The 55213-nt window shown below is 63.0% G+C and carries 54 protein-coding genes and 1 pseudogene (1 of these 55 cut by a window edge); 29 read left to right on the top strand and 26 right to left on the bottom strand.

The window, feature by feature from the left end; all coding sequences use genetic code 11:
- From QQL24_RS24715 to QQL24_RS24685, 6 genes are all read left to right on the top strand, one after another.
- Positions 1-1037: the 3' portion of a sarcosine oxidase subunit beta family protein gene (locus tag QQL24_RS24715; protein ID WP_284314952.1), read on the top strand. Its footprint begins 217 nt before the window's first position; 1037 of the gene's 1254 nt are visible here — the last part of the coding sequence; its start codon lies off the left edge, out of view; the stop codon is at positions 1035-1037.
- A 294-nt stretch (positions 1038-1331) separates the two neighbouring features.
- Positions 1332-1613 (top strand): sarcosine oxidase subunit delta, encoded by a 282-nt coding sequence (locus QQL24_RS24710; RefSeq protein WP_284314951.1) that lies wholly within the window; start codon positions 1332-1334, stop codon positions 1611-1613.
- Entirely contained in the window at positions 1610-5056 is a 3447-nt protein-coding gene (locus tag QQL24_RS24705) for a 2Fe-2S iron-sulfur cluster-binding protein (protein ID WP_348536499.1), read from the top strand. The genes QQL24_RS24710 and QQL24_RS24705 overlap by 4 nt, the downstream gene beginning before the upstream one ends.
- A 277-nt stretch (positions 5057-5333) precedes the next feature.
- Positions 5334-6158, top strand: a complete 825-nt coding sequence (locus QQL24_RS24695) for a tachylectin-related carbohydrate-binding protein (protein ID WP_348536498.1) — start codon at positions 5334-5336, stop codon at positions 6156-6158.
- A gap of 267 nt (positions 6159-6425) precedes the next feature.
- The gene (locus QQL24_RS24690) at positions 6426-6983 is read left to right on the top strand and encodes a cytochrome b (protein WP_284314950.1); all 558 of its coding nucleotides are present in this window, start codon (positions 6426-6428) and stop codon (positions 6981-6983) included.
- Between the two features lie 425 nt (positions 6984-7408).
- The gene (locus tag QQL24_RS24685; RefSeq protein WP_284314949.1) at positions 7409-7690 is read left to right on the top strand and encodes a hypothetical protein; all 282 of its coding nucleotides are present in this window, start codon (positions 7409-7411) and stop codon (positions 7688-7690) included.
- Between the two features lie 230 nt (positions 7691-7920).
- Here the strand turns inward: QQL24_RS24685 and QQL24_RS24680 are convergent, their stop codons facing one another.
- Complete coding sequence (locus QQL24_RS24680) at positions 7921-8820, bottom strand: SMP-30/gluconolactonase/LRE family protein (RefSeq protein WP_284314948.1); 900 nt, start codon at positions 8818-8820, stop codon at positions 7921-7923.
- Between the two features lie 432 nt (positions 8821-9252).
- Between QQL24_RS24680 and QQL24_RS24675 the strand changes: the two genes are divergently transcribed.
- Together QQL24_RS24675 and QQL24_RS24670 are read left to right on the top strand one after the other, a co-directional pair.
- Positions 9253-9507: a hypothetical protein gene (locus tag QQL24_RS24675; RefSeq protein ID WP_284314947.1), complete on the top strand. Its 255-nt coding sequence runs from the start codon at positions 9253-9255 to the stop codon at positions 9505-9507.
- 128 nt (positions 9508-9635) lie between these two features.
- Positions 9636-10166: a DUF3455 domain-containing protein gene (locus QQL24_RS24670; protein WP_284314946.1), complete on the top strand. Its 531-nt coding sequence runs from the start codon at positions 9636-9638 to the stop codon at positions 10164-10166.
- Between the two features lie 303 nt (positions 10167-10469).
- Here QQL24_RS24670 and QQL24_RS24665 read toward each other — a convergent pair whose 3' ends face one another.
- Positions 10470-10949, bottom strand: coding sequence for a GbsR/MarR family transcriptional regulator (locus QQL24_RS24665; RefSeq protein WP_431310751.1), 480 nt, complete (start codon positions 10947-10949; stop codon positions 10470-10472).
- A 43-nt stretch (positions 10950-10992) separates the two neighbouring features.
- Between QQL24_RS24665 and QQL24_RS24660 the strand changes: the two genes are divergently transcribed.
- The 3 genes from QQL24_RS24660 to QQL24_RS24650 all read left to right on the top strand — a co-directional run bounded on the left by QQL24_RS24660 (position 10993) and on the right by QQL24_RS24650 (position 12616).
- Positions 10993-11568, top strand: coding sequence for a hypothetical protein (locus QQL24_RS24660; RefSeq protein ID WP_284314944.1), 576 nt, complete (start codon positions 10993-10995; stop codon positions 11566-11568).
- 294 nt (positions 11569-11862) lie between these two features.
- Complete coding sequence (locus QQL24_RS24655) at positions 11863-12087, top strand: hypothetical protein (protein ID WP_284314943.1); 225 nt, start codon at positions 11863-11865, stop codon at positions 12085-12087.
- Between the two features lie 268 nt (positions 12088-12355).
- Positions 12356-12616 (top strand): hypothetical protein, encoded by a 261-nt coding sequence (locus tag QQL24_RS24650; RefSeq protein WP_284314942.1) that lies wholly within the window; start codon positions 12356-12358, stop codon positions 12614-12616.
- A gap of 85 nt (positions 12617-12701) precedes the next feature.
- On the opposite strand, the gene QQL24_RS24645 is transcribed toward QQL24_RS24650, so the two are convergent.
- Positions 12702-12941 carry a hypothetical protein gene (locus tag QQL24_RS24645; RefSeq protein ID WP_284314941.1) on the bottom strand — a complete coding sequence of 80 codons (240 nt, stop codon included), beginning with the start codon at positions 12939-12941 and terminating at the stop codon, positions 12702-12704.
- 422 nt (positions 12942-13363) lie between these two features.
- Between QQL24_RS24645 and QQL24_RS24640 the strand changes: the two genes are divergently transcribed.
- The 4 genes from QQL24_RS24640 (at position 13364) to QQL24_RS24625 (ending at position 14990) form a co-directional block, all read left to right on the top strand.
- Positions 13364-13642: a hypothetical protein gene (locus QQL24_RS24640; protein ID WP_284314940.1), complete on the top strand. Its 279-nt coding sequence runs from the start codon at positions 13364-13366 to the stop codon at positions 13640-13642.
- Positions 13643-13705: 63 nt separating this feature from the next.
- Positions 13706-13936 (top strand): helix-turn-helix domain-containing protein, encoded by a 231-nt coding sequence (locus QQL24_RS24635; protein ID WP_284314939.1) that lies wholly within the window; start codon positions 13706-13708, stop codon positions 13934-13936.
- A 62-nt stretch (positions 13937-13998) separates the two neighbouring features.
- Positions 13999-14298, top strand: coding sequence for a putative quinol monooxygenase (locus tag QQL24_RS24630; RefSeq protein WP_284314938.1), 300 nt, complete (start codon positions 13999-14001; stop codon positions 14296-14298).
- A 119-nt stretch (positions 14299-14417) separates the two neighbouring features.
- Positions 14418-14990 (top strand): dihydrofolate reductase family protein, encoded by a 573-nt coding sequence (locus tag QQL24_RS24625; protein ID WP_284314937.1) that lies wholly within the window; start codon positions 14418-14420, stop codon positions 14988-14990.
- A gap of 28 nt (positions 14991-15018) precedes the next feature.
- On the opposite strand, the gene QQL24_RS24620 is transcribed toward QQL24_RS24625, so the two are convergent.
- Both QQL24_RS24620 and QQL24_RS24615 read right to left on the bottom strand, forming a co-directional pair.
- Positions 15019-15246, bottom strand: coding sequence for a hypothetical protein (locus tag QQL24_RS24620; protein WP_284314936.1), 228 nt, complete (start codon positions 15244-15246; stop codon positions 15019-15021).
- 111 nt (positions 15247-15357) lie between these two features.
- Complete coding sequence (locus tag QQL24_RS24615; protein ID WP_284314935.1) at positions 15358-16263, bottom strand: LysR family transcriptional regulator; 906 nt, start codon at positions 16261-16263, stop codon at positions 15358-15360.
- A 140-nt stretch (positions 16264-16403) separates the two neighbouring features.
- Here QQL24_RS24615 and QQL24_RS24610 point away from each other — a divergent pair, with 140 nt between their 5' ends.
- Complete coding sequence (locus QQL24_RS24610; RefSeq protein ID WP_284314934.1) at positions 16404-17330, top strand: alpha/beta hydrolase fold domain-containing protein; 927 nt, start codon at positions 16404-16406, stop codon at positions 17328-17330.
- Here QQL24_RS24610 and QQL24_RS24605 read toward each other — a convergent pair.
- Positions 17308-17514: a hypothetical protein gene (locus QQL24_RS24605; protein ID WP_284314933.1), complete on the bottom strand. Its 207-nt coding sequence runs from the start codon at positions 17512-17514 to the stop codon at positions 17308-17310. The genes QQL24_RS24610 and QQL24_RS24605 overlap by 23 nt on opposite strands.
- 168 nt (positions 17515-17682) lie before the next feature.
- Here QQL24_RS24605 and QQL24_RS24600 point away from each other — a divergent pair, with 168 nt between their 5' ends.
- The 5 genes from QQL24_RS24600 to QQL24_RS24580 all read left to right on the top strand — a co-directional run bounded on the left by QQL24_RS24600 (position 17683) and on the right by QQL24_RS24580 (position 23826).
- The gene (locus tag QQL24_RS24600) at positions 17683-17808 is read left to right on the top strand and encodes a hypothetical protein (protein ID WP_284314932.1); all 126 of its coding nucleotides are present in this window, start codon (positions 17683-17685) and stop codon (positions 17806-17808) included.
- A 675-nt stretch (positions 17809-18483) separates the two neighbouring features.
- On the top strand, positions 18484-20895 hold the full coding sequence (locus QQL24_RS24595) for a GcvT family protein (protein ID WP_284314931.1): 2412 nt from the start codon (positions 18484-18486) through the stop codon (positions 20893-20895).
- The gene (locus QQL24_RS24590; RefSeq protein WP_284314930.1) at positions 20892-22436 is read left to right on the top strand and encodes a trimethylamine methyltransferase family protein; all 1545 of its coding nucleotides are present in this window, start codon (positions 20892-20894) and stop codon (positions 22434-22436) included. The genes QQL24_RS24595 and QQL24_RS24590 overlap by 4 nt, the downstream gene beginning before the upstream one ends.
- A gap of 236 nt (positions 22437-22672) precedes the next feature.
- Positions 22673-23269 (top strand): YceI family protein, encoded by a 597-nt coding sequence (locus tag QQL24_RS24585; protein WP_284314929.1) that lies wholly within the window; start codon positions 22673-22675, stop codon positions 23267-23269.
- Positions 23266-23826: a cytochrome b gene (locus QQL24_RS24580; protein ID WP_284314928.1), complete on the top strand. Its 561-nt coding sequence runs from the start codon at positions 23266-23268 to the stop codon at positions 23824-23826. The genes QQL24_RS24585 and QQL24_RS24580 overlap by 4 nt, the downstream gene beginning before the upstream one ends.
- 151 nt (positions 23827-23977) lie before the next feature.
- Here the strand turns inward: QQL24_RS24580 and QQL24_RS24575 are convergent, their stop codons facing one another.
- Together QQL24_RS24575 and QQL24_RS24570 are read right to left on the bottom strand one after the other, a co-directional pair.
- Positions 23978-24157 (bottom strand): hypothetical protein, encoded by a 180-nt coding sequence (locus tag QQL24_RS24575; RefSeq protein WP_284314927.1) that lies wholly within the window; start codon positions 24155-24157, stop codon positions 23978-23980.
- Between the two features lie 153 nt (positions 24158-24310).
- Entirely contained in the window at positions 24311-24619 is a 309-nt protein-coding gene (locus QQL24_RS24570; protein WP_284314926.1) for a ribbon-helix-helix protein, CopG family, read from the bottom strand.
- Positions 24620-24749: 130 nt separating this feature from the next.
- Between QQL24_RS24570 and nthB the strand changes: the two genes are divergently transcribed.
- Complete coding sequence (gene nthB / locus QQL24_RS24565; protein ID WP_284314925.1) at positions 24750-25409, top strand: nitrile hydratase subunit beta; 660 nt, start codon at positions 24750-24752, stop codon at positions 25407-25409.
- Positions 25378-25638 (top strand): annotated as a pseudogene (locus QQL24_RS24560) (nitrile hydratase accessory protein); the annotation flags it as partial. The gene nthB and the pseudogene QQL24_RS24560, both read left to right, overlap by 32 nt.
- A gap of 145 nt (positions 25639-25783) precedes the next feature.
- Here the strand turns inward: QQL24_RS24560 and QQL24_RS24555 are convergent.
- The 5 genes from QQL24_RS24555 to QQL24_RS24535 form a co-directional block, all read right to left on the bottom strand.
- The gene (locus tag QQL24_RS24555) at positions 25784-27220 is read right to left on the bottom strand and encodes a homospermidine synthase (RefSeq protein WP_284314924.1); all 1437 of its coding nucleotides are present in this window, start codon (positions 27218-27220) and stop codon (positions 25784-25786) included.
- A gap of 302 nt (positions 27221-27522) precedes the next feature.
- On the bottom strand, positions 27523-28089 hold the full coding sequence (locus QQL24_RS24550; protein WP_284314923.1) for a GNAT family N-acetyltransferase: 567 nt from the start codon (positions 28087-28089) through the stop codon (positions 27523-27525).
- Positions 28090-28279: 190 nt separating this feature from the next.
- Complete coding sequence (locus QQL24_RS24545) at positions 28280-29410, bottom strand: type III PLP-dependent enzyme (RefSeq protein WP_284314922.1); 1131 nt, start codon at positions 29408-29410, stop codon at positions 28280-28282.
- A 723-nt stretch (positions 29411-30133) separates the two neighbouring features.
- A complete protein-coding gene (locus tag QQL24_RS24540) occupies positions 30134-30682 on the bottom strand; it encodes a DUF2239 family protein (RefSeq protein ID WP_284314921.1) in 549 nt (182 codons plus the stop codon).
- 101 nt (positions 30683-30783) lie between these two features.
- The gene (locus tag QQL24_RS24535; protein ID WP_284314920.1) at positions 30784-31455 is read right to left on the bottom strand and encodes a DUF1523 family protein; all 672 of its coding nucleotides are present in this window, start codon (positions 31453-31455) and stop codon (positions 30784-30786) included.
- A 588-nt stretch (positions 31456-32043) separates the two neighbouring features.
- Here QQL24_RS24535 and QQL24_RS24530 point away from each other — a divergent pair.
- Positions 32044-34485 (top strand): caspase family protein, encoded by a 2442-nt coding sequence (locus QQL24_RS24530; RefSeq protein WP_284314919.1) that lies wholly within the window; start codon positions 32044-32046, stop codon positions 34483-34485.
- Positions 34486-34654: 169 nt separating this feature from the next.
- On the opposite strand, the gene QQL24_RS24525 is transcribed toward QQL24_RS24530, so the two are convergent.
- The 3 genes from QQL24_RS24525 to QQL24_RS24515 all read right to left on the bottom strand — a co-directional run bounded on the left by QQL24_RS24525 (position 34655) and on the right by QQL24_RS24515 (position 38081).
- Entirely contained in the window at positions 34655-35941 is a 1287-nt protein-coding gene (locus QQL24_RS24525) for an HlyC/CorC family transporter (protein WP_284314918.1), read from the bottom strand.
- Positions 35942-36303: 362 nt separating this feature from the next.
- Positions 36304-37437, bottom strand: coding sequence for a 3-dehydroquinate synthase (aroB, locus tag QQL24_RS24520; RefSeq protein WP_284314917.1), 1134 nt, complete (start codon positions 37435-37437; stop codon positions 36304-36306).
- Entirely contained in the window at positions 37434-38081 is a 648-nt protein-coding gene (locus tag QQL24_RS24515; protein WP_284314916.1) for a shikimate kinase, read from the bottom strand. The genes aroB and QQL24_RS24515 overlap by 4 nt, the downstream gene beginning before the upstream one ends.
- A gap of 580 nt (positions 38082-38661) precedes the next feature.
- Between QQL24_RS24515 and QQL24_RS24510 the strand changes: the two genes are divergently transcribed.
- Together QQL24_RS24510 and QQL24_RS24505 are read left to right on the top strand one after the other, a co-directional pair.
- Positions 38662-40677, top strand: coding sequence for an FUSC family protein (locus tag QQL24_RS24510; RefSeq protein ID WP_284314915.1), 2016 nt, complete (start codon positions 38662-38664; stop codon positions 40675-40677).
- A 155-nt stretch (positions 40678-40832) separates the two neighbouring features.
- Entirely contained in the window at positions 40833-41141 is a 309-nt protein-coding gene (locus QQL24_RS24505; RefSeq protein ID WP_284314914.1) for an EthD family reductase, read from the top strand.
- Positions 41142-41163: 22 nt separating this feature from the next.
- Here QQL24_RS24505 and QQL24_RS24500 read toward each other — a convergent pair whose 3' ends face one another.
- Positions 41164-42183, bottom strand: coding sequence for an alcohol dehydrogenase (locus QQL24_RS24500; RefSeq protein WP_284314913.1), 1020 nt, complete (start codon positions 42181-42183; stop codon positions 41164-41166).
- Between the two features lie 261 nt (positions 42184-42444).
- Between QQL24_RS24500 and QQL24_RS24495 the strand changes: the two genes are divergently transcribed.
- The 3 genes from QQL24_RS24495 (at position 42445) to QQL24_RS24485 (ending at position 44769) form a co-directional block, all read left to right on the top strand.
- The gene (locus QQL24_RS24495) at positions 42445-43143 is read left to right on the top strand and encodes an acid phosphatase (protein ID WP_284314912.1); all 699 of its coding nucleotides are present in this window, start codon (positions 42445-42447) and stop codon (positions 43141-43143) included.
- Positions 43144-43183: 40 nt separating this feature from the next.
- Positions 43184-44122: a site-specific tyrosine recombinase XerD gene (locus QQL24_RS24490; protein WP_284314911.1), complete on the top strand. Its 939-nt coding sequence runs from the start codon at positions 43184-43186 to the stop codon at positions 44120-44122.
- Between the two features lie 224 nt (positions 44123-44346).
- Positions 44347-44769, top strand: coding sequence for a hypothetical protein (locus tag QQL24_RS24485; RefSeq protein ID WP_284314910.1), 423 nt, complete (start codon positions 44347-44349; stop codon positions 44767-44769).
- 100 nt (positions 44770-44869) lie between these two features.
- Here the strand turns inward: QQL24_RS24485 and QQL24_RS24480 are convergent, their stop codons facing one another.
- From QQL24_RS24480 to QQL24_RS24440, 9 genes are all read right to left on the bottom strand, one after another.
- Positions 44870-46234, bottom strand: a complete 1365-nt coding sequence (locus QQL24_RS24480; protein WP_284314909.1) for an SGNH/GDSL hydrolase family protein — start codon at positions 46232-46234, stop codon at positions 44870-44872.
- Positions 46234-46596, bottom strand: a complete 363-nt coding sequence (locus QQL24_RS24475) for a hypothetical protein (protein ID WP_284314908.1) — start codon at positions 46594-46596, stop codon at positions 46234-46236. Before QQL24_RS24475 ends, QQL24_RS24480 begins: the two co-directional genes overlap by 1 nt.
- 455 nt (positions 46597-47051) lie before the next feature.
- The gene (locus QQL24_RS24470; RefSeq protein ID WP_284314907.1) at positions 47052-49436 is read right to left on the bottom strand and encodes a glucose/quinate/shikimate family membrane-bound PQQ-dependent dehydrogenase; all 2385 of its coding nucleotides are present in this window, start codon (positions 49434-49436) and stop codon (positions 47052-47054) included.
- Positions 49437-49771: 335 nt separating this feature from the next.
- Entirely contained in the window at positions 49772-50077 is a 306-nt protein-coding gene (locus tag QQL24_RS24465; RefSeq protein WP_284314906.1) for a lipoyl domain-containing protein, read from the bottom strand.
- Between the two features lie 60 nt (positions 50078-50137).
- Complete coding sequence (locus QQL24_RS24460; protein ID WP_284314905.1) at positions 50138-51148, bottom strand: alpha-ketoacid dehydrogenase subunit beta; 1011 nt, start codon at positions 51146-51148, stop codon at positions 50138-50140.
- On the bottom strand, positions 51138-52055 hold the full coding sequence (locus QQL24_RS24455) for a thiamine pyrophosphate-dependent dehydrogenase E1 component subunit alpha (protein ID WP_284314904.1): 918 nt from the start codon (positions 52053-52055) through the stop codon (positions 51138-51140). The genes QQL24_RS24460 and QQL24_RS24455 overlap by 11 nt, the downstream gene beginning before the upstream one ends.
- Positions 52052-52921, bottom strand: coding sequence for a hypothetical protein (locus QQL24_RS24450; protein ID WP_284314903.1), 870 nt, complete (start codon positions 52919-52921; stop codon positions 52052-52054). The genes QQL24_RS24455 and QQL24_RS24450 overlap by 4 nt, the downstream gene beginning before the upstream one ends.
- Positions 52918-53928, bottom strand: coding sequence for a glycosyltransferase family 2 protein (locus QQL24_RS24445; protein WP_284314902.1), 1011 nt, complete (start codon positions 53926-53928; stop codon positions 52918-52920). Before QQL24_RS24445 ends, QQL24_RS24450 begins: the two co-directional genes overlap by 4 nt.
- A gap of 8 nt (positions 53929-53936) precedes the next feature.
- Complete coding sequence (locus QQL24_RS24440; protein WP_284314901.1) at positions 53937-54746, bottom strand: SGNH/GDSL hydrolase family protein; 810 nt, start codon at positions 54744-54746, stop codon at positions 53937-53939.
- Positions 54747-55213 lie beyond the last annotated feature (467 nt).

Here is a 55213-nt window from a genome sequence, read left to right as displayed (position 1 = left end):
TCGGGCGCAATACCACCATCATCCGCTCGAACTATTTTTCGCGAGAAAACATCCGCTTCTACGACTTCTCGCTCAAACTCTGGGAAGGCCTGGAGCAGGATCTCAACTACAACGCCATGGTTTCCCAGCGCGGCGCGCTCAATCTCGTGCATGCCGACGGCCAGCGCGACCAGCTTGCCCGCCGGGCCAACCAGATGCTGCTGGAAGGCGTCGATGCCGAGTTGCTCGACAAGCAGGGCGTGAAGAAGCTGGTGCCGCTGATCGATACCGACAATGGCCGCTTCCCGGTGATCGGCGGCTTCCTGCAGAAGCGCGGCGGCACGGTGCGGCATGATGCGGTGGCCTGGGGCTATGCCAGGGCGGCGGACGCGCGCGGCGTCGACATCGTCGAGACCTGCGAGGTCACGGGCCTGAGGCGCGAGGGCGAGGCGATCACGGGTGTGGAGACCAGCCGCGGCTTCATCGGGGCGAAGAAGGTGCTGTTCGCCGTCGCCGGCCACTCCTCGCGGCTTGCCGAGATGGCGGGCTTCCGCCTGCCGATCGAGACCCATGTGCTGCAGGCCTTCGTCTCCGAGGGCGTCAAGCCGCTGATCGACTGCGTCGTCACCTATGGCGCCGGGCATTTCTACGTCAGCCAGTCCGACAAGGGCGGCCTCGTCTTCGGCGGCGCGCTCGACGGCTACAACACCTATGCGCGGCGCGGCAACCTGCCGATGGTGGAGGATGTGCTGGCGGCCGGCCTCACCCTGATGCCCGCGCTGGGGCGCCTGCGCGTGCTCAGGCAATGGGGCGGGACGATGGACATGTCACTCGACGGCAATCCGATCATTTCGACCACGCCGGTGGCCAATCTCTTCCTCAATGGCGGCTGGTGCTATGGCGGCTTCAAGGCCATCCCGGCCGGCGGCTTCACCACGGCGCATCTGGTCGCGACGGGGCAGCCGCATCCGCTGATCGCGCATTTCGGGCTGGAGCGCTTCCGCGAGGGCCGCATGATCGACGAGCGCGGGGTCGGGCCCTATGCCTGGATGCATTGAGATGGGGATCCGGCTGGGCGAGATGAGACGCATGAGGATAGGGCGAGCCGTCAAAGTCCCCTCTCCCCGTTCTTACGGGGAGAGGATGGAGGTGAGGGGCAGCGTGACACTGGGAGATTGGTATTCTACCTGGCGCGCCTTGCTCTCTCCCGCATTCCTTACTCCGGAAGCCTGTGCTGCCCCTCACCTCTATCCTCTCCCCGTAAACGGGGCGAGGGGACTTCGAAGGCGTGCTCCATTCTCAACTCCCTCATCTCGCCTAACCGAGAGCTTGCACGTCCGGACCCACCGCCCATGCTGAGAATTCCCTGTCCCCATTGCGGCGTGCGTGACGAGTTCGAGTTCCGCTATCGCGGCGATGCCAGCGTGAGGCGCCCCGCCGCCGATGCGGGTATCGACGCCTTCCACGCCTATGTCTATGAGCGCACGAACCCGGCCGGCTGGCATCTCGAATGGTGGCAGCATGTCTCCGGCTGCCGGCGGCTCCTCAAGGTGGCCCGCCACACCCTGAGCCACGAGATCCACGCCGTGGGCCTGCCCGATGACGAGATCGTCCTGCCGGAGGCCTCGGCATGAGCGGGCCCTACCGCCTCGAGACGGGCGGCCTCATCGATCGCGACAAGCCGCTCTCCTTTCGCTTCGACGGCAAGGCCTATCAGGGCTTTGCCGGCGATACGCTGGCCTCGGCCCTGCTTGCCAATGGCGTGCGCATCTTCGGCCGTTCCTTCAAATATCACCGCCCTCGCGGCGTCTTCACCGCCGGGCCGGAGGAGCCCAACGCGCTGGTTGAGCTGCGCAGCGGGGCCAGGCGCGAGCCCAACATTCCTGCCACCACCATCGAGCTCTATGAGGGGCTGGAGGCCAGGAGTCAGAACCGCTGGCCCTCGCTCGGCTTCGACATCGGGGCGGTGAACAACCTGTTGTCGCCCTTCCTGCCGGCCGGCTTCTACTACAAGACCTTCATGTGGCCGCCCAAATGGTGGGAGGAGCTCTATGAGCCGGTCATCCGCCGGGCCGCCGGCCTCGGCCGCGCCGCCGTGGAGCCCGATCCCGACCATTACGACATCATGCACGCCCATTGCGATGTGCTGGTTGTCGGCTCGGGGCCGCATGGTGTCGTCAGCGCGGTGCGCGCCGCGCGGGCCGGGCAGCGTGTGATCCTGATCGAGCAGGATTTCGAATTCGGCGGTTCCTCGCTGCTCGATCCGATCGCGGCGGGAGAGTTCGGCCCTGATTTCCGCGAGCTCTCGCATTTTCCCGATGTCACCCTGCTCAGGCGCACTACCGCCTTCGGCCTCTATGACGGCCTGGTCGTCGGGGCCGTCGAGCGCGTGGCCGACCATCTGCCCGCGCCCGGCGCCAACCAGGTGCGTCAGCGCCAGTGGATCATCCGTCCCGGGCGCATCGTGCTCGCCACCGGGGCGCTGGAGCGGCCGATCGCCTTCCCGGGCAATGACCGGCCGGGCGTGATGCTGGCCTCGGCCGCCGCGGCCTACGTCACGCGCTTCGGCGTGGCGCCGGGCAAGAAGGCCGTGTTCTTCCTCAACAATGACGCCGCCTATCACGACGCGGATGTTCTCGCAGCAGCGGGTGTCGAGATTGCCGGCATCGTCGATGTCAGGCCGGACTCGCTCAAGGGCCGCGAGGCCGAGCGCAAGGGCTTTCCTGTCTGGTTCGGCTCGCAGATCGTGGCGACCGAGGGCGCGCCGCTCCACATCGTCACCCTCGCACCGATCCTCGGCGGCGGGCGCTCGCAGATGCTGCTGGCGGACCTGCTCTGCGTCTCCGGCGGCTACAATCCGCAGCTCCAGCTTGCCAGCCAGGCGGGGCTGAAGCTCGCCTGGGACGAAGCGGCCGCGACCTTCGTGGCGAAGGGGAGTGATCGCATCAAGATCGCAGGCGGCGCGGCCGGGCTTGCCACCGGCGAGACGCCGCTGCTGCCCTTCTGGGAGGTGAAGACCGAAGGCCGCGCCAAGGCTTTCGTCGACCTCCAGCACGATGTCACCGCCGACGACCTGCGGCTCGCTCACCGCGAGGGCTATTCCCATGTCGAGCATGCCAAGCGCTACACCACGCAGGGCATGGCGACCGACCAGGGCAAGACCGGCGGCCTCGTCGGCAGCGCCATCCTCGCCGAAGCCAGGGGTGTGAGTATCGCCGAGACGGGCCTGCCGACCTCCAGGCCCTATGTCTCGCCCGTCTCCTTCGGCGCGCTGGCGGGCGGGGAGACCGGCAAGCACTTCAAGCCGCAGCGGCGCCTTGCCTTGCATGACTGGCACGCTCGCCATGGGGCCGTCTTCGTCAAGCTCGGCCTCTGGCTGCGCCCGCTGGTCTATTCGCCGGCCAAGGACATGAGCTGGGTGCCCGTGCTGGCGGAAGCCACGAACGCGCGCGAACGCGTCGGCGTGACCGATGCCTCCTCGCTCGGCAAGATCGACATCCAGGGCCGCGACGCCGGCGCCTTCCTCGACCGCATCTACGCCAACACCTTCTCGACGCTGCCCGTCGGCCGCGCCCGCTACGGGCTGATGCTGCGCGAGGACGGCATCCTGATGGACGACGGCACCACTTCGCGCCTGGCGCCGGATCATTTTTTCGTCACCACCACCACCGCCAATGCCGGGCCGGTGCTGGAGCATCTCGAATTCCACCACGAGGCGGTCTGGCCGGAGCTCGACGTGCAGATCACCAATGTCGCCGACCAATGGTCGACCTTCGCGGTGGCCGGGCCGAAGTCGCGCGCCGTGCTCGCTCGCATCGTCGATCTCGACCTGGAGGATGCTGCCTTCCCCTTCATGGCGGTGGCGGAGACCACCATCGCAGGCGTGGCGGGCCGGCTCTTCCGCATCTCCTTTTCCGGTGAGATGGCCTATGAGGTCAGCGTGCCCTCCGGCCATGCCGAGCCGGTGTGGGAGGCGATCATCGCTGCCGGCAAGCCCTTCGGCATCAAGCCCTATGCCCTCGACGCGCTCAATATGATGCGGGTGGAGAAGGGCCATGTCGCCGGCAGCGAGCTAAACGGCCAGACCACCGCCGCGGATCTCGGCCTCGGCCGCATGCTGAAGAAGAACGGCGATTTCATCGGCAAGGCGCTCGTCACGCGTTCTGGACTGAACGATCCGCAACGTCTGTCGCTGGTGGGCGTCAAGGTCACCGATGCCGAGAAGAAGCTGCGGGCCGGTGCGCATCTCCTCATGAATGCCGAGTCGAAGGAGAGCCTGGGCTTCGTCACCGCCGCCTGCCCGACCACGGAAGGGCCTGGCTTCATCGGCCTGGCGCTGCTCGCCGGCGGCGCGGCGCATCAGGGCAAGGTGCTGCACGCCGCCGATCCCGTGCGGGGCGAGGCCTGCGAGGTCACCGTCACCTCTCCGCATGTCGTCGATCCCCAGAACCTGCGGGTGAAGGACGCGACGCCCGTCGGCGAGGTCGAGAAGCTCATGCTGCGCCCCACGCCCCCCGGCGGCCACACCCTCATCCCCGACCGCGCCTCGGATCGCAACGGCCAGGTGCGCCTCACCGAGCGCAGCCCCGACATCGCCGGGTTGAAGGTCCGCACGGGCAGCGAGGAGGCGCTGCGGCGCGCGCTGCAGGCCCAGTTCGCCCTCGACCTGCCCGCAACCGGCAGCATCGCCAGCGCCGGCCCGCTGACGGCGCTTGGCCTCAGCCCGGGGGACTGGCTTGTTCTCGACGAGCATGGCCGGGCGGGCGGTCTCGCCGTCAGCCTGAAGCATGCGGCAGGCGAGGCGGCCTCGGTGACCGACCAGTCCTTCGCTTATGGCGCGCTCACCATCTCAGGCCCCAAGGCGCGCCTGGCACTCGCCAAGGGCTGCCGCCTCGACCTGCACCCGAAGGTGTTCGGCCTTCGGCGCGTGGCGCGCACGGTGATGGCGCAGGTCAACGTGATCCTCTGCCAGGGCAGCGAGGACGGCGTCTACGACCTGCTGGCACCCTCCACGCTGGCCCAGTCCTTTGCGGAGTTCCTGGTCGAGAGCGCTGCGGAATATGGGCTAAGCCTCTGAAGCGGCGATCGCTATTGGCCCCATCAAATCGGGGTGAGTTTCGCGGTGGCACGTAAGGCGCTTTAGGGCGGTGGCAGGCATGCCTATCCATAGATACGAGCACCTTTGTTTCCGCAGCTATTCGACAGCGAAGCTGATGATGCAGGACGGCCCGGCGGCAGCCCCCGAGCTATAATCCCAGATTGGCTTTTCCTGCGAAATTTCACCTATATTTCAGGGTTATGTCAGGAATAGTGTCTTTCACGGGTGATATACAAGGAGGTATTATATTATCGTTATGGACAGGAGGGAAGGTAAAATGATGCGAGTGTTGTCATGGTTCAAGATTTCCATTGCTGTTCTCTTCGCTATCCTCTTCTTCTCAGCGAGATCAGCGCAAGCCGATCCAGTCTTCGCCATCTCGCAGGATGGCAATATGCTATTCTACCGTTATGATGGCGGTGCGGACGGTTCGGCGAACTGGCCCATCCAGGCCAAGAAGATCGGCAATGGCTGGAACTTCAAGCAGGTGTTCGCGGGAAGCAACGGCGCGATCTACGCCATCACTGAAACAGGCGACATGCTGTTCTACCGCTATGCCGGCGGTGCGGACGGTTCGGCGAACTGGCCCATCCAGGCCAAGAAGATCGGCAATGGCTGGAACTTCAAGCAGGTGTTCGCGGGAAGCAACGGCGCGATCTACGCCATCACTGAAACAGGCGACATGCTGTTCTACCGCTATGCCGGCGGTGTGGATGGCTCCGCGAACTGGCCCATCCAGGCCAAGAAGATCGGCAATGGCTGGAACTTCAAGCAGGTGTTCGCGGGAAGCAACGGCGCGATCTACGCCATCACTGAAACAGGCGACATGCTGTTCTACCGCTATGCCGGCGGTGCGGACGGTTCGCCGAACTGGCCCATCCAGGCCAAGAAGATCGGCAATGGCTGGAACTTCAAGCAGGTGTTCGCGGGAAGCAACGGCGCGATCTACGCCATCACTGAAACAGGCGACATGCTGTTCTATCGCTATGCCGGCGGTGCGGACGGTTCGCCGAACTGGCCCATCCAAGCCAGGAAGATCGGCAATGGCTGGAATTTCGCCGAGGTCTTTGCCGGCGAATAACCCAGGAGACAAGCGCACGGATAGGGCGGGGCTATTGTGGGCCGGTCCACACACCTCGCCTGCCTCAAATTCGTCCGGTCGCTCACGGAACTGTCTATCGGAAGCGTGGGCTGAACATAGGCTAAGTCCTGAGTAAATTTAGGCTGCTAGACGGGGCTCAATGTGACCCTTCCCCAGAAACGCCATCTTGAGCGCCCATCACCCCTCCCGACCGAATAGCCGCGCGCCCTGGCGTGTTCACCCGGCACCTGCCACAGGAATCCCCCCTTGACCACCGATATCTTGACCTCCAGCCCCGCCCGTTCCCGCCATGACGGGCTGACCATCGCCCTGCATTGGCTCACCGCCCTCCTCGTCATCGCACTGTTCGCCAGCGCCGAGACGTGGGGCTTCCTGCCCAAGGGCAGCTTTCTGCGCAATGGCCTGCAATCGCTGCATATTTCCATGGGTATCACTTTGGCCGCGGTGATGGTGGCGCGCATCCTCTGGCGCCTCGCCCGCCGCTACGAATTGCCCTCCGACCTGCCGCGCTGGCAGGAGATGGCCTCCTCGCTGGTGCATCTGGCGCTCTATCTCCTGCTCGCCGCGCAACTCACCCTCGGCTTCCTGTTCCGCTGGGCGCAGGGCGAACCCTTCTCGTTCTTCGGTCTGTTCGAGATCCCCCACGTCGCCATCGACCCCGATCTCGCCCGCACCTTCGGCGAACTGCACAACATCGTCGCCTGGACCATCATCTGCCTCGCCGGCCTGCACGCCGTGGCCGCGCTGGGCCATCATTATGTGCTGAAGGACAAGGTGCTGCTGCGCATGATGCCGGGGAAATAGCTGGAGCGCGGATGCCGCATTGCGGTCCCGATGCAAATGATCCAGCCGCCATGGTGCATCCGTGGTGCGGCATGGCTCTTGGTCTGTACTGCCGCCGCAAGATAGCTGCCGCGAAAGCGGTCAGCGAATGAGCCTGTCAGCCAGACTTCCGTCCTCCTCGATGCCGGGCGAATTGTAGTGTCGGCGATTCCGGCTCACCAAGGCCTCGGCCACATGCACGCCGTCCGGTGAGCTTGCGAGTCCTCAGCCCGTAAATGCAGGCGCGGGCCCAGTTGCAATGCGGCGGCCGGCGAGCGTGACGTGGAGGTCCCGCGACCGTGCATCGGATGCGCTCTAACGTAACGCGATGTGGCAAAACGCACCTCGCGCACCGGCTTCTGATGAGATACCTCGTGTGCCCTGTCCTTAGCCCAAAAGTGGTAGATATGACTGAAGCCAACCATGTCGAGCGTGTCGTTGCCATGAAGGCGGCCTATGCGGTGCTGGAAGGGGCGATGACCCAGCTGGTGTCCGTGTTCGGGCAGGTCGACTCGGCGATGGCCGACCGCGCCATCGATAAGGCGATAGCAGCCTCCCGCAACCATCTGAGCGTGCTGCTGGGGGAGTCGCGCCTGCCGATGGCCGATGTCGCCATGATCAGCGGTGTCGTGGAGCTGTCGATGAACAAGGCGAGGATCCAGCTCGCGGACGCCGCCGGCAGGCAGTGAGCGGACGCGAGCGGCTTTTTCCACGCCGCGCCGGATTCTCGATGGTGCGCCCTATTGGTGTTTCCCAAGTAACACTCGGGTAACGCCACCCTCTTCATAGTGCCCATGACGGCCTCGCCAGACCGTCTATCTGGGGAAATGAATTTTTACCCACCCCGGCTCCCGTCGAGCCGGGTTTTTTGTTGGGTGTCGCCGTTTGGATACGCGCCGATTGCCGCCCCCCATGCAGCTCATTGGTTGGGGACCTCGTAGACCTTGCCATGCCAGGGCGCCTTGTCGATCTGGTCGAGCGCCATCACGTAGATGACTTTCTCGTCAGGCCCGAAGGCGAGATTGGGCATGGAGACCGATGGCACGGCGATCGTGCGCAGAAGCTTGGCGTCGCCATCCACCACGATGATCTTGCCGGGAGCGTCGAGGGAGCGCGGGCTCTGCCCGATATAGAGTTCGCCCTTGGCGTCGATCTTCACGCCATCCGGCCAGATATGCGGCGCGTTGGGGAAGAGATCGTCGAGGCGCAGGAAGACGCGGCGATTGGCCAGCGAACCATCGTCCTGGATGTCGAATTCGATCAGGCGGTTGTCTTCGGTCTCGATCAGATAAAGGATCTTGCCGTCGTTGGAGACCGCCAGGCCGTTGGCATTGTGAAGATTGCCGGCAACCTTGACGGCCTTGCCATCCCTGGTGAGGTAATAGGCCGAGGCGTCGATCGCCGGGCCCTCATGGCCGGAACCGGTGAAATACACGCCGCCCTTCCTGTCGGGGGCGAAATCGTTGGGGCCGATGAAGGGATTGCCGTCGGTGTCCTTGTCGTAAGGCGGCAACGTCTTGCCGTCGGCGGAAACGTGGCCGATCGTGTTCGAGTCGTAGCAGGTCACCAGGAATTCGCCTGTCGAGGTCGGCACGACTGCCGAGGGGCCGCAGCCGTCCTGGCGCCAGAACACCTCATTCTTGCTACCGTCCCAGGTCATGACGGTGTTGCGGCCATACTCGACATAGAACAGCTTGCCGTTGTGCCAGATTGGCCCCTCGGGAAAATAGGCATCGGCGTTGATGACCTTGGCGTCAGCCGCCAAAGCGGACGTGCCGAGCAGGAGTCCCACGACAAGTCCCAGAAAGCGAGGTTTCATGATGTTCCCTTTGCTGTAGCGCCGAACGCGACACGCGCAGCCAAAGCTTGCCGCCCGCCCAGAGCCTGGATGGTTCGATGGATGATGACGCGCCTGCTGTTTTCAGGCCTGCTGCTTGAGATTTGGCCGAATAATCAAGGAGAAGGGACCAGTCGGCGCACTCAGTGAAGCCCGTTTTGGCGCAAACGAAAACGACGGCAGGCGACATGCGAGCGCAGTAATGCGACAAAGTCGCATGGTTGTGCGAGCGAGCCGGTTCAAATCAGGCTTGACGATGCACTTCTCTGGCGGGTCTTCCTCATGCCGTGGCAACCAGGACTGATCCGCAACGCCGGATGTGCTATGCCAGGGTGAGTTGCCCGCAAGCGGTTCAGGCGCCCAAGACCGGCCTCCTTGAGAATCGTCGGGAGATCTACCGCAGGATTCAGCCCCATGCCCCAGGTTACCTATTATGTCGTGCAGCCCTTCATCCGTGGCGAGGATGGCGATCTGATCCCGGCCAAGGCGACGGAAGCCCCTGCGTCAAACGCCGCCAAATATCGGGCACAGGCGGCCGCGACGGCCGGCGATCATGTCGGCGCGATCGCCTTTTCCCGCACGGGCGATCCCCAGCTTGGCGATTTCGACAGCGCCATCGTCCTCGGCCGCTACGGCGAAACGCCGGACGACATCGCGTTTCTGGAGTGATGCCACTGACGATTGGTGGCAACCATCCACTCCCTGCTGTTCCCTGCGATGCTGCCGCGTTTCCGGCGCTCATGCCACGGTATCGTGGCCGCGACATAGATCGGCCCGTGATGGGCCTGGAGATATCGATGACCATACACAAGACCCGCACCCTTGTCGCAGCAGCGCTCCTGCTTGTCGGAGGATCGCAGACCCTGAGAGCGGCGGAGGCGGTGCCGGCCGCCTTGCAGCCGCCGGCCGGCTACACGCTGGCCTTCACCGCCGAGGCCAAGGGCGTACAGATCTATACGAGCACGGCGGAGGCCGGCGCGGCGCCCAAATGGGTTCTCGAAGCCCCCCTTGCGGAACTGGCGGCGCCCAAGACCTCCATCCATCATTATGCCGGCCCTTCCTGGGAGGCAGCGGATGGCAGCAAGGTCGCGCGTGACAAGGATACGCCCGTGGCTGCGGTGCCGGCAAAGCAGGCCAACGCCGACATTCCCTGGCTTCTCGTCAAGGTGACGGCCGATCCTGCCGCGGGTGTGCTGAGCAGGGTCAGCTATGTGCAGCGCATCGCGACGCATGGCGGCGTCGCCCCCGCCACGCCGCCCGTCCGGACCGATACGAAGGTGGGCGTGCCCTACACCGCGACCTATGTGTTCTACGCGAAGGCAAACTGAAGCAGTGTGAGAGCGCGGGCGTTCCGCGCCTTGGTTCTGCTGGCCCCGATTGCGTGCTCGCGCAATCGGGGAGAGAACGAGCCCGTGGGTTACGGCGCAGGCTGTGCCAAAACCCGTCTGCTTACTCCCGCAAAGCATGGCCTCGACGCGCGAGCGCGCCGGCGGAATCAGGCCGCCTTGATCAGTTTGTCCATTTCAAAGGCGTTTGCGGCGTGGGATCGAAAGGACGCCGCGCGAAGCCACCTTAGGGCGTCGAGAGTCGAGTATCGGGGCGACCTTGCGTTCGCCTGCCGAGGCGCTGTCTCAGGCATTTGGGGGGCGCTTCATCTGCTTCCAGCGGCTCAGAGCGTCGTCCATCGCGCTACACATCACTCGATAGAATTCCGCCATCTGCTTCAGCCGCACGCCGGCCTCATTCGATCCGACGACGTCAAAGCCTGCGTCCATCTGGTCGGCCAACGCGTCGAGTAGACGGTTCTGCTGCCTGATCATGGCCTCGTAGTTGTCCGCCACCGCGTAGAGCGCCCGTTTGGTTCCCCTCTCGCGATGCCGGCGGGCGAGCGTGTAGCGTTCCAACAGCCGGGCGGCCACGCTCGCCGTGCTCTTGCTGACGCCGAGGCCCGCGGTGATCTCGTCGAGGCTCGCCGGCTGGTCGCTTAGCAGCAGATAGCCGTAGAGGCGTGCGGCGACAGGTGGCACGCCCCAAGGCAGCAGCAGACCCGCCACGCCCTCGATGAAGTGCAGCTCCGGACCGTCGAGGTGTTTGTTTGACAAATTCGGCATTTACCGAATATACAGTTTATCACGACAAAGGCCAAGCCTGGAGGTGACCCATGCTTCCCTGCCTCGTGTCTGCAATCTTCATCGGTTTGTATCGCCCTGCATCGCCGACAACGGCGAAATCCAAGCCGGAGGATCAGGCGTGACTCAAAAATTTGCCGAGGTGTTGCTGCTGTGCCCCGCCGCGCTGGCCGCCGGATTTATTTTGTTCGTTGCGGACGTCGTTCAAAATACCATAGACGACATGGAGGCTGCTGAGTTCAAGCGGTTCCTCGCGAGCTTGACGGCTCATGCGATAAGGTCACCGGTCGCGATCTTGGCGAGTACGATCACCTTCGTGGGCATGTTTCCGTACTGGTATTTCTACGGATTCAATAATTGGTGGTTCTCAGTCGGGCTGATCCTCTGGGCTATCACCTTATCCATTTCAAAGCAGATGACCCTTCCGATTTATTCGCGCGTTACTGGCAGAAAGTTTCCCGCGTACAAAGCGAGACCCGAAATTGACGCAACGGATGCGGTAGCGCTTGAAAAGGAGCGCCGTAAGCTCCGTCGGGCCAATCTCATTCGAGCAGGGCTCTCTCTTGCGTCGGTCGCGGCAATGGTAATTGGCTTGGCATAGCGCCGGGGCAGGTCCGCTGCGGGTCGGACGCGACGGCAGGCATCTGACCTCGGAGCGGACGTTGAGCTTAATTGATCGTGCCACGCTCAACTGAACGTTTTTGCACAGCCTGGGTGGCAGTACGCTGAGTGTTCCGACAGTGCGAAAGCGCGTTAGGAAGTCTCGAGTCAATTGCCTGTCAGGGTAATCTCGTGCGGTAATTCGCGGCGGCTCCATAAGGGCCAGGACGTATAGCTGCCGAGTGTGCCACACTCGTACCGCTCAATTAAAGCTTAGCCAACAGGGGAGGCACCGATGACCACGACGGTGGGCTGGAAGATCTTCGCCATCAGCGCGGACATGTCGGACGCCCAGCTTTGGGTGGTTGCCAGGCCCGACCTCGAGCAAGCCATTCTTGGGGTCGCGGGCGCGGTAAACAGCGCCAAGCCGGATAGCTACCACTACATTCACAAGCCGACGACGCAGGCGACCCTTGACGATTTGAGTCTGCAGCCTGGTGACATGGTCCAGTGGGCGTGAGGCGTTCAAGCCCTCACAAGGCCGATCCATGCCTGCCGGGTTGCGCGGCCATCCAGCCGGATACACCCTAAGGTCCGCAACCGGCTATGAAAGATACCGATGTTGGAGCAATCATTCATTAAAAGGGTAAGGCAACTCCACCAGCGGAGACCTTGCGTTTTCGCCGCTCTATCTCATCTCGCTATTTGTGGTATCCGTAAAGGGCACTGGTGAGCCGGCAGTGCGCCCCCTAACATTGCTCATCGAAACGCAATGGACGGGGATTGTCGTGTCTGCTGGTACCTTTTACGCCATAGTCCCTTTTGTTCGGGATACTCTCGATGAATTGATTGCCCTGGAGCCGTCTCCCGCGAATACACGCTATTCGGCTCTTCGAGAGGCTTCCTATTCCGTCGGACGAATAGTGGGAGATGCGCCCATCGTCGGTGCTGTCGTCTTCGCGAGGGAAATGGACGATAGCGGCACGTTCGACGACATCGTTGTTGTTGCCCGCTACGGCGAAACATTTGAGAGCCGCAGCTTACGCTAGACATTTAGAGTAAGATGCGTTCAGGTCGAGACGTTATTCTGAATCAATTCGCTGGAAACAGAAGCATTTTGCGATTCTTGGTGGTTCAATCCGACGGAATACCGCTTTCAGCGGGAACCGCGCAAATCATCACGCTTTCTTCCGAGACACCCTCGCTGAGCTTTGCCAGGATGTCATCCGCCGTCAGGTCGGAAATAATAACCCACACCCCGTCCGGCTGAGACTCGGCATCCGGGAACTCGCCGGAGATCGTTGCCGCCAGATGGCTCTCTTCGCCAAACGCAGAGTCGTCGGTGACGGCGTGGCTGACAATATATCTCGACATTGCGCCTACTCCTGAGAGAGATACCATACCCGTGCCGGGAACCTGCAGACAGTCGCCAGGGAATGAAGCTGAGCATTCCAGCTTTACCGTAACACATCGCAGCGGGAAGAGTTTCCTGCCATCCAATATGAATGGAGCGCGATCAGCGGCCGGCATTGGCCTCCGTCATGAGGGAACGACAATCTCGGGCCATCATGCTGGAGCGTGTGTCTGCAAAAAGAAGACCCGCTTTCTGCCAAGGCATGCTAGTTTGCAAGCCGTGGAACCACCATATCCCGGCCGCGTTGAGTGTTGCTATTCTCTAGAGCAAAATGTGTTCAGGTAGGAGCGGATTTTCAGGTTAACGCATTGGCGTCAAAAGCATTTTGCGATTCTTGCTGATTTGATCTGAAGGTAAACCGCTCTAACCGCCAGGGTGTCAAATGGATTTTCGCCGCGAACTCTATCGAAGCTCCAACGGCGACCTCTGGTCTCTTGCCAGAGACCCGGCGGACGGTGCCGCGATGATTGTGCATCAGGCGAACGGTCCATCCGGCGCGGCTGTCTCGTTTATCACCCTGCGCGATTTTCTCGCGTCAGGTGCAAATGGACCCGAACATCAGGCGCTCTTGCGCTTGATCGGATCGTTGGTCACAACTCATACGCCAACCAGTCGCAATGATAATGGGAATTCCCCTGAAATTTCGCCATCAGGCCGCTGAACCGATTCAACTATAAATTGCCATCGAAGTGCAAACAGACGTCTCAACATATAGGGATAACCTATGACCTATTCGCAGTCAGATTACGAAAACGCCCATCTGTCAGAGTTGCCCGCGAACGTTCGGGGAGAGATCTTCAGGCAGATCAGAACGGAGAAGGGATATAGCCTGGAAGATCTGGCTGAAACCTGTGGCCTCACGGCAAGCGAGATTTTGGGCGTGGAAGCAGGTGACATTGCCAATCCCAGCTATGTGACGCGCATAGCGCACGCGCTCGGCCTGGTCGCTCCTTGAGCGCGGGCGCCGGGGCCGAAGCCTTCCGTGCTTCTGGCCGCTGTCATAGGCGATGAGCACTCATGCTTCTGATTGTCGGAACCATCCGCCTGTCGCCCGAGAACCTCGAGGCGGCCCGTCCGGTGATGAAGCGCATGGTGGAAGCCAGCCGCAACGAGGAGGGCTGCATTGAGTATTCCTATGCGCAGGACGTCCTCGATTCCGGGCTCATCCATGTGAAGGAGATCTGGCGCGACCAGGCCATGCTCGATCGCCACTTCGCCTCGGCGCATATCGGCGAGTGGCGCGCCGCCTGGCCGCGGCTCGGCATCAGGGATCGCAGGCTGCGCAGCCATGAGGTGGGGGAGGGGCGCGAGGTCTGAAGCAAGACACGTGGTGCTTTGCGTCAGGGAGCGGATGGCGTCTTATTTCGAGGGGCATGTCGGATCCCCATGCGCCGGCGCGTCCTCGGGGCAAGCCTATGACATGGAGGAACCGGCCGATGCCCCGCAAGATCGTCGTAACCGAATATATCTCGCTCGACGGTGTCATCGAAGATCCCGTCGGCATGGAGAATTCCGGGCTGGGGGACTGGACCGGCCCGTTCGAGCGCGGGCCGGAAGGCGACAAGTTCAAGCATGAGGAGATGCTTGCCGCCGAAGCCGTCCTGCTCGGCCGCGTCACCTATGATGCCTTCGCCGCGGTGTGGCCCAGCGTGAAGGATGAAGCCGGTTTTGCCGATCGCCTCAACAGCATGCCCAAATTCGTGGCGTCCAACACGCTTCGGCGGGCTGAATGGCACAATACGACGATCCTCTCGGGCGACGTTGTCGACGATATTCGCACTCTGAAGGCGCAGCCCGGGGGCGATATTCTCGTCTATGGCAGCACCGCGCTCGTGCATGCCCTCATGCCGCATGGCCTGATCGATGCGTACAACCTGATGGTCTATCCCACCGTGCTGGGGAGGGGTAAGCGCCTCTTCCCGGACGGCTATGCCTCGCAGTTGGCTCTGGCGGAAAGCAAGCCGCTGGGTTCGGGTATCGTCCTGTTGCGCTACGGGGTGGGGCCGTGAGCGGGGAGAGAGAGAGGCGGAGGGCCGCTCAGTCCCGCGCCTCTCGCGGTTCGCGGAACAGCAGCCAGAGAGCCAGGTAAACGCTGGCGATCACCAGCCCGAGGACCCAGTGGTCCGTTCCCATCGCGCCCGCCGCGGCTCCGCCGGCGCCGGCGTGCCGCCATTGGCGTCTGGCTGCAGCCTTGTTGGCGTGGTCGTGGTCCGGGCCGTTGCCGGTCCATTGGCTGGCGGCGATGCCCTGCTCCGGTTCTGCCATGGGGTGATTCTTTGCAGTTGCGGCCCCTTCGCGAGCTCGATGTCCTGCGGCAGATATGGGGAGGTTTAAGCTGTCTACCAGTCTCCTTGTGGTGGACTGGCGCAAGGCCTGTCATTGGAAGGCGAGGTTTTTCTCCCGCCTCAGGGCGTTGGCCAGGAAGTCGACGAACACCCGTGCCCTGGTCGGAAGCCTGCGACCCGCCGTGTGGACGGCGCTGATGGCGAAGCTCCCCGGTTCGAGGTCGCGCAGCACCACGCGCACTGCGCCGGACGCGATTTCGGGGGCAAACAGCCAGGCCGGCACTTGGGCAAGGCCGAGGCCGGCGAGTACGGCGGCGCGCACCTGCTCGGCATCGCCGGTGCGGAAATTCCCTTGGGGATGATGGATGAGTGGCCCGGCCGCTGTCTTGAACTCCCAGGCGCGCGGCTCGCCGCGAAGCGCGAAGATCACGCAGGAATGCCGCTCCAGATCCGTGGGCGAAGCGGGAACGCCGCGCGCTTCGAGATAGGCCGGGGCCGCCACCGTGATGATCGGGGTGGAGGCGAGCCGCAGGGCAATCAGCGAGGAGTCGGCAAAATTGCCGATGCGGATGCCGACATCGATGCCTTCCTCCACCAGGTTGATCATGCGTTCGGAAGCTGAGAGTTCAACGGCGACATCGGGATAGCGTGCGAAAAACTCCGGCAGCCGGGGCGTGATGTAGAGCCGCCCGAACACAGGCGAGGTGCTCACGCGGACCAGGCCCGACGGCGAGAACTGGCCGCGGCCGATGAGGGAAGCTGCGGCATCGTAATCGGCGACGAGGCGCAGCGCTGCCTCGTAGAAGGTCTGTCCGGCTTCGCTCAGGGTCATGCTGCGCGAGGTGCGCCGCAGCAGTTGCGCGCAGAGATGCGCTTCCAGCGCGGCGATCTGTTTGCTGACCGCTGGCTGGCCGATTCCAGCCTCGCGGGCGGCAGCCGCGAAATTGCCGCGCTCGACCACACGCAGGAACAGACGGATCGCATCCAGACGGTCCATGGTTGCTCACCCTCTTCAAAGCTTCCCATCTGGAATGGATCCTATTCCCAACGCCTGTCTTCCGGAAGCATCTGGAATGGATAAATTCGGGCCAGAACTGAGGCGTTGGGCGGTTCCAGCGCCATGCGGAGGCTCAATCGATGCAAAATTCCATCATCTCCCGGCTCGTGGAGACCCGGCACGTCCTGCCGGCGGACGAGCACCAGATCGAACAGGATGTCCTGGCGGCGACGGGGCGGCACATGGCCGGCTTCGCGGGCTCCCTGCGCGAGATCTATGACGCGCTGATTGCGCAGACGCCGATTGCCGAGGGTGTAAGCCTCACCCCCGTAGACCAGGACGGCACCAAGGGCTGGTGGATCCGTCCTTCCGGGGTCCCGGCCGGGCGAGCCATCCTCTTCCTGCATGGCGGGGCCTATATGCTCGGCTCGGCTGCGGCCTATCGCGGCTTCGCCAGCCAGATCGCGGTGCGCGCTGATGTGGCGACCTTCGTCCCCGACTATCCCCTGGCGCCCGAGCAGCCCTTCCCGGCGGCTTTCGACGCCGCCATCGCGGCACGGCGCTGGCTGGGAGGGCAGGGCTTCGCACAGATCGCCATGACAGGCGACTCCGCCGGTGGCGCTCTTGCGCTCGCGGCCCTGCAGGAGACAAGCGAGACCTCACCCCCTGTCGCATCTGTCGTGGTGTTCTCGCCATGGCTGGACCTCGCCTTTACCGGGCCGTCCTTCAACAGCCCGGCGACCCATGATCCGATCTTCCAGCCTCAGGTGCTGACCGGGGCCGCAGCCGCCTATCTCAACGGCGCCGATCCCAGGGATGGCCGCGCCTCGCCGCTTTACGCCATCCCCGCCCGCCTGCCGCCGCTCGCCATCCAGGTGGGCACGGACGAATTGCTGCTCGACGACGCGCTGCGCTATGCCAAGGCGGCGGCCGAGAGGGGCGGCGAGGTGCGCCTCGACATCCATGAGGGGCTCCACCACGTCTTCCAGCGCTCCACCAGCGAACGGCCGAGCGCCCGCCGTGCCCTCGATGCCGCAGCCGGCTTCATCGCGCGCCATTGGGCGTGAGACGGTCGGCCGACAGAGCGGCATCGCGCAGCGCCTCGAACGCGGCGAGACGCTGCGACAGGCCCCGGGCGATGGAAGCATGGGCCGTGCTGCCGAGGGCGAGGAGGTCACACCCTGCCCGGCCTCCTCCACCGACGACGCAAGAATATAAAGAGAACGTATATTGACTTACGTCCGTTCCCATGTTCTCATCTCTCCCGGAACGAAGCGTCAGCAGCCGGCGTATGATCAACTCGGCTCCGAACGCTTCCATCCACCCGATGCCTATCCAGGTGATAGGTGCGCGGCGGTCCTGCTTCCTTCGAAGCCGGCCTCCAGGGGTGACGAGCGGGACAGACGGGATCGGCACCCCATGGAAGTGCCACGCGATCCCTGGACGGAGCGTGACGGGCTTGAGCCCGGCAACGCCTTCGTCCCATCTCCCGCCGATGCGGTGAAGACGGCCTATGCCACTGTCCGGCCAGGACTGCAGCGCTGAGCCCCTTCGCCGAGCCGGCTGGTCAGGTTCGGATGGTCCGTGCCATCCGCTCCCGGCTCGCCTCCGCCTTCATAAGGCGGAAAAAAACAGGTGGCCTTGCGCGCCTTGTCAGCGGGCCGGGCAGCCGGAACGGGGCGATGGCGGCCTGCACCGACAGTGCGGCCTGCATCTTCCATGATCTTGCCTTCACGGCTGCCTCGCAGCCGCCATCGCCCGGTCTCCTCATCAACCCAGCCGGAAAGGGCGTGGGAACGAGAGCGTTTGCGCATTGTGGTGAGAGGGCGGCGGAGGCGAGAGAGTCGGGCGCTTGGGGATCGTCAAGAAATCAGTGACTCGGCAAGCCGGTGTTCAGAGAGCAGGAGCGGCGCGCAAGCGTCACGCTTGAAGCACTTATTTTTTAACGATCCTGGCTGTGAAAGCGTGGCCTCGCGGTGAGGCTCCGCGCTGAGATGAGCACAGCACCCGGGGGCAGGGCAGCTTTGGCAAACATGGCCGTTTGGAATCATTCGTTTACCTTTCCCCATTCTGTTTTCCAAAATCCCCTTTTGTGCCCAAATTCCTTCTCGTTGATCCCTCTCCCCGTTTGTTTGGTCAACAAACCGTTGCGCGCATCATCGTCGCGAAGCGGTGAATCATCGTGTATCAGGGCTGATTGCTTGAGAAGGGTTCCTGATAATGAAGACCGAGGTTCGTGCCGTCGTGATTGGCGGGGGTGTCGTGGGATGCTCCATTCTCTACCATCTTGCCAAGATCGGCTGGAGCGACGTGGTGCTTCTCGACAAGAACCAGCTCACCTCCGGCTCCACCTGGCATGCGGCCGGGGGCATGCATACCTTCAACGGCGACGCCAACGTCTCCAAGCTGCAGAAATATACCATCGACCTCTATCGCGAGCTGGAGGAGCTCACCGGCCAGTCCTGCGGCATCCACCACAATGGCGGGCTTATGCTGGCGGCAAACGAGGGCGAGATGGATTATCTGCGCCTCGTCGCCAGCCGCGCGCGCTATCTGAGCATGGAGACCGAGATCATCCCGGTGGCCGAGGCCAAGCGCCGCAATGTGCTGATCGAGGAGAAATATTTCACCGGCGCGCTCTGGCGCTCGGATGGCGGCCATGTCGATCCCTGGGGTACCACCCATGCCTATGCCGCCGCCGCGCGCAAGCTCGGGGCCGAGGTCTACCAGTACACCAAGGTTACCGGCCTCTCGCAGCGCCCCGACGGCTCCTGGGACGTTTCCACCGACAAGGGCTCCATCCACGCCGAGCATGTGGTGAATGCCGGCGGGCTATGGGCGCGCGAGGTCGGCCGCATGGTCGGCATCGAGCTGCCGGTGCTGGCCATGGAGCACCATTACATCGTCACCGATGCCATTCCTGAGCTGGAAGGGCTGGAGCGCGAGATCATCAACACCACCGACTTCTCGGGCGAGATCTATGTGCGCCAGGAAGGCAAGGGCGCGCTGCTCGGCACCTATGAGCATAATTGCACGCCCTGGTCGGTCGACCATACGCCCGACGATTTCCACACCCAGCTGCTGCCCGACAATTTCGACCGCATCGCGCCGGAGCTGGAAGTCGGCTTCGAGCATTTCCCCGCCGTCGGCCGCGCCGGCATCAAGAAGTCGATCAACGGCCCTTTCACCTTCGCCCCCGATGGCAATCCGCTGGTCGGTCCGGTGAAGGGCCTGCCGAATTTCTGGGTGGCCTGCGCCGTGATGGCCGGCTTCAGCCAGGGCGGCGGCATCGGCCTCACGCTGTCGCGTTGGATGGCGGAGGGGGACCCGGGCGCCGATATCATGGCGATGGACGTCGCCCGCTTCGGCATCTTCGCCACGCCGCGCTACACCAAGGCCAAGGTGATCGAGAACTATCGCCGCCGCTTCCGCCTCGCCTTTCCGAATGAGGAGCTGCCGGATGCCCGTCCGCTGCGCCGCACGCCGATCTATGGCCGCCTGGAAAAGGCCGGCGCTGTCTTCGGCGCCAATTTCGGCCTGGAGCACGCGCTTTGGTTCGCGCCCGAGGGCGTCGAGCTCACCGAAAACCCGACCTATCGCCGCTCCAACGCTTTCCCTCATGTGAAGGCCGAATGCCTGGCGGTGCGCGAGGCCGTGGGCATCTACGAGACCTCGAATTACGGCAAATACGAGATCGAGGGCAAGGGCGCCCGTGCCTGGCTCGACAAGCTGCTGGCCTGCAAGCTGCCCAAGCCCGGCCGCATGGCGATCGCGCCGATGCTGAACAAGGAAGGCCGCATCGTCGGCGATCTCTCCGTTGCCTGCCTCGATCGGGACCGCTACCTGCTGATCGGTTCGGGGTTCGCCGAGGCCTTCCACATGCGCTGGTTCTGGCTGCAGAATCCGCCCGCCGACGTGCATGTGCGCTCGGCCGCTTCGACGCTCACCGGCTTCTCGGTGGCCGGCCCCAATGCCCGCACGCTGATGCAGCGCCTGGTGCGCGAGGATCTCTCGCCTGACGCCTTCAAGCTCTTCGCGGTGAAGGAGACGGCCGTCGGCCTATCGCCAGTGATCTTCTCGCGCGCCGGCTTCACGGGCGAGCTCGGCTACGAGATGTGGACGACGCCGGACTTCCAGGCAACGCTCTATGACGAGATCTTCGAGGCGGGTAGGGATCTCGGCCTCAAGCATTTCGGCGGCCGCGCGCTCTCTTCGCTCCGCCTCGAAAAGGCCTATGGCTCTTTCAACAAGGATTTCCGGCCCGATTACACGCCGGCCGAGACCGGGCTCGACCTCTTCGTCGACTTCAAGAAGGAAGGCTTCACCGGCCGCGACGCCGTTTTGGCCGAGCGCGAGAAGGGGCCGAAGAAGCGCTTCGCCGTACTGGAGGTCGACACCGACACCGAGGTGATCGGCTATGAGCCGATCCTCAAGCGTGGCGAGGTGGTGGGTCACGTCACCTCCGGCGGCTACGGCCATTATGTCAGCAAGTCCCTCGCCATCGGCTATGTGAAGGCCGAGCATTACGAGGACGGCGGCGAATTCGCCATCGACATCTTCGGGGAGGACCGCCCTGCTATCTTGCGCAAGGCGCCGCTGCACGACCCGAACGGCGGAAGGTTGCGCGGATGAGCCGGGAAAACGCAGGAGCCGAACATACCGGGCGGGGAGGGCGTCGTGAGCGCGGCACCCGCAACACGGGCGCCTCGACGCCGCCGATGCCGCGGTTGAGCAACCGCTTCGCGCCCGTCGACATCCTCTCGTCCGAGCAGGTGGAGCGCATCGTCGACGCCGCTTTCACGCTGCTCGAGACGGATGGCATGAAGATCATCAGCCGCCGGGCGCGCGACCTCTATCGGGCGCATGGGGCTCTGGTTGACGACGAGACGCAGATGGTGCGCCTTGGTCGCGACATCGTCGAGGCCAGCCTGAAGACGGCGCCCTCGAGCTTCGTGCTGCATGCGCGCAATCCTGAGCGCGATCTCCATATCGGGGGCAATGTCGTCAATTTCGGTCCGGTCAATGGCGCGCCCAATATTCGCGACCTCGAACGCGGCCGGCGCTATGGCGACCTCGAAGCCTTCCGCGATGTGCTGAAGATCACCAACGGCCTGGGCCTGCTGCACTGGCAGGGCGGCGTGGTGGTGGAACCGGTCGACATCGCCGTGCCCGTCCGCCACCTGGAAATGTATCGCGCCCATATCGAACTCTCGGACCTCGTCTGGGCGGCGCGCGGCGTCGGTGGCGTGCAGGCGCGCGACGCGCTGGCGCTCTCGGCCATCGAGCATGGCACCACGATCGAGGCGCTGGCCGAGCGGCCAACGCTGATGACGGTTACCAATGTCAACTCGCCGCGCGTGGTCGACGAAGAGATCATGGACTCCATCATGATCATGGCCGAGCACGGCCAATGCGTGGTGATCACCCCGTTCACCCTGATGGGCGCCATGGCCCCGGTGACGCTGGCCGGCGCGCTGGTGCAGCAGACGGCCGAAGCCCTGAGCATCATCGCGCTCTGCCAGATGCTGCGGCCCGGCGCGCCCTGCGTGATGGGCGGCTTCACCTCCAATGTCGACATGAAGACGGGTTCGCCCGCCTTCGGCACGCCCGAATATGTCAATGCCTGCCTTGCCACCGCGCAGCTCGGCCGGCGTCTTGGCCTGCCCGTGCGCACCAGCGCCGTCAACGCCAGCCCGGCCCCGGACGCGCAGGCGACCTGGGAGACCAGCTTCTCGCTCTGGGCGGCCATCATGAGCCACAGCCACCTGATCAACCACGCCGCCGGCTGGTTGGAGGGGGGCCTGTCGGCGAGCCTCGAAAAGATCGTCATCGACGCCGAGCTGCTGCGCGGCTGGGCCGAGATCCTCAAACCCGTGGAGTTCGGGGACGACGAGATCGCCCTCGACGCGATCCGGGGCGTCGCTCCTGGCGGCCATTTCTTCGGTTCGCCCCACACGCTGGCCCGCTATGAGAATGCCTTCTACCGCCCAGTGCTCTCCGACTGGTCGAATTACGAAAACTGGCGCGACGCGGGTGAGCGCACGGCGACAGACCGCGCGCTGGACGTGTGGAAGAAGACCCGGGATGCCTATGTGCCGCCGCCGCTCGACCAGGCGGTGAAGGAGGCGATGGATGCGTATATCGCGAAGCGCAAGGAGGAGATCGGAGGGTAGGGCGGAGGATATGTCGATTTTTTGAGTGAATATCGACATATCAGCACACCGGCAAGCGTCGACCTCCCTCACATCCCATCGCCACATCGTGATACCGCCTGGCCGTGATTTGACTCCGTTCTCCTCGTTTTCCCCCCAATTCGCCCTCAAACGAATATTCGAAGCCCTCGCGTGTTCTTTTTGCGAACCCGCTTTCGCGAGCATTGTTGTATCATTTGGTATTGGAGGTTTCCGCCATGATCGGTCGGAACGCTTTTTCGGGCGTGCGCCTGTTCGCCGCCACTCTTTCAGTGATGGCCCTGCTTGGCACCGCGCATGCCGACTCGGCGGAGGCGCGCAACTGGCGCATCAATCCCGCGCGCACTTCGGTGGGCTTCGTGGTCGACGGCATCGGCTGGCCGCGCACCAAGGGCCAGTTCCATGATTTCGACGGCAAGATCTCGATCAATTTCGACAACCCGGCCGCCAGCCACGTCTCGTTCAAGGTGGCGGCGAAGTCGGTGGATGTCGGCTCGCCCTCCTTCAACGACTACCTGCGCACCGACGCCTTCTTCGACGCCAGCCAATATCCCACCATCTCCTTCTCCTCGACCAAGGTCGAGAAGGTCGACAGCAGCCATGCCAAGGTCACCGGTGATCTCACCATCCGCGGCGTCACCCGTCCCCTGACCATCGATGTCGCTCTCGACAGGCCTGCCGACAATTCGCGTTCGCAGATCGGCTTCCGCGCCACCGGCGTGATCAAGCGCCTCGCCTTCAACATGAGCGCGGGCTTCCCGGCGATCAGCAATGACGTCGACCTGATCGTCACCACCGAGGCACAGGCGCAATGATCACCGCCGCCACCCCGCGCCGCCGCTGGAGCGGCGTGGGCCAGGTGCTGCACTGGACATGCGCCGGCCTGATCCTGTTCATGCTGGGGCTCGGCCTCTACATGGTGGAATGGGTCGACGACCCCGCGCAGAAATTCGACCTCTACCAGCTGCACAAGACCACCGGCGCCTTCGTCTTCCTCCTGATGGCGATCCGCGCGCTCTGGCGCCTGTTCACGGCGGCGCCGGCCTTGCCGCAGACCATGCCGCGGCACGAGCAGCTGATCAGCAAGGGCGTGCATCTCCTGCTCTACGGCCTGATCTTCGGCGTGCTGATCGCCGGCTACGTCTATGTCTCGGCCTCCACGCTGCCGCTGCCGATCGAGCTGCCGGGCGGCTACCACGTGCCGAACCTGGTGGCGCCAGATTACGAATTGTCGGAGAGCGCGAAGGTGGTGCACCATCGCCTCGCTTTTGTGCTGATGGCGCTGGTGGGGCTGCATATCCTGGCGGCGCTGAAGCACCGGCTCTGGGACCGCGACGAGGTGCTGCAGAGCATGCTGCCGGGGCGGGGGTAGGGCACGGGAAACGCTACCGATTCCCGGGACCGCAGGCGTCTCGCCTGCTCTTGGAAACGTCGGTGGCTCAAGATGCAGGCGAGACGCCTGCGGTCCCAGGAGCGTATCGTGCGGTCCGCTTCCCTTACCTGCCTTGCCTACCCCAGCCTCGTCATTCCGTGCCCTGTTCAGTCGCGCTGACCTCGGTGCTCGGTATCTCCAGGGAATCATAGTCGAGCGGACGGCGGCGCGCCTGGTAGACACGCGGGATGTAGAGCACATTCCCGCGCACCAGATAGGGTATGATGAAGCCGTAGCGTGGTTCTATCACTTCGCGGATAGGCTCGCGCACCGTCTTGCGCCCGACCAGCGGATTTGTCTTGGACGAGGCGGATTCGAGCCGTGATCGCCTTGGTTACATTGGCGAGGCCGACCCGGCTCAGCGGCTCGAGCCAGATCCTCAATTCGTCGAGGTCGCGTCTTGCGGCCCCGCTGAAGATCAGTTTCATGCGCCGATCTTGCCGGATCCGGAAGCGGGGAAAATATCTGGCTTGGGCGAAGGAAGTTCGTTCTCACTTCCCCAGGATTCCAGCCAGGCGAAAATCTGTTCGGCAGAATGGGCAGGCTCAGTGTCGAGACCTGCGACGATCTCATCGAGGCTGCGGATATAATCGGCCTGGTCCCGCATATAGGACGAGACGGCTTCGCCAATGATGGTCGATCGGCTGCGGTTGGTCTGCCGGGCAAGCTCGTCCACCTGCTGTCTCACCCGTTCCGGCAGCTTCACCGAGACCTCTTCCATCTTGCTCGCCATGGGGTCCACTCTCAAGCAATGCCATGAATCATAATGTAGTTGTTCCCCGGGCAGAGGCAAGCTTGATCATCTCAACGAAAGATGGCTCAACTGTCGGTGTTGAACAGTCCCATCCCTTCCGGAGCTTCCCATGAACGGTGCGCAGGATCTCGGCGGCATGATGGGCTTCGGGCCTGTTGCGCCGGAGAAGGACGAGCCCTTCTTCCACGCGCCCTGGGAGAAGCGGGCGATGGCGGTGACCCTGGCGATGGGCGCCACCGGCTCCTGGCCGCTCGATGCCGTGCGCCATGCCCGCGAGAGCCTGCCGCCGGCCGAGTATCTATCCTCCTCCTATTACGAGATCTGGATCAAGGGGCTGACAGAGCAGTTGCTGGCCAAGGGCCTGGCCAGCGAGGCCGAACTCGCCGAGGGCAGGGCGATCGAGCCGGGCAAGCCCGTCAGGCGCGTGATCAAGGCGGCCGAGGTGCCGGCGGCGCTGCTCACGGGCACGCGCTGCGACCGGCCGGTGACGCAGCCGGCGCGTTTTACAGCCGGGGACCGCATCAGGGCGCGCAATGAGCACAAGCTGACCCATACCCGCCTGCCGCGCTATGCCCGCGGCCATGTCGGCACCATCGTCGAGGCCCACACGATGTTCGTGCTGCCCGACTCAAATGCCAATGGCGAGGGGGAAAACCCTGAATGGCTCTATACCGTGCGCTTTGCCGGCAGCGAGCTCTGGGGCTGTGAGGCCGATCCCACCCTTACCGTGATGCTCGATCTGTGGGAGAGTTATCTTGACCCCGCTTGAGGCCATTCCCTCCATCCCGCGTGACCGCGGCGAGCCCGTCTTCCGCGAGCCCTGGGAGGCGCGCGCCTTCGCCATGGCCGTTTCGCTTCATGAAAAAGGCGTGTTCACCTGGCCTGAATGGGCACAGGCGCTCGCTAGGGAAATCGCGGTGGCGCCCGCCGATGACGGCTCGCATTATTACGAGCACTGGCTGTCGGCCCTCGAGAACCTGGTCGAGCGCAAAGGGCTGACATAGTCCCGGGTGCGCGGACGTCTCGTCCGCTCCTTGGAAAGGGTGAATTGAAAGAAGAGGGCGCGAACCGTGACGGTCGCGCCCTCTTTCGTAACATGGTCGTTCAAGAGGCGGACGAGACGTCCGCGCACCCGGGAGGAACCTATCGCACCAATATATTCCGGAACTGCCAGGGATCCGACGTATCGATATCCTCGGGGAAGAAGCCCGGGCGGCTGTCGAGCGGGGTCCAGTCAGTGTAATAACCCTTCACCGGACCGAGATAGGGCCGCTGCACTTCGAGGCAGCGATGGAAATCCATCTCGTCGGCCTCGACGATGCCGGCAGCCGGATTTTCCAGCGCCCAGACCATGCCGGCGAGCACGGCGGAGGTCACCTGCATACCGGTGGCGTTCTGGTAGGGCGCGAGCTTGCGCGTCTCCTCGACGGTGAGCTGCGAGCCGAACCAGTAGGCGTTCTTGGCATGGCCGTAGAGCAGCACGCCGAGTTCGTCGGCGCCGTCGACGATCTCGTTTTCGTCCAGGATGACGAATTTGTCCTGCGCCTTGCCGGCGGCGCCGAACATTTCGTGCAGGGAGAGCACGGCATCGTTGGCCGGGTGATAGGCGTAGTGGCAGGTCGGCCGGTAGACAGCCTTGTCGCCCTCGTGCACCGTTAGATAATCGGCGATGGAGATCGCCTCGTTGTGGGTGACGAGGAAGCCATATTGCGGGCCGGGCGTCGGGCACCAGGTCCGCACCCGCGTGTTGGCGCCGGGCTGGAGCAGATAGATCGCCGCACCGCAGCCTTCCTTATGGGTGCGACCGGTCTCGGGCATCCAGGTCTCATGCGTGCCCCAGCCGAGCTCGGCCGGCTGCAGGCCTTCGGAGATGAAGCCCTCCACCGACCAAGTGTTGACGAAGACGTCGCGGGGCTTGGGATGCTTGGCGCGCTGGGTGTCGCGCTCGGCGATATGGATGCCCTTGACGCCGACAGCCTGCGCCAGCGCGGCCCATTCCTCGCGGTTCTTGGGATCGGGCGTGCCGTGGCCGGTTTCCTTCGCAACGTCGAGCAGCGCCTGCTTGACGAACCAGGACACCATGCCGGGATTGGCGCCGCAGCAGGACACGGCCGTGGGGCCGCCGGGATTGCGGTGCTTGGCGGCGAGCATGCTCTCGCGCAGGGCATAGTTGGTGCGCGCCTCCGGGCCGGCATTCTTGTCGAAATAGAAGCCGAGCCAGGGCTCGACCACCGTGTCGATATAGAGCGAGCCGAGGCTGCGGCAGAACTCCATGATGTCGACGGAGGAGGTGTCGACCGACAGATTCACGCAGAAGCCCTGGCCGCCGCCCTTGGTCAGCAGCGGCTCGAGCAGGCTCTTGTAATTGTCCCTGGTTACCGCCTCCTGGATGAAGCGGATGCCGCGTTCCTCGATGAGCTTGCGGTCGGCGGGCAGGGGGTGCGGATCGATGATGACGAGGCGGCTCTTGTCATAGGTGAAATGGCGTTCGATCAGCGGCAGCACGCCGCGCCCGATCGAGCCAAAGCCGATCATCACAATGGGACCGGAAATCTTACCGTAGACTGGCCACTCAGCCATGATACCTCCAAAATGCTTGAACCCAAGCGTTTAGGGCGCGCCGGGGCTAGCTGCAAGTTTTTGTCGAGAGAGTGTGAAGGGGGGATGACGGCTGGGAGCGCGGACGTCTTCCTGGGACCGCAGGCTTCCAGCCTGCCTCTTCTGCCCAGAGCGCAGGCCGACATCGGTGTGCCGGTCTTCAGACCGGCATGCCCTCGACACGGGTGGCAAGATGCCGGTCTGAAGACCGGCACACCGAACTTGCGCCTTCCTCGGCTCTGGTATCCTATTCAAGAGCAGGCAGGGACGTCCGCGCTCCCAGGTTAAGCCGCGAACTTCCAGCCCGTATCGTTCGCGGCCTTCGCGACCAGCGCCGCGAAGTCCGGCGTGGCGACCTTCTCGCCCGTCGCGTTCACCAGGCCGCTGGCGCCGACCAGGCCGTCGGGCACCAGCTCCAGGCCGAGGAAGCGGTTGCGCTCCACGGGGCCGGGCAGCCAGAGGCGCTCGGTGAGGTCGGTCGAGAAGCCGAAGCGGCTGTAATAGGGTGCATCGCCCACCAGCAGGATGGCCTTGTGGCCGTGATGCTGGGCATGGCCGATGGCGTGCCACATCATGCGCGCGCCGAGGCCCTCGCTGCGGCGCTCGCCGTCGATGGCGAGCGGGCCGAGCAGCAGCGCCGCGCGGCCGGGGCCGGCCGAGATGTTCCACAGACGCAGCGTGCCGATCAGCTTGCCATCGTCGAGAGCCGAGAAGGCCAGGCCCTTGGCGGGCAGGCGGCCTTCGCGCAGGCGCTCCGAGGTCTTGGCGAAGCGGGACGGCCCGAAAGCGGCATCGAGCAGCTTCTCGCGGGCATCGAAATGGGACAGGGCTTCCTGGACAATACGGACCATGGCCGTGGCTCCTTAGAGGCTAGAGCGACAGCCCTCGCACCGACAAAGCGGCCGTACGGGATGATGGGTGGGAGGTCATCCCGTGCGCGGTGCATCATGCAATGGTGCGCCGCAGACACGGGATCGTGAGACGACAAAGGCTTGCTGGAGGACGGTCCCGGATAGCGCTGCGCGCTTCCGGGATGACGCCTCAGATCACCACCGAGGCAAGCGGCGGGAAGCCGTTGAAGCCCACCGTGGAGTAGGTGGTGGTGTAGGCCCCACAGGCCTCGAACAGCACCTTGTCGCCGATCGACAGGCTCACGGGAAGATCATAGGGGGTCTTCTCGTAGAGCACGTCGACGCTGTCGCAGGTCGGTCCGGCCAGGACGCAGGGCGCCTTGACGTCACCGTCCCGCTCGGTGCGGATCGGGTAGCGGATGGCTTCGTCCATGGTCTCGGCGAGGCCGTGGAACTTGCCGATGTCGAGATAGACCCAGCGGATTTCATCGTCCGCCGCCTTCTTCGACACCAGCACCACCTCGGCCTCGATCATGCCGGCATCGCCGACCATGCCGCGGCCCGGCTCGATGATGGTCTCCGGCAGCTGGTTACCGAAATGGCGGCGGAGCGCGCCGAAGATCGCATCGCCATAGGCCGGTACACCCGGCATGGCACGCAGATATTTGGCCGGGAAGCCACCGCCCATATTGACCATCGACAGCGTGATGCCACGCTCGGCCAGCTCGCGGAAGATACCCGCGGCGGTCGACAGCGCGCTGTCCCAGGCCTGGACGTTGCCCTGCTGCGAGCCGACATGGAACGATACGCCATAGGCCGTCAGGCCGAGCGACTGGGCACGCTCCAGCACCTCCGGCGCCATTGCGGGCACGCAGCCGAACTTCTTCGACAGCGGCCACTCGGCGCCGGCGCCGTCGCACAGGATGCGGCAGAACACGCGCGAGCCGGGAGCAACGCGGGCGATCTTCTCCACTTCGGCTTCGCAGTCCACCGCGAAGAGGCGCACGCCGAGCTCGAAGGCACGGGCGATGTCGCGCTCCTTCTTGATGGTGTTGCCGAAGGAGACGCGGTCGGCCTCTGCGCCGGTGGCGAGCGCCTGCTCGATCTCGACCACGGAAGCGCAGTCGAAATTCGAGCCGAGCTCGGCCAGGAGATTGAGGATCTCCGGCGCCGGGTTGGCCTTGACGGCATAGAACACGCGGGTGTCCGGCAGCGCATGAGCGAACGCTTGATAGTTCCGCTCAACCACGTCGAGATCGACGACGAGGCGGGGGCCTTCGGCAGGGTTGGCGCGCAGGTAGTCGCGGATGCGGTCGGTCATGGTGGGTTCCCCCAATCCTGGAAATGGCACGGATCGGAGCGCCGTCATCGTCGCCGCGGGGTGGAAACGCGGGCAGACCATGAAGACGCGCCGCCCACCGCCGGTCAGGCACAAGCCTCACCGCGACGGGATGCATAACGCCACGCAACGGAGCAAACCGCTGCATGGTTGGAGCTGCCTTGGATTGGATCGGGAAACCCGGTCCGCACGCCTGGCAAAGAGAAACAAGCCTCTTCAGTCGCTGGATCTGGACACCAGCCGAGACCAAAAAAGCCCGCTTCGTCGTTGCTTCAAGCTGCGTCCCCCGCGGAGTACGGGGTTCACCGGTCGCCTCCGGCTGCCGATCGTTGTTCGGGATTCGATGGTTTCGGCACCTTGGTGCTTGACCACCTCAAGGGATCACTGCCGCGATCCCTAGTCCATCCCTGGCGACCGTCCAGCCTCTTGTCTGGATGTCCACCGACCGGCACGCGGCCACAGGCACGTGCGAAATTGGGCAAGCCGGGAAATAGGGATTCCGGACGTCACATGCAAGAAAAAATTTGAGGTGAAACCCAAAAAAATCCGTGACGCGGAGGAATTGAAATTTGCTTGGCCGGAGAAGGGGTTGCTGGGAGCGCGGACATCCCCGTCCGCTCTTCCGATCTTCCGGAACACATCGTTTCCAAGAGCGGATCGTCCGACACTCTTTTGAGTGTCGTAGGGACGTCCGCGCTCCCAGCGTCAAAACCCCGCCTCCGCCAGTCCATGGACATGCTCGCGCACATCCTGCGGCCAGGATTCGATCAGGGTGCCGAACTTTTCCCGGTCCCCTGCGAACAGGGCGCGAATCGCTTCCTCGTAGTGGGGAGCGTCACCAGCCATGGCGCTCATGAAGCGGTAGGCGGCTTCGCGCGCATCACGAATGCGATCCTTCTCCTCCGAGGCGTGACGGGCTTCGTCCACCAGCTTGCGCAGCGCCACGGAGGCGCCGCCCGGCTGAGCCGCAAGCCAGTCCCAGTGACGCGGCAGCAGCGTGACCTCTCGGGCGACGACGCCGAGCTTGGGGCGGCCGGGACCGCGCGGAGGATCGATGGCGATGTAGCGCGCCCGGATCTCGGCCGGCGTGCCGCGCAGGTCGAGATCGACCGGGCGGCTGCTGTCCCGCTCGAACACGAAGATGGAGGCGGCCTCGCCGCTATCCTGCGCCTGCCGGATGGCGACGGCGACATTGGCGGTATCTCCCTCGGCCAGGCGACGCGGGCCGGCAAAGGCGATGAGGGTGTGTGTCATGGTCTCTATCCTGTGGTGATGCACGGGATATATCCGGGTAAAATCGGGAAGTCAATATTACCCGGATTAAATAGGGTTCATCACGCGGGACAAGCCGCTGCTTACTGTTTTGACCGTCCCCCGCCCAGCCAGCGCCGGAGGCGCGCCATCAAGCCGTTGGCGCTGTCGGAGACGGCCACGGCGTGATCGTCAACCGCGTCAGCCGCGGCGCTCATACGGTTCCCGATGCGGCCGAACACCGGATCCAGGCGCTCGCGCTTGAAGCGGCGCAGGCGGAAATAGAGCCAGATCAGCAGGATGGCGAGGAAGCCGAACACAAAAATGCGCAGCCAGGGGATGACATATTCGTCCGGACCGCTCGCGGCGCGGATCGAGATCGCATTCGGGAACATGGTGAGGAGGGTGACGCGCCAGCCATAGCTTTTGATCACCACCCATTTCGGGTTGTCGGCACTGGACTGCAAGGCCTGCGCGGCCGCCATCAGGTTGCCGGAATCGAACTTGTAGTACCAGGGAAAGCCCCAGTCGGTGTCCTCGTTGCGGAAGACACGCGGCGACCCGCTCGGATAGACCGTGTTGATGAAGCGCACGTCGCGGCTGCTGGTGCTCTTCGGGCCCGGCTGGTCACTGTCGAAATAGCCCGAGGAGTCCAGGCGCTTGGTGTCGGTGCCGACGATGCGCACCACATCATAGCGCGGCAGAACTTGGTCGAGCCAGCAGGCGCCCGTGGCGAGCACCAGGATGATCACGATCCATTTGAGCAGGCGCAGCATGCAATCTCCCGGGTGCGCGGGCGTCTCGCCCGCATCTCCTATCCAACAAGCCAGGCGTTTCCAAGATACGGGCAAGGGGCCCGCGCAGTCGAGGAAGAGCCGGCTCGAAGGCGTCGTTCCAGAACTACTCCTTCGCGACCTCCTGTACCACCGGCGCGATCCTGAGCGAAGCAGTCCAGTTCTTCTGCTTGCGCAGGATCTGGAGGCGGTAAGTAGCCTCGCGCATCTCGGATGCGATCCTTCTTGCAGGCGTGACAGGCTTCGCTCACCAGCTTTCACTGCGCCACGCAAGGTCCTGAAATCAGTCCGTACGACGCGTTTCCGAAATAAATCTGAAGTCACTCTGAAAAATTTGCCATTTGTGCGTTCCAGCACTGCTGGCCTGTTGCTTTTAATCCCATAAGGTTTGAAAATACGGGCCGAGCATAGAAGGGGCCGTGTCTCTCAGAATTTGGGAGGATCCGACCAGCACCCTCTGCGGACGCTTGTTTCAGGTAAGTATAAGTATTCGTGGCTGCCGTAGGCTCGGCTTGCCGCTACTTGCAATTGAAAGCTGAAGAATCCGGATTGGCTCGTAGGGAGGCATCCATGGCAGCGCTCATCTCGAATCGAGATCCCGCCGGTCGTCCTTGCTTTGCCCGGAAAGCCACTCTGCCGCTGGCGGCGCTCGCGGCTGTGACGCTGGCCATTACGCCGAGCGCCAACGCGGCGGAACGGCGCATCGCCTTCGTTGTCGGCAACAGCAACTACACGGTGGTGCCGCCGCTCAACAATCCCGACAATGACGCCCGCGCCGTGGCGGAAGCCCTGACGCGCCAGGGCTTCCAGGTGATCTCGGTTCTCGATCTCAAGCGCAAGGACTTCGACGAGGCCATGCGGCTCTTCATCCAGTCCCTGAAGGGCTCCGACCTCAGCCTGCTCTATTATTCCGGCCACGGCATCCAGGTCGGGGGCGACAACCGCATCATTCCCATCGATGCCAAGCTGAAGGATCCGGCCGATCTCGAAATCGAAACCATCCAGGTTCAGACGATCCTGCTCGCCATGCGGCAATACTCCAAGACGCAACTGGTCTATCTCGATTCCTGCCGGAACAACCCCTTCCAGGCGCGTTCCTACCTTGTGGGGCCGAAGAAGCAGATGGCGGTCGCCGGCGTCGGCCTTGCGCCCCTGACCAGTTTCCCGGGGAGTTTCGTCGCCTATTCGACGCAGCCCGGCGCGGTGGCCGAGGACGGCGCGGGCGACAAGTCGCCTTTCACCGCCTCCATGCTCAAATATTCCTTCACGCTTGGCGTCGATGTGCAGAAGGCCCTCGATGAGGTGACGCAGGATGTCTGGCAGGCGACCCATGAGCGCCAGCGCCCCTGGCTGATGAGCACATTGACGCAGCCCGTCTACCTGGCCAAGCCGGTCATCCATATCGAGCCGGTGAAACCGGTGCAGACCGCGAATGCAGGCGCGGTGAAAATCGGCCCCGCGCCGAGGCAGGATACGGCCACTGCCGAGTCGCCGCAGGCCGCCCCGGTGCAGATGGCGGCTCTCCTGGATGAGACCTTCAGCAAGCCGCGCCGCGTGCCGATCGGCATCGGCGAGGTGGCGATGCTCGACGACCTTCCACTCATCCGCGACGCCACCGGCGCCGAGATCCAAGTCGCCGCCGCCCCGAGCCGCGGGGTGCTCTACCTCAACGGCAAGCCCCTCGGCGAGGGCGATATCATTGACCAGAATGCCCTTCGAGCCGTGAGCTTCGAGCCCGCCATCGGTTCGGAAGGCAAGGTGCAAACCATCCAGCTCAAAGTCGAGCAGCCTGGTGGTGACAGTCAGGTCGTGACAGGCCGGATCGAGCCCTTCGTGCCGGCCTGCGACGCCCTGGCCGGCGAGCCGCTCGATCCCGAGGGCGTGACCGCCGGCAAACTGCCGAACGAGATCGATGCCAAGGCGGCCATTGCGGCCTGCAGCCAGGCCGTTGCGAAGTTTCCCGGGATCGCGCGCTACAAATATGAACTCGGCCGCGCCAAGCTCGCCGACAACGACGTGGCCGGGGCGAGCGAGCAATTCAAGGCCGCGGCCGATGCCGGCTATATCCGCGCTTATCATGGCTTGGGCATCCTGGCCGAGCGCGGTGCCGGGGAACCGCAAAACCTGACGGTTGCCAACCAGCTCTTCAAGAAAGGCGCCGGCGTCGACGCCTACGCCATGCTGGATTATGGCCGCAACCGCACCCTTGGGCGGGGAACTCCCAAGTCCGTCGCCGATGGCGTCAAGCTCATCGGCCAGGCCGTCGAACTCGGCAACACCTCCGCGATGAATACGCTCGGCGCCATGTATTATTACGGCCAGAACGTGCCGGCCGATCCCACACGCGGCGCCAAGTTCTTCCAGGCTGCCCTGGTGCGCAACGATGTTTGCGGCATGCGCAACCTGGGTGTCGCCTATCTGGAGGGCAAGGGCGTGACCCGCGACGCCGCCACCGCAATGGGGCTCTTGAAGACCGCCACCGACAAGGCACATCCCTACGCCCCCACCACGATCGGGACCATGTATTTCAACGGCAATGGCGTCAAAAAGGACCTGCCAACGGCAATCGGCTGGTTCGAGACCGGCGCCGAGCGCGGTGATTATTACGCCGCCTCAAATCTGGCCTGGATCTATGCCAGGGGGCCCGTGGATGTGCGCGATCCGGAGAGGGCCAGACACTATGCCGGCCTCATGGCGGCGCTGGATCCGAATGGAAGGCAGTGGCAATACTCCTTCGATCCGTGTGGCCTGCCGAAGGGCGACAAGATGGAAGTTGTGCTCCCGCCGGTGCGCAAGGTCGCGGTCACACCGCCGCCGCGCAAGAAATTCCGTGTCGAGCCGCAGGTGATCTTCACACCGCCGCCACCGGATGTAACCGGCCCGCGCATTCTTTACGATCAGGGCACAGGCGGCCAGGGGAACGGCAACGGCAACAACGGCAACAACGGCACCACCCATGGATCCGGCAATTCCGGAGGAGGTAGGGGAGGGGGTACGACGGGCCCTAGTTGATTTGAGCGTTTTGTCTTCACACAGAATCACCAAGAATCGCAAAATGCTTTTGATACCAAAAAAGTTCGTTTGGAGATCTGCTCCAGTGTCAACGCATTTTGCTCTCGACGCGGCGGGGTGGCAGCAGCCATTCCATCGCCATGCCGGCGCATTTCCACCGGCATGAACCTCACTCGGCCTTGGCCACCGCGGTGTCGACAGGCGTGATCCGCAGCGAAGCAATCCGGTTCTTCTGCTTGCGCAGGATCTGGAAGCGGTAGCCGTAGAAGGTGAAGGTCTGCCCGGCCTCAGGGATGGTGCGCGCTTCATGGATGACGAGGCCGGCAATGGTGGTGGCTTCCTCGTCCGGCAGGCTCCAGTCCATGGCGCGGTTGAGATCGCGGATCGGCACCGAGCCGTCGACATTCACGGCGCCATCGGCCTGCGGGCGCACGCCGCTCACCGCCACGTCGTGCTCGTCGGAGATGTCGCCGACGATTTCCTCGATGATGTCCTCGAGCGTGACGATGCCCTGCACCGAGCCATATTCGTCGACCACGAAGGCGAAATGCATCTTCTTGCGGCGGAAGGAGCGCAACTGGTCGGCGAGCGAGGTGGTGTCGGGCACGAACCAGGCGGGCAGGGCGATCTCTTCGAGGTCGAGCTTGCCGGGATCGTTGCCGGCGGCGTCAAGGGCACGCAGGAGGTCCTTGGCATGCAGCACGCCGATGATGTTCTCGGGCGTGTCCTTCCAGACCGGGATGCGCGTATAGGGGGCCGCCAGCACACTCTGCACGATGTGGCTGGGATCCTCGTCGATATCGACCGACAGCATGGTGGTGCGGTGGACCATGACGTCGCCCACCGTCAGCTCCTGCAGGTCGATCAGGCCACCGAACATGTCGCGGTCGGTCTTCTCCACCGACCCTTCCTTGTGCAGGAGGTCGACGGTGCCGCGCAACTCGTCCGCCGCGGAGAGGATCGAGGTGTGCTCGCCAATGCGCAGGCCAAACAGGAGCAGGATGCCGCGCACCAGCCAGCCGAGCGCCGTGGTCAGCGGGGAGAAGACGATGACCACGATGCGCACCGGCCAGGCCACCGCGAGCGAGAAGCGTTCGGGGAAATTGATGGCGATGGTCTTGGGCAGGATCTCGACGAAGACGATCGTCAGCACCGAGATGACGATGGTGGCGTAGAAGATGCCGACATCGCCGAAAATGTCGAGCAGGATGCCCGTGGTCAGCGCCGCCGCCGCCGTGTTGACGATGCTGGTGCCGACCAGAAGCGAACCGATCATCGCCTCGCGGATGTCGAGTAACTGGTTGACGACCTTGGCGGCCCGGTTGCCGTGCCTTTCGAGCGCCAGGAGGCGCGCGCGTGAGGCCGCCGTCAGCGCCGTCTCGGAGCCTGCGAAGAAGAAGCCCGCCAGGAGCAGCAGGAAGACGATGAGAATAGAGAACCACATCTGGGCGGTCATGGCGTCTATATGCCCCTGGGCGGGAAGGGCGCCACGCGAGAAACCTCCCCCACGAAGCTGGCCATGGCATGCACATATCTCAGCATCGTTGAACGGGGCGCGAAAATCCTTCCCCGACTGCGGGGAAGGTGGCCGAACGCAGTGAGGTCGGAAGGGGTAGAGTGGCGCCTTGCTCGCCCAAATCGGTCCTGTCGCGCCGCCCTCCCCCTTCCGTCATTGCTTCGCAATGACACCTTCCCCGAAGGCGGGGAAGGATTCCCCCGCTCTTCCTGCCCGTATCGAGATATGTGCATGCCATAGCCAGCTTCGTGGGGGAGGCTTTTCGCGTTGAGCCTTTCCGAAATCAAGTCAGCGGCCATCGCTCACGCGCCCACTTTTTGAGCGTCGGCCAGCTTCTCTTCCAAAAACCCCGTCACCGCGGCCGGGTCGACGTCGTTGGCGATGAAGCTCTCGCCAAGGCCGCGCGTGAGGATGAAGGTGAGCTTGCCGCGCTTGACCTTCTTGTCCTGCGTGATGGCGTTCATCAACTCCGCCGCCGTGCCCACGCCGCCCGGCACCTGGTCGATGCGGGTGGGCAGGCCGGCTTCGGCCAGATGGCCGGCGACACGCGAGGGCATTTCCTGCGAGCACAGGCCGAGGCGCGCCGAGAATTCATGGGCGAGCACCATGCCGATCGAAACGCCTTCGCCATGCACGAGGCGCTTCGAATTATAGCCCGTCAACGCCTCCAGCGCATGGCCGAAGGTATGGCCGAGATTGAGGAGGGCGCGTTCGCCCGTCTCGGTTTCGTCGCGCGCCACGATGCCGGCCTTGGAGCGGCAGGAGACGGCGATCGCTTCTTCGCGCGCCTTTCCACCGGCCATCACGTCCCGCCAGTTGCGCTCCAGCCAGAGGAAGAAGGGTGCATCGTTGATCAGGCCATATTTGGCAACCTCGGCGTAGCCGGCGCGGAATTCGCGCTTCGAGAGCGTGTCGAGTACGCTGGTGTCAGCCAGCACCAGGCTCGGCTGGTGGAAGGCGCCGACCAGGTTCTTGCCGTGGCGCGAATTGATGCCGGTCTTGCCGCCGACGGAGGAATCGACCTGGGCGAGCAGGCTGGTCGGGATCTGGATGAAGCGCATGCCGCGCCGGATCACCGCCGCGGCAAAGCCGGCGAGATCGCCGATCACGCCGCCGCCGAAGGCGATGACGAAATCGCCGCGCTCGACCCTGGTGGCGAGCAGCCCGTCGCAGACCTCGGCGAAGGTGGCGTAGCTCTTGGAGGCTTCGCCCGGCTTCACCACGATGGTTTGGTGCGCAAGACCGGCCTTGTCGAGGCTGGCGGTGAGGGTGGCAAGATGCAGGGCGGCGACATTCTCGTCGGTGACGATGGCGAGCCGCGCCTGTGGCGCCAGGGCAGCGATGCGGGCGCCGGCTTCGGGCAGCAGGCCCGGTCCTATGAGAATCTCGTAGGAGCGCGCTCCCAGGACGACGGGAACGGTGATCGGCGTGCTCATGCGAGGGAGTCCGGCTTCTGGGCGTTCAGCTCCGGCATCGCAGGATCCCGGAGCTTGAGATAGGTTTCGAGGGCGGAGATCACATCCTCCAGCACCATGTCATGCGCCACATCCCGCGACAGGACGGTGACATCCGCCTCGGCATAGATGGGGTAGCGCAGGTCGATCAGCTTTTTCAGCGTGCCCTCGGGATCGGGGTTCTGCAGCAGCGGCCGGGTCAGCTTGCGGCGCACGCGGCGCATCAGCACGTCGAATTCGGCCTTCAGCCAGATCGAGACGCTGCATCCGGCGATCAGGGCCCGGGTCTCGCTGTTCATATAGGCGCCGCCGCCGGTCGCCAGCACGATCGGCTCCTCGCAGGAAAGCAGTCGGGCGATGACGCGCCGCTCCTTGTCGCGGAAAAAGGTCTCGCCGTCGCTGGCGAAGATCTCAGCGATGGTCTTCTTGGCCGCTTCCTCGATCTCGGCATCGGCGTCGCGGAATTCAAGCCCGAGCCGGCCTGCCAGGCGCTTGCCCACCGCGCTCTTTCCCGCGCCCATCATGCCCACCAGCACGACCGATCGGCCTGCGAGGGCCTGCGTCAGCTTCTTCTCGCGTTCGGCCGGAGCAAGAGATGTCGCAACGCCGCCCATTTCGTCCTGCATCAACAAAGTCATGTTTCTATAGAACCGGAGACGGGCCGGGACGCAAGGGTTTCCCACATTTCATTCGTTGTATGGCCGCGCCGAAGACATAGCTCCGCCCGGATTCGCACAGTATTGTGCGGCTGAAATCTCCAGGTTCCCAATGCCCAGTCTGCTCCGTTTCCTGCTTATCCTCGCTATAACCGGGCTTGCCGGATATGGCATCGTCTATGCGCTGGGTACCTATGTGAGACCGGCCACGCGGCCAATGAGCGTGGATGTGCCGCTCAGGAACCTGCAGCCCGGGCCGGATGGTCCTCCGGGGAAAACGCCTTGATGCTTTTGGATGGGAACGTGGGGATGGAGTGTCGATCACCGATCGACATCCTTGGAAGCAGCACGTCTGCAGGAGTGGAAGATGTCGATCGGTGATCGACACTCCGAGTTTTGGCCTCCTCTCCCTCCGGCAAAGTTGGTGCCTCTGCCTCACGCTAGATTTCCCTCTCGCGCCCGGTTCCAATTCGCCCGCTGAGCCTCTATTCCCGTAAGCATGCCCAGTCCTGCCTCCCTCCGTTCGCGCTTTGCCGTCCTGGTGCCGCATGTGTCCCTGCCGCCTCGGGCGGACTGGATCTTTGCGCTGCGCACGACGCTGGTGGGCCTCGTCGCGCTGGTCATCGCCTATCTGCTTGGCCTTGGGCAGCCGCAATGGGCGATGATGACGGTGTTCATCGTCAGCCAGCCCGTCGCTGGCATGGTGCTGGCCAAGGGCCTGTTCCGCCTCGCCGGCACCCTGATCGGCGCGCTCGCCTCGGTGACGATGGTCAAGGCCACCGGCACAGAGCATGTCGCCTATGTCGGCCTGCTCACTGTGTGGATCGCGGTGTGCACCTATGTCGCCTCGGTGCTGCGCAATCCCGAATCCTATGGCGCGGTGCTGGCCGGCTATACCGCCGCCATCATCGGCCTGCCCGCCTTCGACAATCCCCATCTCGTCACCGATCTTGCCGCCGCGCGCTGCATCGAGATCATGCTCGGCATCACCTGCGCCGGCATTGCCGGGCGCTTCTTCATGCCCCAGCTCGCCCGCGACGTGCTGGTCGAGCGCGTCGGCGCGGGCCTGCGCGACATTGCCCGCTACAGCGCCGGCGCCATCGGCGGCACCGCCAAACCCGAGCTCGACGCCCGCTACCAAAGGCTGATCGTCGACATCGAGGCGCTGGCCGGCATGCGCGCCTATGCCCGCATCGAGGCGCCGGGGCTGGTGACCCATGGCCGCATGGCCCGGCATACGATCGGCCACATGCTCTCGGCGATCTCGGCCATCCACACGCTCCTCGCCCATGCGAGCGCGCCCGACTCGAGCTGGCGCCCGCTGCTGGGCCGCGTCAAGGCCATGCTGGACGGCCTCGTGCAGCGCGACTGGCTGGTCGAGGATGCCAGGCCCTGGTTGCGCCAGATCGACGAACTCACCCGCGAATCCGAGGCGATGCGCACCGCCCCGCTTCAGCCGGGCGAGGATCGCGCCGCAGCGGCCGCCCGCATCACGCTGCTGATCGAGTTCCTCGCAGCTCTCAGCCTCGTGCTGGAGGGCCTCACCGCTTTGCGCCTGCGCGCGCCAGATCCTCCCGGCCCGCCCGGCCAATGGAAGCTGCCGACGCTTACCATCGACCGCGACCAGAATGTCGCCTTCGTCAATGCCGTGCGCGCCGCCATCGCCACAGCCGTCGTCACCGCCTACTGGATCGCGACGCGCTGGGCCGATCTCGCCGGCGCCGCGGTGATGGTCGCGGTGGTGTCGAGCCTGTTCGCCACCATGCCCAACCCGATGCGCTCCTCCCTCGAATTCCTGAAGGGAGCGGCTTTTTCGGTGCCGGCGGCCTTCCTCGTGGGGCAGGTCCTCTTGCCGGAGCTACAGGGCCTGTTCTGGCTGCTGCTGCTCATCGCGCTCGTGCTTGTCCCGGTGGCGCTGGCCATGGCCAATCCGCGCTACACCAGCATCGCCACCTCCTTCGCCATCAACTTCCTGCTCTTCGTCAATCCGCGCCAGCCCATGGTGGCGCAGCCCTGGCCCTTCCTGAACGAGGCGATCGCCGTGCTGGGCGGCATCCTGCTCAGCGTCGGCATCTTCGCCGTGGTGCTGCCGCGCCGGCCGGAAAGCGTGGTCGAGCGTGTAGTGGAAGCCTTCCGCGCCGACCTCACGCGGCTATGCCTGCATGAGCGCCTGCCCAAGCCCTCGGCCTTCGAGAGTCTCGCCTATGACCGCATAAACCAATTGATGGCCCCACTGGAGCGCGTCGGCGCCAAGGCGCAATATGTGCTCGACGGCAGCCTCGCCGCCGTGACCATGGGGCTGGAGATCCTGCGCCTGCGCCGCTTCATCCGCGACAGCCAACTCGAGGCCGCCCATGCCGGCGAGGTGAGCGCCATGCTCGTGCGCCTCGCCAAGCTCCTGGCCATCCGCGGCCCACACGCCAAGACCCTGCGCGACATGATCGACGCCTTGCGCACCTTGGCGGCCTCAAGCGCTACCGACGCCAGCCCCAACATCCACCTCCAGGCCGCCGCCTCGCTGCGCGTGATCGCCTTGGCGCTCGAGGATCATCCGCTCTATTTCTGAGCCGGAATAGACGAGAGAGATGTCGCGCTTCGCACTTGCAGCGATCCGATCATCTGAGCGACAATAGAGGAACGATGCAGAGGGGAATTGGTGAGCTGGGCCTCTGAAACAATCGGCTATTCACAGCAGCAGACGAAAATTCTTGGGGGAGTGCCATGGCGAGCCTGGTTGTCATGTATGGAACGCCGGTCGATAGTGCAGAATTCGACAGATACTATTTCGAGACCCATGTTCCGATCGCAAAGAAGATTCCGGGCTTGAGGAAGTATGAGGTCAGTCGCGGGCCAGTGGTTACGCCCGCCGGTCCGTCCAAGGTTCATCTGATCGCGACCTTGCACTTCGACGATGTCGCATCGATCCAGAAAGCCTTCGCCAGTGCCGAAGGCGAGGCCGCCGCCGCGGATGTGCAAAGCTTTGCCACCGGCGGCACCGACATGCTGATCTTTCACAGCGAAGAAGTTTGAGGCGCGGGCACCGCGGCCGGGTCTATTGCCCGGTCGTGAGCACCATGCGGAAGCGGGCTGCACCGCTCATCATCCGCTCATAGGCCTCGGCCGCCCGTTCGAGCGGCATCGTTTCGATCATCGGCCTGATGTTGGCGAGGGCGCTGAACGCCAGCGTATCTTCGGATTCGATCGAAGTTCCGGATGGCCATCCCTGGATTCCCCGGCGGGCGCCGATCAGCAGGAAGGGCGAGACCTCGATGGGATCGGGTGTGGCGCCCACGACGATCATCTTGCCATCGATGGCCAACCCGCCGAGCACTGCGCTCATCGCCTGGGCGCTGGTGACGGTGGAGAGGATCACATGAGCCCCACCCATCTTGGTCAGCTCGGCTGCGACATCCTGCGTGGTGCTGTCGAGATAGCGATGAGCGCCGAGCTGGCGCGCCAGCGGCCCCTTGTCGGCACCGCGCGCGATGGCGACTGTGCGGCAGCCCATCTTGGCCGCGAACTGCACGCCGAGATGGCCAAGGCCGCCGATGCCGAGCACCGCGACGGTATCGCCGGCGCGCACGCCGCTGTTGCGCAACGCATTGTAGGTCGTGATGCCGGCACACAAAAGCGGTGCAGCCTCGGCCGCCCCCAGATCGTCTGGGATTGCAGCCAGCGCCTCGAAAGGCGCGATCATGTAGTCCGCATAGCCGCCATCATAGCTGATGCCGGGGATCTGCCCGTTCGAACATGTGATGAAGTCACCGCGCCGGCAGGAAGGACAATGGCCGCAATGGCCACCGTGCCAGCCGACGCCGACACGCTGCCCCGCCTGCCAGTCCGGCACGCGTTCGCCAACCGCCTCGATGACGCCGACAACCTCGTGGCCAGGCACACGCGGGTAGACGATGCCCGGAATCGCTCCCGTCTTGGTGAAGGCATCGCTGTGGCACACCCCGCACGCCTGCACCTTGATCAGGACCTGGCCCGCGGCCGGAATCGGGACCTCGCGCTCGACGAGTTCGAAGGGACCGTTGGCGTTCTTCACTTGAACAGCACGCATGCGTGGCATTGGAGCCTCCCATAATTGGTGTTGTGATCAGGTGCCGACCGAGATCGTCGAATGTCGCGCTATCAGAAGTGGCGTTCGCGCAAAGTGTCGATGCCGCGTGGATGGCCAGGATCGAACCACGCGAGCACAAAGTTGTCCAGGTAAAGGATACCGGCCGGGCGCGCTTCCGCGACCAGGTTTTGCTGTCCCCGCCGCATCTGTCATCGGCCCGTCACCCCAGGGTGGCATCTGGCGCGAGTTCCGCAACCAATGGGTGCTCCCTTGCGCAAGATCATTGCTCTCGCTGCCATGCTGGCCCTTGCAGGCCTTTCCCCGGCTATCGCCGACGAGGCCAAGCCCTTCACCGACGCCAAGGTGGTCAATCTCACCATTCTGCTGCCGCCCCCGCCGGCCGCCGATTCGATGCAGACCAAGAGCGAGATCGCCGCGGTGCTGGCGCTGCAGGTCGAGCGCACGCCCGAAGAGCTGAAGCACGCCCAGGCCGATGACGAGGAGACCGTCTGGCGCTTCGGCGGCGAGCTGTTCGGCGCTAAATTCGACAAGGCCAAGCTGCCGAAATTCGCGGCTTTCTTCGACCGCATCATTGAGACGGAAGCCGCCGTGGTGGATCCCGCCAAGAAGACCCTTGGTCGCCTGCGTCCGCATCTGGTCAGCGATCTCGTGCGCCCGGCGGTCGAGCCCAGCAAGTCCGGCTCCTATCCCTCCGGTCACACCACGCTCGGCACGCTGGAGGGCATCGTGCTCGCCAACATGGTGCCGGAGAAGCGGGCCGAGATCATGGCCCGCGCCTGGGACTACGGCCATAGCCGCCTGGTGGTGGGCATCCACTATCCCTCCGACATCGAGATGGGCCGTATCTCTGGCACGGTGATCGCTGAGACGATCATGCGCCAGGACGATTTCAAGGCCGAGTTCGAGCCTGCCAAGGCGGAGCTTCGCGCCGCTCTCGGCCTGAACTGATCTTTTCAGCCTGTTAACCGCGGCGGGCTAGGGTATCGCAATGCCCAAGCCCGCCAGCGATACCAGGCTGATCAACGCCTTCCTCGACATGGTGTCCGCCGAACGCGGCGGCGCCGACAATACGCTGGAAGCCTATCGGCGCGATCTCACCGACTACAGCGACTTCCTTGCCGGCCGTGGCGGCGCCATCGCCACCGCGACCTCGGACCAGGCGCGTGACCACCTCGCCTCCCTCACCGCCCTCGGCTTCAAGGCGACCACCTTGGCGCGGCATCTTTCGGCCATCCGGCAACTGCACAAATTCCTCTATGCCGAGGGTTTTCGCGACGACGATCCGACCAGCGTGCTCGACGGCCCCAAGCGCGGCCGGCCCCTGCCCAAGGTCCTGAGCGTGGAAGAGGTCGACCGCCTCCTGACCGCCGCCGGCGAGAGGATCGAGGACGCCGCGCGTCCCATGCTGGAGCGCCTGCGCGCCGGCCGCATGAGCGCCCTGCTCGAAACGCTCTATGCCTCGGGCCTGCGCGTCTCCGAACTCGTCAGCCTCAAGCGCTCGGCGGCCCGCCCCGGCCTTGCCATGCTCAGCGTGGTCGGCAAGGGCAACAAGGAGCGCCTGGTGCCGCTCACCGACATGGCGCGCCGGGCGATGCAGGCCTATCTCGCGCTGCTGGCGGAAGCGGGCCGGGGCCAGGCCTCGCCCTGGCTCTTCCCCTCCTTCGGGGAGAGCGGTCACCTCACCCGCCAGCATTTCGCCCGCGACCTCAAGGCGCTCGGCGCCTCGGTCGGCATAAGGGGCGACCGCATCAGTCCCCACGTCCTGCGCCACGCCTTCGCCAGCCACCTCCTGCAGAATGGCGCGGACCTGCGTTCCGTCCAGATGATGCTCGGCCACGCCGACATCGCCACGACGCAGATCTATACCCATGTGCTGGACGAGCGCATGAAAGCGATGGTGCGCGACCTGCATCCGATGGGGGATTGATGTCGCGTCTCACGAAAAAGGATAGGTTCTCGGAAGAGATGACGGCGACACCGAGGGTTCTCGCATAAGTCGACGTGGTCGCCTCGACGCTAAATTATCGCATCAAACAGCCTCACCCTCATGAAATCGGCTTTCACCAGAATTTGGATGCACTTTATAGGCCAATGACCTAAGGTCACCGCTATCAGCAGCAGAAAGATAACCAGTATTCAGGAGAGCGGCGTGTGAGCCATGTGTCAGTCGATGATGCACATTGGGAGCCAGGCGAAAACGGAGTGGTCCCTATTCACACATTGTGGATTGGGGAAGTGCTCGGACCGATTGAGCGGCTTTGTTTGATTTCCTGGGTCCGCCTTGGGTACGAAGTTGTATTACACTCTTATGCTGATTTGCAGGTACCAGCCGGCGTCAAAACCGTTGATGCATCGTTGCTGCTCTCTGCCGACAAAATATTCCGAAATGAACGGAATGGGAGCCTGGCTGTATTTTCAGATGTATACAGGGCTCTTATTCTCAAGAGATTTTTCGCGATCTGGCTCGATATCGATATTTTTCTGGTTCGCAGGTTCGACTTTTCCGCCCCGAATATTCTGGCCATGGAAGGAGGCGACAGAACCGTCGTGAGTGGCCCTTGCCGCATGCCTTGACCATATCGGGAGAGGTCATCATCGATAGACGGACGCCACCGTCGGTCAATCCTTCGGCAAGTCCTGACAAAAGGGGCTTGAGGCGAAGGGCTCAGGCAGCCTATGCCGCTTCGCCCGAAGAAAGAGGAGCCCGAATCTCTTCCAGCGCTCGCAGAATTTCATTGCGGAGGATGGCCTGCATCAAACCGCTCTGATGGACCGCGTCTGGCAGGTGTTCAGCGCCGCCAATTTCAGCCGCTATGGCGTCGACATCGATGATGGCGATGTCGCGCGTTTCGGCGATATCATGCAGCATCAGGTTCATTTCCTTCGCGGCGATATTCGCCAGCGTATCGCTCATTGGCGCGTCGAAGGGAGCATAGCTTGAGATGTCCTCGTGCCCCTGTGTCGACATGCGATTTATGATCACGAGCTTCGCGCCGGTCATGCGTGCCACGGTGTCAATCAGTTTTTCATAGTCGCGCCGGATGTCATCAAGTGATCGTTTGACCGCCTCGAAGGCGCTACCGAGCCATTCGCGGATGGCTGGGCCCGCCGCCGCCTGATAGTGGCGCAGAATGTTGAGATGGTAGCCAAGTTTCTTATGCCGTAGAATTGTTTGCGGTTCCGCGACCAGCGACAGAAGTATTGCGTTTGCTGGGCCCAGGCGAGCAGAACCGGATGCTGAAAAAATCGGATAGGTATCCGTGATCGGAGATCTCTGCAATGCCTGCAACAAGGTGCCCGCAAACACCAAGTCGTCTGGTGTGGAAGTTGTCGATGCTTCGGTGAGTACGGCTTGGATGTCTGCCGCAATGGCTTTGTATTGCGCCGGTGTTCGGCTCAACTGATCGAGCAATAGCTGCGTCGTATACGCTATGGGATGGTCTGGAACATAAACCATCTGCGCGGCCTGCGCGGCTGCCTCAAATGTCTCGAGGAAAGCGCCTTTATCTCCGGTAACGACACCGGCGGCGTCGCAAACGCCAAGGCTCAGCAAACTGATCGGAGTTTCGCCTTTGTCACACCACCAGCCACGGCTTCTGCCGTGCCAACTTGGCAAAAGCCCGGCGTGCTGAAGGTCGGCGAGGCCTGTCATTCGACGGCCCGCCAGCATCAGTAGACGCACGTTGCCGGCGCCCTCCTGTTCGACCTCCACGTCCGTTTCCAGATGCGCGACAATATCCTCGGCGTTCCAGGTTTCCACGCTGTGCATGCTCAGATAGCCACCGCGCAGCAGCTCCGAGTTGATAGAAATTCGTCCCGGGAGACGCGGCGCAAAAGCGACCTGTAGTTCCTGCTCCTCCGCAAACGGAGGCGGGCCGCTCAGCCTTAGGCCGGCCGGCTGCAAGGAAATATTGCAGAAGCCTATGATTTGATTGGCACGGACTTCCTCTCCCTGCGAGCACAGCCAGTGCACGCCTGACCGGAGGATCTTCTGGCTGTCCACAGACAGCGGACCCAAATGCAATGCAAGGCTGCTCATCACGTGCCGCTCGACCACATGCCAGGATAATGCATAATACCAGCCACCGTCACCCGTACGCCTCGCGCCGGTGACTGATCCAGACTTTCCTCCGGTTCGGTGCTGAATATCGCCAACAACTCATCGACGGCATAAAGCTGACCGGGAGTCGCCTTGATCTCCCGCAAAAATGCGGGCTCACGCATTACAAAGCGATAGTAAGAAACGGGTGGACAATCCTGGGTAAACGCGCCGCCAAGATCGACACTGATATCCAGAACTTTGGCGCCGGCCTTCAGGGCGGCTGCCTGCGAGTGAAGAAATTCTACGGTTGCGCCCGACATGTGCGGGCTGATCTTTGGCAATCTGAATTCTAAAATCATCTTGGGAGCCCAAACAAACTTCCTCGATAGAGTGCGATATCATCAAAAAAAAGATAAGTCATTATTGTGGATGTTTTCCAGGACAATATTGAGGGCAAATGTTCACAGGAAATCGCAATCTTGAAGGTACGCCTACTTCAGATATGAGGTTGCGTTATCCAGATGAGGTGGCGTAGCGACAGTAATATTGATGTCGTAACGTCTCTTATGAATATAATATTTGATTTTCAATTAATTTTCTTACTATATATTATAAGATCATGCTTGATGGTGCTGAATTCATACAAGGAAACTAAATAATCCATATGTTTCTTCGCTGCTGACCGGAAGAACTGGACTGCCTCCCGATGACAAGCTTCAAAACACTCCGAGGCCGCCTCGGCATAGCGGCCTCGGCTCGACGCGGTCGCCTCCGCCGTTGGCTCTGGATCAATGAAGCGCACGGAGAGGCTCCCTCAAGGCAAGCTATACGCAATGACGTAGTCGCCGATCTTGGTGCCGAAGGAACCGTGGCCGCCCGCTGCCGTGACGACGAACTGCTTGCCGTTCGCCTTGTAGGTCATGGGTGTGGATTGACCGCCAGCAGGTAGCCGATCTTCCCAGATTTTCTCGCCGGTGCTGACGTCGTAAGCTCGAATATAGGCGTCCATGGTTCCGGTCATAAAGGCAACGCCACCCCCGGTGACGATCGGTCCCCCGAGTGCCGGCACCCCCAGCTTGAATGGCAGGGGGAACCTTGTGCTGTCCCGGACCGTGCCGTTGCGGAGCTTCCAGGCGATTTTATTGGTCCGCAGGTCAATGCCGGCAACGAACCCCCAGGGCGGCTGATTGCATGGTAGACCCAGCGGAGATAGCAGCGGGCCGAGCTTCAGGCCAAAGGGAACGCCAAACTGTGGTTCAATGCCAATCTCCGAGCCGGGTAAATCACCCGGTCTGGGCTTGTCTGGATTGCTTTCACTTCGCGGAATGAGGCGCGAAACGAAGGCAACAGAGATCGGATTGGCTATCGCAATCTGGCGGGTCGGGTCGACAGCCAGGCCGCCCCACTCGAAGATACCAAGGCTACCGGGGAATACCAGGGAGCCTTGCAGGGACGGCGGCGTGAAGGGGCCGTCATAACGCAATCGATGAAAGATGATCCTGCAGGCAAGCTGATCCACGACGCTGATACCCCACATATCGGCACCCGTCAGTTTCGCTTTGGGCCGGAAGGTAAGTTCTGAGGCAGGTTGCGTGGGCGAGGTATGGTCGCCGGGCGCCGGGCCCTGCGGTGCCGCCAATTCCGGAGCTGGAATGATTGGCTTGCCGTCGCGCCGATCGAGCACGAAGATGTCACCTGTCTTCGCCGGGGCATAGATCGCCGGCACGACACCGCCATCGGGCCGCTTGATGTCGACGAGGCTTGGCTGGGCCGGCAGATCCAGGTCCCACAAATCATGATGGACGGTTTGGTAGGACCACGCCAGTTTTCCGGTATCCGCATGGAGCGCCAGCAGCGAACTCGAATAGCGCTCGGCATCCGGCGTGCGATTGCCACCCCAGCTATCGGGAGTCTGCACGCCGGTCGGGATGTAGATTAGGCCCAACTTCGCGTCATAGGCGGAGATAGTCCAGGAGTTTGGGGAATTGGCGACGTATTGATGTGTGTCCGACGCCGGTTCATTGGGATCGGGATTACCCGGATCGAAGGCCCAGAGCAGCCGGCCCGTGTATACGTCGAAGGCGCGGATTACACCGGAAGGCTCCTTGGTGGAATAGTTGTCTATCACGGCACCGGCGACGATAACCGCCTTTGAGGTTACGACTGGCGGCGACGTTGCTTCATAGAAGCCATTGGTTGTAACACTCATGCCCTCCTTGAGATTGATGACACCATTGTTGCCGAAACCCTGGCACGGAGTACCGCTGGAAGCATCCAGTGCGAACAAGCGTCCGTCATTGGTCGGCAGGAATATACGAGCGGGGCAGTCGACCGAGCCCGCGGAGCCATCCGGCCGTACCCCTCCCGGAGGTGTCTCGAAATAGGATACACCGCGGCAGGTCATGTGCTGGAAGGCTCGATTGAAGACGATCTTGGGGTCGAACTTCCACTTGAGCGCGCCATTTGCGGCATTGAGCGCAAAGGCGATCTGGTGGGGCGAGCACAGAAAAAGCGTATCGTTGATCTTGATGGGGGTGACTTCGTCGGTCGTCTCGGAGGGATCATCCGGGCCCTTGAGATCGCCGGTGCGAAAGGTCCACGCCACTTTCAGGTTCGCGACATTCTTTGGCGTGATATCGGCCAGCGGCGAGAAACGATTGCCAAATTGTGTGCGTCCATAGGATCGCCAGTCGGCGTCAGGCATTTCGCGTGAGTCGGCGGCTTGCGGGTTGGATGGATCTGTCGGCGGAAGTACACCTGCGATTTCGTGGGGGTCCTTGAGCAAGGAAGCCAGGAGTACGCCGAAGCTTGCTAGAAGAGCCAGAACAAGCGGTGCTGTCTTCGCAGCATTTGAAGACAAGGAGCCGGCGTTCAGCTTCCTCACCATGAAGGGCAGCAAGAGCCAGAGACCGAGAAGTACGAAGATATCCCCGCGCGGCACAAGCGCCCAGAAGTCAAAGCCGACTTCCCAAACAGCCCAGACCAAGGTGCCGAGCAGCAGGATGGCATACATCCACAGTGCCCAGCCACTACGACGTGCCATCAAGAAGGACGAAACGAGCAGGAGCGGGCCAGCGACGACATAGTAGGGCGACCCCCCGATTGCCAGCAACCACACGCCTCCCGCGGCCAGGATCAGGCCGAGAATAGCAACGCAAATAATAGTAAGTAGAAACAGTGCCTTACCGAGCCAATGCATACAGATCTCCGGTTTCAAAGATGCCTAGCTTCTAGATAAGAATATCGATAGTATTAATAAAATCTCTGGATATTACAATTGAACAGACACGAAATCTCGGATTTCACTATATTCTTGCCCGCCGCACGAAAAATAGTGTGACCCCACACGCAATCGTCCATTGGAAGGTTCGTTGCGCGTGGTATTGGTCCCACCTGTGAGTTTCGTTGCATAGCTTAGACTGGGCCGCCTCGCAGCAGGGCAAAGCGCGTTTACGCGTCATCGCCGAAGATCTGTTAGCTCTTCTTGCAAGCCCACCAGCCATCCACCGCGCGCGAGGCGAAGAAAGCGCTCTATCAGGTCACCTCGAAATCCACAGCCAATTCGGCGAGATCTTTATCGTCGGCTGGCGTCGGCTCGTCTGCCGTGTCGCTGAATACGGCCAGCGCGAGGCCAATTTCCTTCCAGTCCCCAGCCTCGGCAAGCACACGACGCAGCACGCCTGGCTGCCCCGCTCGAACCTCGACCACGGCCTTATGGGTCTCGAGTTCGACGATCAACTCGCCCTGGGCGAAGCTGCGGCCCACGTCGCCATGCCATTCCAGCACTCGGATTTCATCGACGCCCTTCACAGCGGCAGGCACAGTCAATTGATAGATCATTTGCAGCGGCTCTCCAAAAAACAGGCAGTATGGGTGAGGACGAGGAGTCTCCGATCGCCCTCACCGAATTTCGATGGGACGACGTTCATTGACCAGCGCTCGGGCGGCTGACATGACACGCGCGGCGTCCGGGATACAGGCCGCTTCCAGGACGGGATTGGAAGAAACGGGTGCGGGCAGGGCGCCGACCCGGGCGCTCGGATGATATCCGATGCGCTCCGTCACACGAGCGGCGACCTCGACGCCGACGCCGCAAGTCAATTGGCCCTCTTCAATGGTGAGAAGCAAACCGGTGCGCTTCACCGATCCAGCGACGGTCTCGACGTCGAGCGGCGCGAGGCTGCGCAGGTCGATGACCTCGCAGGACAGGCCTGATTCCTCCAGCTTCTGGGCCGCCTCGAGCGCTACCCGCGCCATAAAGCCATGCGTGGCAATCGTCAGATCTGTTCCGCTGCGGCGGATGATTGCCTTGCCAAACGGAATGACGGTTTCAGCGACGGGTACCTCCCCGGGGACAGGGAAAAGCCGCTTGTGATCGATATAGACCACGGGGCCTTCCGACCGTAACGCTGCCTTCATGAGGCCATAGGCGTCCGCCGGCGTCGACGGGGCCACGACCTTAAGCCCTGGCACGCTCATCAACCAAGCCTCGATACACTGCGAATGGGCTACTCCCTGGCCGAGGGCACCCGCCGTGGTCTTGACAACCAGCGGCGCCGAAAGCAGGCCACCGGTCTTGTACCGAAGCTTGGCTGCATAGTTGATCAAAGGATCGAAGCCCAACATGGTGAAGTCCATGTAGGTGATGCTGACCAGCGGGCGATATCCCGCCGCAGCCGCTCCCGCGCCTACGCCGACCGCCGCAGCCTCGGCAACCGGTGTGTCGCGCACGCGCTCAGGCCCAAATTCGACGAACAGCCCGTCGAATTCCCGATACGAGCCACCGAACGAGCCCACATCCTGGCCAAGTATGATGACACGGGGATTGCTACGCATCTCCTCGCGCAGCGATTTGATGATGGCCTCTCGAAAGAACATCTTGGTGGTGGCAGGCGTGCCGTCAGCCGACATTCTCAAGCACCTCGCTGGCATCCGGGAAGGGGGAAGCATCTGCAAAGGCAAGCGCTGCACCAGCCTGCTGCTCGGCTTCGGCACGAAGTGCATTGGTTTCCTCGGCACCGAGCGCCAGCCTGGCTATTTGCCTCTCGATTGGACAGAGCTCCCACAGTCGCGCGAGTTCCTCGCGACTGCGTGTCTCGCGGGCCGTGGTGGAATGGGACCGAAGACGAATGGATTCGCATTCGACAAAGGCGGGCCCCTTCCCAGCGCGTACATGCTGCGCTGCCTCTCGGAAGGCCGCCGTGGTTGCCATAAGATCCATCCCGTCAATTGTTTGCGCCGGAAGGCCGAAAGCAAGCGCTATGTCGGAAATGCGGGCTGGGGCCAGGGCCGCCAAGCGCGACGTGGAGACCGAGAGCTGGTTATTGTTGCACGCGAAAAGCAAGGGCAACTTCCAGAGTGCCGCGATGTTCAGCGTCTCGTGAAGCGCTCCGGCCCCAGCGGCCCCGTCTCCGAAAAGAATGGCAACGATGCCGCCCTTCCCTTCCATTTTCCGCGCGAGTGCGACGCCGGCCGCGATGCTGATATTGCCAGCTACCACTGCGTGGGCGCCGAAGAATCCAGAGTCGGGATCCGCCAAATGGCCGCGGCCACCGCGCCCTCGATTGACGCCCGTGCTGCGGGCGAGAAGCTCGGCCATTGCCCGCCGAGGATCAACGCCGCGCGCCAGGGCGGGACCGATGGATCGCCCGCCCGTGAGGAGTTGATCATCCCGCTCCAGCGCCTCGGCAAGCCCGACAGCAACAGCCTCCTCGCCGGTGGAAAGTAGCTGGAAACCGTGGTCGGGCCGCTTTGCCAGAGCGGTTTCGAAGGCGCGTATCAACATCATCCGGCGTAGGGGGCCGAGGTGCTCACTCATCGCCGATGGCTCCGTACCATGCGCAGGACTGCAGAAGCCAGAAGTGTGCCACTTTCCACTGCTCCCCTGCTGCGAACGGCCTTCATCAGCTTGGCGAACGCCTCGCCAGGCGCGATCTCACGCCTTAATGCCTGACGCAGCAAGCGCCCTGCTTGGCTGCCACCATCGGAATCCGTTATTGTGACAACGTTCTGCTTGTGTCGCCCCCTTCCGAACGCCATCACATTGGCTGGCACAAGGCTTGAGGGTGTTGCCGGGCCTACGTTCTTCTGCATCAGAATCTCGCGTAACTTATCCTGGAGCTCGAAGGGAACGAACTCGTCCAGACCGTTGACAATGAGCCCGATGGCAATCGCGTGTCCAGCAACGGATGCGGCGGCCGCGGTGTCGAGCCTATAGTCAGTCTGCAGGTTACGCCCACCAATATCGGCGATCACACGGTCTAGGTCGATAACGAAGGCGCCGGTTTCCCGCGAAAGTTCGGCTGCCAGAAGATCGAGCCGTCGGATTCGTACGCGGCGGCGATACAAGAGATCGGCGTCCTCCCCGTCGCCCGCGATACGGACTACTGTGCAGATGAACACCGGATTTCCTGTCGCCGCCAGATTTCCAAAAGAAACCCGGAGCCGTGCCTGCACCTCATCCCAGGCGTCGTCGACGCGGTCAATCTCCGGCAGCAGCGAGGCGAGACGAATACTGCCGGGCGGACTCTGCGCAAGTGCCTCCAGACTCTCTACAAAGACGGGTTCGCAGATCGCGGGTGTTCCGGTTGCCACGGCGAGGGCGTCCACAATGGTCTTTGCAGCGCTCCTCGCGGCTGCATGCTCGGAAGTGGCCGTGTAGGCGTAAAGCGGGATGGCTGTCATGGCGAGCCTAATGACCATTGCATGTGGGCACTTCTGACGGCTTCACGGCTCGTCGACGAAGGACAGCGCGCCGCAGCCGCCTCAAGCTCGGGAAGGGAATGGATACGTGCAGCTTCAGGGAGAGAACTGTCCCCAAGGCTCGCCCAAAGAATAGGCATCAGTGCCACTTCCGCCGTGGGATGCTCGGCGTAGAAAATGTCTTCCCAGTCCTTTTCCTGGAGTGGGTCACGCCAGCCGCTGCGATGGATCATGTGATAGGTCCGCGCTGGTGTTCCCGTCATCCGGTAGCCGTTTTGGGTGAGGCGTAGAGCGAGCTCGCGATGCTCGTTGATGCTGAGATTGGGATGAAAGCCGCCAACATTCAGAAAAGCGTCGCGACGCAGCGACTGGTTCGAGCCTGACGCCGCCGCCCACAGGACTTTGCATTCGGGAGCATTGGTCAGCGCCTCCATTTCGAGCTCAAAGAGACGTCGCGGCCCATAGCCTGGGTAAACGCCTGGCTGAGCGCTGCCATCGATCTCCTCAAAGGCCTCGGCGATTTTCCGGCGCGTGACGAGTGCACGCGCAAATTCCGCAGGCGGCATGCGCGCGACTTTTGCCTCCTGCCCCGCTCTTGGAGAACCCGTCTCCGGGTCAAGGAAAGGTTGAGTGCCGCGCAGATGCCAGGTCTCACCGCGCACCACCAAATTGTCCTGCCCGATATGTTTGGAGAGATGTTGGGCCACGAGGTCCGGGGCGGCCAGCGTATCGCCATCGAGAAAGAGAACGATTTCGCCGGTCGCGCGAGCCGCGCCAACATTTGCTGCGCCAGATCTTCCCGCCGGGGCAGCGTGATGGATGGCGATAAGGTCGAGATCACCCGCCGCCGCGGCGACGACATCCGCGGTATGATCGGTAGAGCCGTCGTTTACGACCACAACTTCCGGCCATTCGGTCTGACATGCCAGGGACGATAGAGTCAGCCTCAGCCTGTCAGCCTCGTCCTTCGATCGGATGACGACGCTCACTCGCATGGTCAAAGCTGCCTCCCCTCATGCAAATCCTCAAGGACTCCAAGGTCGTCCAGGATACGGACGACCTCTTCAGCGACAAGGCGATAGGCTTGGGGCGCCAGATGAAAGGCGTCGAGCTTCATCGTGTCCGCGCCGTGACGCGCCATCAAAGTATCGACATCCACAATTGAGATGCCCGCGCGCTCGGACAGTCCCACCAGACCAAGATTAAAGCGGCGAATGCGGTTGGCAAACGTCTCGTCCAGGCCCTGATAGCAGTGAATTCTCTCGCCCGGAATGATGGGCGAGACGTTGTAGATCAAGATCGGGACGTCCTTATGCTTGCGAATTTCATCAACGATCGCCTCGAGGTTGGCCATGGAGGTCTCAAAATCGAGGAAGCCCGTTGGCGTAAAGTCGGACTTCAACCAGCCACGATCCTCTGGGGCCCAGCTGTTGAAATCGGCCGCGTAAAACAGGAAACCCTCCTGCTTGTGCCGCACCAAACCTGTCGCTATGTCCGGCAAGAGCGAGAGGATCACGGCGTCTGCCGGTGTCTCGAAAACGGCGCGACTGAACTGGCTGGCAGAGGGATAGACACCTAAAGGCAGGCTGCGCTCAGAAACCGCCTCAGGAACTTCACCCGTGCACGATACGAGAGAATCCGAGCGTGTCCACGTTTCATGTCGGATGCGAGCCGTAATCCCAGGATGGCTCTGCCTCAGTACATCATTAATACCGTTCCAAAGCAACTGGCCACCGACTCTGCATGAGTGTAAGGAATCGTGGACATCGACATTGCCTTTGATGAATAACCCCAGGCGCTTCGCCACTTAACAAACCTTCGATGTTGCACTGGTAACACAATACGGAAAATAGCATTGCGGTAAATGGACGTGGCGCCTATTTTTTAGGCGACGCTCCAAACAGCTCTCGGTAGCACAAATTATTGTCAGTTTTTGAGGTCAGCGCCTTCTGATCCGCGTGTTAGCACAGCCTTGATATGTCTTCGCCGTGCTTGAGGACAGGTAATCCAGACCGACCTTCAGCAATTGCGGATCCGGTGGTTTGCGTGCTCCTGCGGACCCCGCTCGACTTGCCAACGAGATTGCACGGCCATTTATGAGGTAAGGCAAGTGGAGTCCTCCGGCGCATGGTGATGTCTTAATCAGGCACAAACGGCTCAAGGTCACCCAGCCACCGCTCACACTGCGCCCCTTTTTTTATGACCGCAGAATTAGATTAGAATTAGGGACGGTGCTTAGGAGGGGCATTGACGGTAAGCCAAGAACGCCAACCA

The sequence above is a fragment of the Labrys miyagiensis genome (genome assembly GCF_030160835.1).
GTDB lineage: Bacteria > Pseudomonadota > Alphaproteobacteria > Rhizobiales > Labraceae > Labrys > Labrys miyagiensis.
Note: the sequence above shows the minus strand (reverse complement) of the source record. Positions and strands in the feature narration are given on the sequence as shown.

Excerpts from the sequence above, each read along its gene's own strand:
- QQL24_RS24670 (WP_284314946.1), top strand. The coding sequence starts at position 9,636 with ATGACCATACACAAGACCCGCACCCTTGTCGCAGCAGCGCTCCTGCTT.
- QQL24_RS24600 (WP_284314932.1), top strand. The coding sequence starts at position 17,683 with ATGGAAGTGCCACGCGATCCCTGGACGGAGCGTGACGGGCTTGAGCCC.
- QQL24_RS24590 (WP_284314930.1), top strand. The coding sequence starts at position 20,892 with ATGAGCCGGGAAAACGCAGGAGCCGAACATACCGGGCGGGGAGGGCGT.
- aroB (WP_284314917.1), bottom strand. The coding sequence starts at position 37,437 with ATGAGCACGCCGATCACCGTTCCCGTCGTCCTGGGAGCGCGCTCCTAC.
- QQL24_RS24685 (WP_284314949.1), top strand. The coding sequence starts at position 7,409 with ATGACTGAAGCCAACCATGTCGAGCGTGTCGTTGCCATGAAGGCGGCC.
- QQL24_RS24625 (WP_284314937.1), top strand. The coding sequence starts at position 14,418 with ATGCCCCGCAAGATCGTCGTAACCGAATATATCTCGCTCGACGGTGTC.
- QQL24_RS24490 (WP_284314911.1), top strand. The coding sequence starts at position 43,184 with ATGCCCAAGCCCGCCAGCGATACCAGGCTGATCAACGCCTTCCTCGAC.
- QQL24_RS24515 (WP_284314916.1), bottom strand. The coding sequence starts at position 38,081 with ATGCAGGACGAAATGGGCGGCGTTGCGACATCTCTTGCTCCGGCCGAA.
- QQL24_RS24675 (WP_284314947.1), top strand. The coding sequence starts at position 9,253 with ATGCCCCAGGTTACCTATTATGTCGTGCAGCCCTTCATCCGTGGCGAG.
- QQL24_RS24655 (WP_284314943.1), top strand. The coding sequence starts at position 11,863 with ATGACCACGACGGTGGGCTGGAAGATCTTCGCCATCAGCGCGGACATG.
- QQL24_RS24610 (WP_284314934.1), top strand. The coding sequence starts at position 16,404 with ATGCAAAATTCCATCATCTCCCGGCTCGTGGAGACCCGGCACGTCCTG.
- QQL24_RS24455 (WP_284314904.1), bottom strand. The coding sequence starts at position 52,055 with ATGAGTGAGCACCTCGGCCCCCTACGCCGGATGATGTTGATACGCGCC.
- QQL24_RS24605 (WP_284314933.1), bottom strand. The coding sequence starts at position 17,514 with ATGGGAACGGACGTAAGTCAATATACGTTCTCTTTATATTCTTGCGTC.
- QQL24_RS24480 (WP_284314909.1), bottom strand. The coding sequence starts at position 46,234 with ATGAGCAGCCTTGCATTGCATTTGGGTCCGCTGTCTGTGGACAGCCAG.
- nthB (WP_284314925.1), top strand. The coding sequence starts at position 24,750 with ATGAACGGTGCGCAGGATCTCGGCGGCATGATGGGCTTCGGGCCTGTT.
- QQL24_RS24570 (WP_284314926.1), bottom strand. The coding sequence starts at position 24,619 with ATGGCGAGCAAGATGGAAGAGGTCTCGGTGAAGCTGCCGGAACGGGTG.
- QQL24_RS24500 (WP_284314913.1), bottom strand. The coding sequence starts at position 42,183 with ATGCCACGCATGCGTGCTGTTCAAGTGAAGAACGCCAACGGTCCCTTC.
- QQL24_RS24615 (WP_284314935.1), bottom strand. The coding sequence starts at position 16,263 with ATGGACCGTCTGGATGCGATCCGTCTGTTCCTGCGTGTGGTCGAGCGC.
- QQL24_RS24555 (WP_284314924.1), bottom strand. The coding sequence starts at position 27,220 with ATGGCTGAGTGGCCAGTCTACGGTAAGATTTCCGGTCCCATTGTGATG.
- QQL24_RS24680 (WP_284314948.1), bottom strand. The coding sequence starts at position 8,820 with ATGAAACCTCGCTTTCTGGGACTTGTCGTGGGACTCCTGCTCGGCACG.
- QQL24_RS24645 (WP_284314941.1), bottom strand. The coding sequence starts at position 12,941 with ATGTCGAGATATATTGTCAGCCACGCCGTCACCGACGACTCTGCGTTT.
- QQL24_RS24635 (WP_284314939.1), top strand. The coding sequence starts at position 13,706 with ATGACCTATTCGCAGTCAGATTACGAAAACGCCCATCTGTCAGAGTTG.
- QQL24_RS24580 (WP_284314928.1), top strand. The coding sequence starts at position 23,266 with ATGATCACCGCCGCCACCCCGCGCCGCCGCTGGAGCGGCGTGGGCCAG.
- QQL24_RS24545 (WP_284314922.1), bottom strand. The coding sequence starts at position 29,410 with ATGACCGACCGCATCCGCGACTACCTGCGCGCCAACCCTGCCGAAGGC.
- QQL24_RS24530 (WP_284314919.1), top strand. The coding sequence starts at position 32,044 with ATGGCAGCGCTCATCTCGAATCGAGATCCCGCCGGTCGTCCTTGCTTT.
- QQL24_RS24475 (WP_284314908.1), bottom strand. The coding sequence starts at position 46,596 with ATGATTTTAGAATTCAGATTGCCAAAGATCAGCCCGCACATGTCGGGC.
- QQL24_RS24710 (WP_284314951.1), top strand. The coding sequence starts at position 1,332 with ATGCTGAGAATTCCCTGTCCCCATTGCGGCGTGCGTGACGAGTTCGAG.
- QQL24_RS24640 (WP_284314940.1), top strand. The coding sequence starts at position 13,364 with ATGGATTTTCGCCGCGAACTCTATCGAAGCTCCAACGGCGACCTCTGG.
- QQL24_RS24630 (WP_284314938.1), top strand. The coding sequence starts at position 13,999 with ATGCTTCTGATTGTCGGAACCATCCGCCTGTCGCCCGAGAACCTCGAG.
- QQL24_RS24465 (WP_284314906.1), bottom strand. The coding sequence starts at position 50,077 with ATGATCTATCAATTGACTGTGCCTGCCGCTGTGAAGGGCGTCGATGAA.
- QQL24_RS24535 (WP_284314920.1), bottom strand. The coding sequence starts at position 31,455 with ATGCTGCGCCTGCTCAAATGGATCGTGATCATCCTGGTGCTCGCCACG.
- QQL24_RS24470 (WP_284314907.1), bottom strand. The coding sequence starts at position 49,436 with ATGCATTGGCTCGGTAAGGCACTGTTTCTACTTACTATTATTTGCGTT.
- QQL24_RS24460 (WP_284314905.1), bottom strand. The coding sequence starts at position 51,148 with ATGTCGGCTGACGGCACGCCTGCCACCACCAAGATGTTCTTTCGAGAG.
- QQL24_RS24665 (WP_431310751.1), bottom strand. The coding sequence starts at position 10,949 with ATGCCGAATTTGTCAAACAAACACCTCGACGGTCCGGAGCTGCACTTC.
- QQL24_RS24505 (WP_284314914.1), top strand. The coding sequence starts at position 40,833 with ATGGCGAGCCTGGTTGTCATGTATGGAACGCCGGTCGATAGTGCAGAA.
- QQL24_RS24595 (WP_284314931.1), top strand. The coding sequence starts at position 18,484 with ATGAAGACCGAGGTTCGTGCCGTCGTGATTGGCGGGGGTGTCGTGGGA.
- QQL24_RS24550 (WP_284314923.1), bottom strand. The coding sequence starts at position 28,089 with ATGGTCCGTATTGTCCAGGAAGCCCTGTCCCATTTCGATGCCCGCGAG.
- QQL24_RS24540 (WP_284314921.1), bottom strand. The coding sequence starts at position 30,682 with ATGACACACACCCTCATCGCCTTTGCCGGCCCGCGTCGCCTGGCCGAG.
- QQL24_RS24525 (WP_284314918.1), bottom strand. The coding sequence starts at position 35,941 with ATGACCGCCCAGATGTGGTTCTCTATTCTCATCGTCTTCCTGCTGCTC.
- QQL24_RS24695 (WP_348536498.1), top strand. The coding sequence starts at position 5,334 with ATGGACAGGAGGGAAGGTAAAATGATGCGAGTGTTGTCATGGTTCAAG.
- QQL24_RS24705 (WP_348536499.1), top strand. The coding sequence starts at position 1,610 with ATGAGCGGGCCCTACCGCCTCGAGACGGGCGGCCTCATCGATCGCGAC.
- QQL24_RS24585 (WP_284314929.1), top strand. The coding sequence starts at position 22,673 with ATGATCGGTCGGAACGCTTTTTCGGGCGTGCGCCTGTTCGCCGCCACT.
- QQL24_RS24620 (WP_284314936.1), bottom strand. The coding sequence starts at position 15,246 with ATGGCAGAACCGGAGCAGGGCATCGCCGCCAGCCAATGGACCGGCAAC.
- QQL24_RS24450 (WP_284314903.1), bottom strand. The coding sequence starts at position 52,921 with ATGACAGCCATCCCGCTTTACGCCTACACGGCCACTTCCGAGCATGCA.